This is a genomic window from Bacillus sp. FSL W8-0629, assembly GCF_038593225.1.
Classification (GTDB): Bacteria; Bacillota; Bacilli; order Bacillales; family Bacillaceae; genus Bacillus; species Bacillus altitudinis.
The window spans coordinates 890,001-947,671 of sequence record NZ_CP151975.1; the positions used below are offsets into that span (position 1 = coordinate 890,001).

Here is a 57,671-nt window from a genome sequence, read left to right on the forward strand (position 1 = left end):
AAGCAGAGGGTCGGCGGTTCGAGCCCGTCATCCTCCACCATATCTTTTATATCGTCGCGGGGTGGAGCAGTTCGGTAGCTCGTCGGGCTCATAACCCGAAGGTCGCAGGTTCAAATCCTGCCCCCGCAACCAAATTTCTCTTTATTGGTCCGGTAGTTCAGTTGGTTAGAATGCCTGCCTGTCACGCAGGAGGTCGCGGGTTCGAGTCCCGTCCGGACCGCCATTTTTTAAAAAGAATACTTGGCTCGGTAGCTCAGTTGGTAGAGCAACGGACTGAAAATCCGTGTGTCGGCGGTTCGATTCCGTCCCGAGCCACCACTATTTGCCGGTGTAGCTCAATTGGTAGAGCAACTGACTTGTAATCAGTAGGTTGGGGGTTCAAGTCCTCTTGCCGGCACTGTTTTTCAAATGTGGAGGGGTAGCGAAGTGGCTAAACGCGGCGGACTGTAAATCCGCTCCCTCCGGGTTCGGCGGTTCGAATCCGCCCCCCTCCACCATTTTTATTTTCATAGGGGCATAGTTTAACGGTAGAACAGAGGTCTCCAAAACCTCCGGTGTGGGTTCGATTCCTACTGCCCCTGCCAATTATATGATTCATTACATCTATGGCGGTTGTGGCGAAGTGGTTAACGCACCAGATTGTGGCTCTGGCACTCGTGGGTTCGATTCCCATCAATCGCCCCATTTTATTATTGGGCTATAGCCAAGCGGTAAGGCAACGGACTTTGACTCCGTCATGCGTTGGTTCGAATCCAGCTAGCCCAGTTGATATGCGGAAGTAGTTCAGTGGTAGAACACCACCTTGCCAAGGTGGGGGTCGCGGGTTCGAATCCCGTCTTCCGCTCCAATTATGGCGGCATAGCCAAGTGGTAAGGCAGAGGTCTGCAAAACCTTTATCCCCGGTTCAAATCCGGGTGTCGCCTTTTTTGAAAAGACTGCCGGGGTGGTGGAATTGGCAGACACACAGGACTTAAAATCCTGCGGTAGGTGACTACCGTGCCGGTTCAAGTCCGGCCCTCGGCACCATTTTTTATTATTATAAGTTGCGCTCTTTAATGATCATGCCGGTGTGGCGGAATTGGCAGACGCGCACGACTCAAAATCGTGTTCCTCACGGAGTGCCGGTTCGACCCCGGCCACCGGTATTTTTAGATTAATTTATGCTAAGATTAATTATTCAAAAAAGCTCATGAATCCTTTATCTTAAAGGATTTTTGAGCTTTTTATTTTTTTGAACTATACGATAGAAACCGATAGAATTTCAAATCATTTTACACATTTTTTACACAATCATATTCTCGAAAGTATTAATTGTTCCAAGCTCGTCTTTTTCTCGTAACTCTTTAATGACGTGAGTGTATGCCCTTAACTTTGTATCAATGTCACCATGTCCAAGTCTTTCACTTACATAATAAATTGAAACTTTTTTATACAACAATAAGCTGGCATGAGTATGCCGTAATCCGTGCATGGTAATTGGATCTATCCGAAGATCAGTTAATATATTTCTTAACAGCTTATTTGCATTAGTATTGCTGATTACTTTGTATTTGGAAGATGGGCTATAAAAGACTAACTGATGAATATTAGTAGGAATACTTTTAAATAGCTCTTTAAAATGTCCCATGGTCTTGCCATCCATTTTAATTGTTCGATTTGATTGCTCATTTTTTGTTGGACCAAACCCTTCAGGATGTCTTTTCAAATAGCCCCAAGTTTTATTGATTTTGATTGTATTATTAACAAAATCAAAATCGTTTCTCGTTAACCCTACAAGCTCTCCAAAGCGCATTCCTGATGTTAAACCTAGTAAAAGTAAGGAATAACCCAATCCTTTTTCAAGACGCTTCCAGATCTCTTTTAACAACAATTCACTTTCTTTCTAGTGTAAGTACTTTTCATCAGGTTTTTTAGCAAGCGTTGTAAAGGTTATTTTAGCATTTCTTGTAAAGTCACGATGTATGATTTGTTCATCCACTGCATCCTTCACACAAGCACGGATATGGGTATTGACCTTTTCAACGGTTTCCTTAGCTTTATTAGAACCGAATTCATTGATAAACATCTGATAATCATATCTAGTGATTTCCTGCAATGGTTTACTGCCGAAAAATGTTCTTATTGCCCTAGATGTGTATTCATAATGCATACGAGTAGTAACACTTATATTTGTCTTATAAAGATTCACCCATTTGTCAAAATACTCATCTATTGGAACTGGAGTTAGGTGCGGAAGCAAACCTTAGCTTAGTTTTGATTCTATTTCTGCAGCTGCTATTTGAGCTTCTTTCTTTGTGCGAAATCCTCCTTTACGAATAGATTTTGATTTTCCATTTACAGTACGACTGACGGTAAACTGATATGTTTTACCTCTCTTTTGAATGCTAGCCATATTATCCCCTCACTTTTAAAATAGGGGTAGACAGCCGAAATAGGTTACCCCTATCTTAACAAGTCTTATTTAAATTTTGTAATTACACTGTATGAATAATTTTTAGCTGCTGAATATTTGTTGAAAATTCCTCTCCAAAAACTCAGCCATTTTTGTAGCTTGAAAACACCATGTTTGCCCCTTTGTTCTTGGATAATAGACAAACCCGCCATATTCCACATCAAGTAATGTTCCAAACTTTTTTGGATAAAGTATATTCTCTTTAATCCATTCATGTTTTCTATTAATTCTTACTTCAAGATCTCTGATAAAACGCTCAGGCGTCAAGTATAGGTAGATCAACTGCATTGTTGGACTATCGATAATATATTGGCGTACTGGGCGTTTTTTGTATGTAAAATTTGAAGGAGGACTAATTAAATGAAGAATATTTCACTAGCATTTTCTGATGCGGAATCGACAGAAAGAATGGAGCAAGTTCAAAGAACAAGGCAAAAGTGGATTGAAGAAGGTGAGCAGCTTTTAAAGTGGCGAGAAAAGTTAGGGTTATCAAGAGCATTTATTGCTCTCGAGTAACGGGAGTGAACTATGGAAGAATAACCAGGATAGAGTTTGGGGAACCAGTCAAAGAAGCAAAGTTAATAAGGCAGGTATATAAATTGACATTAGAAAAAGTAGAAATACTAGAAATACTAAGAGCGATGGATAGAGATAGAGTATTAAAAAGAACTGGAATCATATCATCTTTATATTCTCTTAACTAGGTCAGGGGGCTAATCAATCACTGAGCGTCAATAATGATTAGTCCTCTCTGAAACTGATATTAGTTCTAATTACATTTAAACTAGGTGTAAGGGAAGGAATTTGTATCGTTTTATAAAAACGAAGAGAACGTGATAAAATCAAGGCTTTTATAAGGGAATAAATTAAACGATAAAAGTCTTGACAATCAAGGGATTAGGAACCGTTGATTTCTCAATGTCCTGAAAAATTATAACACGTGGATTTCCAAAGGATGTTTAATAAAGCAAAATCAGCGGTAATACTATTTGTTTACGCATTTTTCAACAAAATATGTGATATAGCTCAAAAATCCGAGTAATAAAAGTAGTTGTGGGAGGAGTATGTAGTTTTCTATTCTATTACTTTTTCATCGATCATATTTCATATGTCTGTCAAATGTTTTTTTGAACTCAGATATAGCCTCACGGGCAATATTCAATAGACCCTTAGCAAAAGCAAAGTGTGTTTTTACAAGTTTACTTTCTTTTGTGTATTTCTACACGTCAATAGGTAAATCTTTTAAAAAATTAAATTTGATATAATGGATCAGGATATATTTGGGTATTATAACCAGAAATATTAAAAAGTAGGTGTTTATTGTTGTCCGAGTTTAAAATAAAAATATCTAATTTTAGATCTATTTTCAACCTTACAGTGGATTGTAAAAACGGGGAACTTTTAATAGTTTGCGGTCCTAATAACATTGTAAAAACAAATTTTTTAAGAGCGCTTGATTTATTCTTTTATTTAGATAAAGATAAGTTCAATCATGAAATTGATATTCCATACCACATTGCGGAGGGTTCTTACGGAGGCGGTAGTAAGTCCCAAATTACTGTGGAATTCGGTAATCAATCTGGGGATATTTATACTATTACAACTAAGTATTCCAGAAGTAGAAGTGAGAACATTTTTCAAATGAATGGGAAAAAAATACGACAGAACTCAGTATTGTTGAAATAAAAGGTTTTTTATCAAATTTTAAATTTACTTATATTCAATCAAATAATATAGATTTACCTAGTCTTATAGCTACATATTTTACTGATGAAATTTTACCTGGTTTGGACAGGCTCCGGAGAAGACAGACAGAGCTATTAACATCATTAAATGAATTTATGTTAAAATCCAAACAATTGGAGCGTTATTTAGTGATCAACCATATGAAGCAGTCCAAAATTAAGCCGCTTGTACATCAATAGGAAAAGCAACCATTAAATGGTTGTATAAAATTTTAAGGTATTTAAAAGATTTGGAAATACCAATGATGTCTTCATAACATTCACTTAGGCTATTGGTGGCAAGGACAATAAGCGATTAAAATCTCCAAAAGAAAATAGAGAAGTTTGCACAAGGATTAGGAACATTTTCCTTTACATATTGACCAATTGAAAAAGAATATTGTGAATAATGGTCAGAACAATTTGTAAAAAACAGATAGCTTCGAAATGTCTTGGAGGGAGAACTATGTCAATAGATATGGAAAGTTTAGTAAAAGGCGAAAAATATAATCGTGATGCGCTAGCTTCATTATGGGGTTACAAAAAACGCCAAGCGATAAGCCGTGGCATTGTTACACCAGCAAATCAGAAAATAATTATTTTATTTGTAACTAAAATAAAGCAAAAATCCGATACTCAGTATCAGGATTACTTTATTGAAGAAGGCTTGTTGCATTTGGAAGGAGAAACAAGCCATACGAATGATGAAAGGCTTATTAATGCTGGATCCCAGAATGATTCTATTTATTTATTTTACAGAGAAATACATCATACCCCATTTATCTATTATGGTAGGGTATTTTTAGTTGACTATAAAGTTTATGCTGATAAGCCCTCAATTTTTATTTTATCAACAACCAAAAGTATGGCAGTAGGCGCTAGGGCTTACGCAACTGAAATGAACAAGACAAGTTTGATTGAAGATGATTTTATACCTGACCAGGAAGGCGCAAAAAGAGTCAAAACACATGTAAGTTATGAAAGGAGTTTAAAAAACCGAGCAAAGGCAATCGAAATACATGGGACGGTTTGCAAAGCATGTGGTTTTGACTTTAATTTGTTTTACGGAAGAGATTTGGCTTTCCATTTTATCGAAATCCATCATGTAATCCAACTTTCGGAACTTCGGGAGGGAACAAGTATTAATCCTGAAACTGATTTGGTTCCTCTATGTTCAAACTGCCACAGTATGATTCATCGTAAAAGGGAAAGTACCCTGTCGGTAGAAGAGCTAACAATGGCGATTGAAAAAAGAAGGAAGCAAGTGCTATTAAAATTATAAAAGACCTAGTTGGAATTCCTTATCAAAGGGGTTCCATTTTTATCATGATAGATATTAATCATTTCTTCCTTTTTAGAGACTCCAGCAGAAAAGATTTAGACTGAACGCAAATGATTTCGCTCAACTACAGAGAAATAGTGCAGATCCGGTTATCTACTTCATAATTTCCTCCAATATACAATCATCTGAAAAAGTTGAAGGCATGACATGGTTAATAATTAAAATGATTTTTCTCCTAGAATACCAATTTCTTAAAGAATTGTAGTAAAATTATTATTATATGGCTAGGGCGTAATATTTGCACCGGGAAATAGTGCCCATTAGAAATAGAGGTGGGAAATCCTAATGGGCATAACTGTAACGATGCTCTTTAAATCCTTTAAAACTGGGAGAATTGGTGGCACTCAATGAAGCCATCATTGAAAATATGCCCGAACAAATAATAGATTTTAAAAAATAGAAAGAGAGGTTAATAATAATAGATATGAACCTGATAAATGTTATGAACGATTTTTCTTCCCCAAAGTATGATGAGCATCGAATGGCAGTCGAAAGGTTGCGTAAAAAAGGACGGGACTGGAATTTTATTAAATATTACGGCAAGCATGATGTAGAGGGGCTAAAATATAAACTTGAATTATTACAAGAAGCCGATCAGATTCCCGAAGATTTGAATGCACAAATGTGGATGGCGATCGTAGATTTTTTGCGTGAGGCAGAAGAGCGAGAACAGTTGATTGAAGAGAAAATTGCCAATAATCGTATTTTAAGTCGTCGGATAGATAATGATTTGACGATTCCTACTAGCGCTGCAAGTAGCTGGATATTATATAAGAACAAGTTAATCCAACAACGTTGGACTGATGAATCGATAAAAGATGTTGAAAATACAACAATCAGTATTTTAAGAAAGCTCCGGGTAGAGACAGAGAATCCGATAAAAGGTTTAACCATTGGTCATGTGCAGTCAGGTAAAACAGCAAGTATGGCTGCATTAATGGCAATGGCAGCTGATTGGGAGTTTAATTTATTCATCGTTTTATCCGGAACAATTGAAAATTTGCGTAAACAAACAGAAGAACGTCTCATGGATGACTTGAAAAATCCAGGAAATCTTTCTTGGGAACGTTTAAGTCAGCTTTCATTAAAGCCGGGTTCTTCCCATAAAGTCAGCAGTCTTTTATTGAATGAAAGGTCACGTGACCGTTACTTAAATGTATGCTTGAAAAATAAGACACGATTAAATGATTTAATTCAATGGTTAAAAGAAGATGGAAAAAAGCTTTCTCAAATGCGTATTTTGATTATTGATGATGAATCCGACCAAGGTGGAATAAATACAAATGATGTAAATGATTCCTTGGCGGAACGAACAGCATTGAATAAAGCAATTGTAGAACTCGTGAATATTCAAGCAAATGATGGTTCGAAACCATTGAGTATGAATTACGTCAGTTATACAGCTACACCTTATGCTAATTTTTTAAATGAAGCTTCACAAGAGTCCTTATACCCACGTGATTTTGTTGCTGTTCTAAATCCGGCGAAAGAATATTTTGGTGCCAAACAAATTTTTGGTTTAGACAATAATGAATATTATCGCGGGTTGCCAATTGTTCGTGAAATTACCATTAACGACCGTGATTTAGTAGTAGGTGGTATTCATAAAGGAGAGGAATCATATTTACCACAATCATTTGAAGATGCACTCCATTGGTTTTTATTAGCTACTTCCATTATGCGTTATCGTAAATATAAAAAGCCGATAAGTATGCTTGTCCATACGAGTCAAAAGCAAATACATCATCAAATTTTTGCTGATTTAATCAACTCGTATTTCAGAAGTACATCGAAAGCGCAAATTATTGAAAATTGTAAATTATTATATGAACAAGAGCAAAAAAAACTTACAAAAGAAGACTTTGAAATGGAGTTTGAAGTTTATCCAAATAAAGAGGATGTAAAAGATTATCCGCCATTTGAAAAAATTGAAGAAGAGCTAAAACGTTTAATCCGTCAATATCCTTCTCACATCAATGTGTTAGAAGATACAAAACGATTGGAATATCATGACGGATTACATTTATGCATCGATAACTGTGCAAATAATGGTATAACGGAAGATTTAGAGCATGTACGTTTAGTATATCCAGATCCAAAATCACCAAATTACCCTGCTCCAGCACCAGCATTTATTGTTATTGGTGGTAGTACATTATCGCGCGGTTTAACTATTGAGGGGTTAGTAAGCACATATTTCCTTCGTACGACCTCTCAGGCAGATACGTTACTTCAAATGGGGCGTTTCTTTGGTTATCGTAAAGGTTATGAAATGTTACCGCGTATTTGGCTAACAAAGGATACAGAAGCGAAATTTAGATTTATGGCTACCCTTGAGGAAGAATTACGTGAGGATATTGAAACATATATTTTAGAAGGTATGGATGCCAATGAATACGGACCAAAAATTAAAAACTCACCGAAAGTATCATGGTTGCGAATTACAGCAAAAAAACGTATGCAAAGTGCAGAGGAAATCGATTTGGACTTCTCTGGGACATCGAGTCAGACCATTGTATTTGATGATGATGCAGTTATTCAGAGACAAAATATCAATGTAACCGAACAATTTCTAAATTATTTAGGTTCGCCAAATGAAACACGGAATAATCGGGGTCTCTATTGGGTAGATGTGCCGTTCCAACAAATTATGGATGACTTTTTCCGTAAATTCACATTTAGTCAGAATAGTGAATTCTCTAATATTGAAACCTTTTTTAAATGGTATCAAAAGAAACAAACGGAAGCCGGTTTTACTAACTGGAATGTCGTTTTATCTAGCAGTGGTAAGTTAGATGATCTCACACATAAACAATGGATAGTCTGTGGTCGTGGTGTAGGGCTAGCTACACGTAGTCGTCGTGGATCGGCTACTGGCGAAAAAATTAATATTGGTGTGTTACGTACTCCATCTGATTTATATGCAGATATGACGAAAGAAATGTATGACTCTATTCCAGAGGAATTTAAGTTAACACAAGCTGGGAAAGCAAAGCGCGCACATATTGAAGATCAATTAGAAGAAATTGATCAAAAACAGCAAAAGAAAAGTGTTGTAAATGAAATACGTAAAGTTGCCGGTATTGGTTTAACACCTCAGCTACTTATATATCGTATTGATAAAGATTCAAAATTTGAAAAAAGACAAAGCCCAAATACAAAAGAAGCTGATAGACGTTATGACTTAAATGCTTCAGAAGATTTAATTGGTGTTAGTTTGTTTGTTCCGGGGTATCGTTCGGGCAAAAATTTAGCTACAAAATTGTCAATTCGAATTGAGAATCCAATGGGTGAGACTGAAACGGAAGAAGGAAATGAGTAATGCAAATTGAGATTGCAGAGATTGGGAAAATGTCCCAAACCGGCAGTTCATTATTAAAACTTATTCAGAATAACGATTTACCGATTTTAGATTTACTTGTCCGTGAAGCTGTGCAAAATAGTTTAGATGCGGGTATTCGTGTAGAAGGGCATGACTCTGTGTATGTGGACATTGGCATCAAGGATGTCAATGTCCCGAACTTTGCTAAACATTTGGATGGAATTACAGATCGATTAATCGAAAAGTATGGAGCCTCCCCACAAAAGGCGATTTATATTGAAGATGCCAATACAACCGGATTAACGGGTTCATTAGACTTTAAACGTTCACCAAATGGCAATATTTTTAAACTAATCTATGGGATTAGCATGGCACAAGAAACACCAGGTGCTGGCGGGTCTTGGGGATTAGGGAAAACTGTTTATTTCCGTATAGGCATTGGCTTAGTTGTTTACTATACACATATTTTAAATGACAATGGTTGTTACGAGCATCGTTTAGCTGTGACATTAGTAGAAAACGAGAAAATGCCGGATCCGATTATTCCAAGATCCGCCGGAAAAGTCCCGAGCGGAATTGCCTGGTGGGGACAACGGATATCATCTGATCAATATGATACTATTCCAATTACAGATCAAGTATTGATTCGAGATATTTTACAATCCTTATCTATTGAGCCGTTTGAGGGCGACCGTCTTGGTACAAAAATCATAATTCCATTTATTGATGAACAGCAGTTACTAATTAAGCACGAAATCAATCCAGATGAAAACAAGCCATGGGAATCAAATGTAGTCGATTATATACGAGTGGGAATGCAACGTTGGTATGCACCGCGCTTAGCTAATAAAAAATATTATTATGGAAAATATTTAGACGGGCATGTCAATGGAGAGAGGCTAGAAAAGGACGATTTTTTACCAGTATTCTTTGAGTTACAATTAATGTACAACGCAGCTGTACTCGGTGGTAATTCAAATCGTTATTTTATCAATGACATTCAAATTCGTAATTACTTTGAACACAATAAAGTAAATAACGCGGGGCGAGTAGCGTATAGGAAGTTCACGATGAAGGAGCTAGATATGCTAGCACCTTTAAATGGTCCGAGTCCATTTACATGTGTGAATAAGAAGAATCCGGATGTTGAGCAAAATGCTCCAATAATGGCTTATGCAAGAAGACCGGGAATGATTGTGAATTATGAAACAGATGGCGAATGGTGTAAAGGACTGGGTGCAACAGAAGAGAACGAATATTTAGTTGCTATTTTTGTGCCAAATTCCAATACGAAATTACTGAATCCAGAAAATGATGTCGTAGATTTAGAGGGCTATTTACGAAAAAGTGAGATGGCAGATCACACCACTTGGACAGACCTTATTATAAAAAGTAAACCGTTTGATATTGTTGAGAAAATTCGAGCACAAGCTCGCCGTAAAATCAAAGCGTCATTTGAAAATAAAAAAGAAGTGAAAGAAAAGCAATCTCTTAATAAACTAGCACGCAATGTTGGAAAGATGCTATTACCGCCGACCGGATTTGGACGTCGTGCTTCCAGTCGTAATCGAGCGGGCGGTCCGAAGTCCCCCACTATTAGAGGTAATCGTGGCAATAGTTTTACGATTGTATCACAAAAATATTTAGAAACTGGTACTTTAGAAGTTCATTTTCAATTGAAACTAGCAAAAAATGTTGCTGCTTTTACAATAGAGTTATATATTGCTTCCGAAGGTGGGAAAATCTCAGCAATGGATTGGGAATCAGTAGATAGTGTAGGGACACCATTCCCTGCACAAATTACGTACTATTCTTTCCCAAATACTATGGGTCTATTTGGGAGATCATCTGCTCAAAAAAGTGACAGCAAAGTGTTGCATGCTATACGTATTGAGAAAAGCGAAGTGCCAGTTGAATGTTCAGGTATATTAGTATTCACTTGTACTGACCCTCATGTGCAAGTCGAAATGTTGATGAAGCCAGAAGGAAGTGTAGACAATGGCTAATAAGATTAGCATGCATCGACTTTATGATGAGGCTATGGAAGAATTGTTAGATGTCTCGATAGATTTCCAGTTCTTTTACAGGGGTGAAGATGGTAGAGAATATGTCCTCAATCAAACTGAAGACTATGAATATAAAACATTGTTGAGTAATGAAGATGATAGCTGGGACTATGTAGAAAATGGTTTTGGGCTCTCAGGCAATTTAAAACTAGGATGTCCATCCAGTTTGTTTGGACCAACACAATTGATAAATAGTGATGCCGAGTTAGGGATTGCGATGCAATGGCTGTCAAAGCAATCTTCTCAGCGCGGTGTTATCCCGGTTGGAACCATTACAAGTACAACGCCGAATGGTTTGATTATACCTATTGATTATTATTTCCCAAACGATAAATTATTTGGCGAAGTATATATTTCAATTGTCATTTATTTAAAAAAAGCGAGCCGCAATGGAATGCATGGACAATCACAACTACCAGGTACGATCTTAGGGAAGTTAGTAGAATGGGCTATTATTTTAGATGGATCTGGTTCGACATTCCCGATTGTGCTTGTAAATGAACCGGATAAACCTTTATGGTATGTCGACTTCAATTATACCGAGCCTTTAGTTGAACCGTTTGACAAAGAATATATCGCGATTTATTTAAATAAAGCACATGTCGCATTCCCGTCGATTCAAAACCCGAAAACGAAGCTCGATCAAACATTATATGTGGAGTTTTTAGCAAGCGCCCTTCAGCTTATATTGCAAAACTTGATGGAATGTCCAGATTGGTACGATATTCAAGACGGGAGAAACTGCGAAGAAGGTTCTATTGGGCAAGTCATGCATTATTTTAAAACAACTCTGAATTGGGATTTCGATACGCCAGAAAAACTTGCGATGTCTCTTCGCAAAGATTTAGAGACAAGAGTAAAGACAGGTGAAATGTAGTGTGGGAAAGTGTGGTATATACAAAAGCACAAGCAAAATTTAAGTTTCAGCAAATTATGTCCGAACCGGAAAACTGTGCACCACGACAAGTCAAAGCGCCTTTTGATCATCTGCGTGAAATCATGATGAATGAAAAAAAAACATTTTTAATGGATGGAATGAAGAAAATTAATTCTTATGCATTTGATTTGCATATGGGATTGTTATTGTACCATGTACTAAAAAAATATTACCGCTTTAATGAGAGATTAGCGGCTCAAGATGAGATATGGCGTTATTTATCGTTAGAAGTATTTCCGGACTTAGTATACGAACGTTATGGGATGAATGATCAACGTTTTTTTAAAGGAACACGTCGTATTTGGCTGAAAGGTATTTGGTGGTATATTCATCTTTCTTGGCAAGGAACAGAGGAAGAAACGCTCGATACATTAAAAGATAATTCGTCGGATGAAATCCTACAGCTACTCGACCGTTCAGGCATCGGCGGTTATCGTTTGGAACTGACACGCGAAATTATGCGTCAGTATAAAATACATGCTAGTAGCAAAGTTCCACAATTATTTCGTCGTGTGTTGAAATTAAACACCGCAAGGTTAAATATGATTGAACCTAATTTAGTAGAAGGTGGCATAGAAACATACGTAACAGATTTGTATAATTATTTTTTTAATGATTTTTGCACAATTGGAGAAAAGAGTCCGGTATATGGAAACATTACAAAAAATTAGAGATAGGTTCGCTTATTTTCGAATATCTGCAAAACGTTCCATTGCGTTCAAAGAGCTTTATTATTGGATTATAAAAATTGATGGGATGCAAGGTGTTGCAATTGAAATCCCGACAGATAAATATGTAAATGAGCGGTTTGCCAGCATATCTTATTATACGAAGGAAATTGTAGTTGGCGGTGAAGAACGGCATTTATTAATGTTGCTATCTGATCATCCGAAGTTATACGATGATTTTGCAATTATTTGTTCCGGCTTTTTAGAGAAGATACTCTATGCAGAATCCTATCAAGAAATCAAACAGAATCCAATCTCATGGTGGCATTCGATGAAAGAACTGATGGGCAATGCCAATATTGAAAAGGCAACCTATAGTGTAATAGCAGAAATGCTAAGTTATTATCATTTGCTTAAAGAAGAAAGGGACGTTTCTTGGGTTGGACCATTTGGTGGTTCTATTGATTTTAATTGTAATGATGGTAGTTATGAGGTGAAATCGACTGTAGCACGATATGGTTCAAAAATTACAATTAATAGTCAATACCAGCTAAAAGCAAAATATTTGTTATTTTATCGTTTTGAGCCAGATGTACACGGCATTTCAATTCAGGATATGGTAACAAAATTAGTAGAATTGGGAGTAGAAAAATCGGAAATAGAACGTGCACTTGAAAAGCTAAAATATCCACTTGGCAGTGAGGTTCGAAGAAAATCATATCGCCTGCTCGAAGTAAAGAAATATGAAGTCGATGAAAGCTTCCCAAAAATCGTACCAGAAAGTTTTAAAGATGAACAGTTGCCAAAACATATTAGCGGACTCGTTTATACATTAGATTTAGATGGTTTGAATGGGGCAGTTATCGACTTGAAGGAATTCCAATAGAAATAGTGATGTTTTTTTAAAATGAACATCAAGGACGTAATTTCAACGCTCCAGAGAAAGCAAAGAAGGTTTTGCCAAGATAACTCAATTCAGAAAGCGCCTCTTCAGAGGCGCTTTTAAAATTAATTCGAGTAAGGAGTGGGTGAAAAATCAAACAGACCACTTTTTCCGGTTATTAAACAAAGGGAGTTTATCATTCACACTTACTTTGGTGGTAAGTTGTTTTTTTTCATTCCGGTTCGAAAGAAAAACCCACCCAAATAATTAGTGAAAAGTGACGATAATCCTCCTATATACTGAGAATATGAGGTCTCAAAAATAACTGTAACACATATATGTTAAGGTTAGTTTTTTGCATATAAAGTTGATGTAAATACCGGGAAAAGAATTATTATACTAATACTTAATCGCTGTTCCGGAGAACAAAGCAACGCCAATCTGCCCACCGTAAACGCCAGCCAGTCATAGTAATGGCATACGCGCCAATACTCGTCTTTCTTTACACTCCAAAATCCATGAAATAGGTTTCATTATCAATTTTATAGACTCTCACACTTGTTCTTCCGTAAGCGATGACATCCTGTGCGTCTACTCTCCCGCCGAAAGGAACACCAATCCGGTTACGGAAATACCTTCCCATGAGGCTGTTGTTTTCATGGGTATGTATGGCTTTTCGGTTGGCCTGAGCCATAACGCACATCAGCCGCTCTCCATCATCTGTAACTATAGTAAACTCCTGCTCAAGCGGAGGGAAGAAGTCAGGGTCTGCGGCGTGAATTGTGGATGAAACGGGAATGTACGCCTGATTCCGTTCTCTTCCTTCGCGTTGCCCCCAGTTAAGCCCGCTTCTTTCATGGATGGCAGTATCGTTATTCAGAAGTAGAGGTAGATCCACATACGGCAGATGATGCAGATGACGGTAATCCCTTCGGTCCGATCCGTAAGTTTTCTGCTGAATGGTAACAATTCTTTCATGATTTCTTATTGTCCGCCTGATAAACATATCATGGAATCTGATATGTTGTTCAATTGTCGGGTCGGTGCAGCTTAGGCAATCAGGAACATCAAACACTTCTTCAATATTGTCATGATTCGCTTCTACAATAAGTTCCGTTTGGTCTCTGAATCCTCCCCAAGAGAAGTTCGCCGAGCCGACGTATGTCATGGAGTCCTGAAATAAGCCTCCATTATGCCAATGGTAGATTTTATTGTGAACAGGAGGCAGGCTTGTTTTATAACTGATGCTAATCCGAGGATTTTCGTTCATGATTTGCTGATAGCGTTCATGATCCCAACGTCTAATTCCATCTTGTTTGCTCATTCCGATAATAAGTTCAATTTCAATCTCAGGGTATCTGTTCAAAATGTGATACAAAAAAGCGCTGGATGCATACCCGGAGAGGATTCGCAGTTTACGGTAGCCCCGTTCGTAAGGAACGCGAAAAACACGCTCTTCCAAATTATTGATAAGGTACATTTTATTTCCCCCAATTCTATTAAATTACACTATTAATTTAATAATAATTAAATTTGGTTAGCATGTCATCTATTAAAATGGGAATCCATTCCTTTGTATCAGAAACTTTTTTTGATAGAGTAGGTAGTGTATAATAATATTTACGACAAATACTACAAACGTAGGAGAGTTATAGAATGATTTTCGAAAAGGAGAACTGTTCTGCGGTCCGGGCGGATTATCGCTCGGAGCAAAAGAAGCAGTTGTATTAGATGAAAATGGACAAGTTGTTTTAGACGAAAACGGAGAAGAATATAAAGTAGTACATGCATGGGCGAATGATTTTCATGAAGATACATGCAAAACTTTCCGCCTTAATATCGTTGGTAATGATGAGGATACTGTAACTGTAAAGCATGGGGACGTAAAAGAACTTGATATTAAATCCCTTCCGCCCATCGATTTCTTCGCGTTCGGATTCCCATGCAACGATTTCAGTTTAGTGGGCGAAACCAAGGGACTTGATGGTAAATATGGCGGACTATACAGGTACGGAATAAAGTTATTGAATCACCATCAGCCAAGTGTGTTTGTAGCCGAAAATGTAGGCGGATTAGAAGGCGCCAATGAAGGAAAAGCATTCGTCCAAATCTTAAAAGCAATGGAAGAAGCAGGAGAGTTCGGCTTTAATATTACGCCTCATAAGTACCGCTTTGAGGAGTATGGCGTGCCGCAAGCGCGTCACCGCATTATAATCGTCGGCATTCGAAAAGATTTAGGGCTGAGATTTCTGGTTCCAAATGCTCCTTTTAAAAACAAGGAACAATGGATGATAGCAAAAGAAGCATTGGAAAGTGAGCCGATTGAAAAGGATGCCCTTAATCATGAATTCACAAACCATCACCCTAAGGTTGTGAAAATGCTGGATGAAATCCTTCCAGGGGATAACTGCTGGGTAGATTACCTCTCCCCGGAATTGCGGCTAAATGTGAAGGGCGCGAAAATGAGTAACATTTACAGACGTTTACACCCTGAGGAACCAGCATATACTGTTACAGGAAGCGGCGGAGGCGGAACACATATGTACCATTACGACGAGCCAAGAGCATAAACGAATCGAGAGAGGGCGCGTCTCCAGACTTTCCCGGACTGGTTCGAATTCATCGGTGTAAAAGAAAGTGTCAGAAGGCAAATCGGCATGGCGGTTCCTCCAAAGGGAGCGAAAGTGATTGTGGAAGCCATTTTAAAAACGTTCGCAAAAGTTCCATACGAAACGGAAGATGCCAAATGGGACGAAGAACATATTCAGGAGATGCTGGCATCAGGGGAAAACAAAAAGAAGAGGCGTTCCGGCAAAATCAAAAATAAAAAAGAAGCGCCGGAAGGTCAGACTGAACTCGAGTTGGAAGAAACAAAGGCATAAAGGAGCAAAAGCATGTTCTGTAAAGAATGCCACTTATAGAAGAATACTCTAAAGGTTAAAAGACAAAATCAGCTACCAGTGGCTTTGCGACGTTGAATGCCTTGAGTGCGGAAAGGTTTAAAATTCCCAGCCATATGATTTTTGGACAAACAATCAACAAAGCCAGAAACTTAAAAAAAGGAGATCGAAATTGATCTCCTTTTTTGTTAGTCATAGATTTTAATGTAATGTCCTTCATCTGCCAATTTTTCCGTATGTGCCACTTTAAAATCCTTTAATGCTTTTACTACATATTCGCCTAATTCTTCTGCGCTGGAACCGGTAACGACAACTTCCATATGCTGATATAATTCCTGAATAACTATTGCCAGGTCCTGTACCGTTCCGATTGTTTCCACTTTTTTTATAAGAATCCTCACTTTTTCTTGTTTTCTCCTGTTATTTTAACATCAATCATATTAGGGTGTGATATTTTTAAATTATCAATGAAGGAAATAATATCATTGATTGACTGGTTAAAATCTTCTTTCACCTGATGCTCCCATATTCTTTTTATTTGCCAACCTTTATCCAGATAGTAGGCGGTTACTTCCTTATCCCTTTTAACGTTCCGTTCCAATTTTTCCTAGTAATCCATATTGCTTTTCGGTATGTTTCCGTGTATGGGGCAAGCGTGCCAGAAGTAGCTATCAATAAAAATGACGACTTTATATTTTTTGATGGCAATGTCTGGTTTACCTTTGAGGTCTTTTACATTTCTTCTGAACCTTATACTCTTGCTCCATAATTGCTTCGTTATTTTATCTTCCAATTTTGAAACAGACTTAATTGCCTGCATGTTTTTTGTTCTATTTTCTTTCGAGATCCTGTCAGCCATTTGGATCACACCACCGTCATATAAAAGTTTATTGCTTGATGTGCCTTTTTAATAAAGGGTATCAAAAAACAAATCAAAAGTACAAAAAGGAGGAAGGTAAGGAGAAGTAAGATAAATAAATAGTTAGAAAATTTAAACGTATATCTACATATTCAAAATTTCCGGAGCTATTTGATTTGGACATACTAAATGGGAAAAGAGAAATTGTTATATCTGATGATTATGGTCAGCAAGATTTTGAGGCGATAACTTCCAAAATATGCTCTTTTACAAGGTCAAAATAAGCTTTAGAATTACCGTACATCCACTGCACTGTTGTCAGTGCTCGTCAACACAATTAAGCCATGGATAATATTTGATATGTAGAAATGTTCATAAAAAGTAAAGTTATGACATTTTTGTTAACGCTATGATAAATATTTAACGAAAGTAGAAAACAATCATGCTCTTTTAATATTTATAAATAAAAATCCTTTTACACAAGTTTTACACTTTAACCGAATAAAACCTTGTAATATCAATACTAATTAACCTATTTCGACCCCGACCACCGGTATTAATTAAAAGTTTCATGATTGGTTTTTACCATGAACCTAACGTTTCACCCTCGTGGTGAAACGTTTTTTTGTGGTTTAAATGAGTTATTTAGATGAAAATAGAATCCTATTAGAAGAGAATGAGCATGTACTACTTTTAACAGAATAAACTTTAGATGATTTGCAACATTTGGTACGATACATTTAACCATATTACGATACATTTAACCATATAAGGAAACAAAATGGAGTAGCGCATTCACATAAAACAATAAACTACCTTTGTGTAACTAAATGAATATTTGTGGGTACATACACATCTTTAGCTGGCATCATCATTGTGACCCAGTTTTGGGGGGAGAATTTATGAAAAAACAAAATGATCATGAAGAGTTATTGACAGGTGGAAATGTCTCGAACGTATATCGTTCGGGAGATACGGTTCGCAGAGAGGTAAAGTCAGACAATATGAATATACAAAAGCTGCTAAAGCATTTAGAAAAGAAGAATTTCTCCTATGCTCCAAAGTTTTTAGGGGTTGATGAAAAAGGTAGAGAGATCTTGTCCTTCATTGAAGGTGTGGCCGGTCATGATCCCTTAAAAGAATACATGTGCTCTCACAATGCTTTAAAAGAAATAGCGAAAATGCTTAGACTGTATCATGATGCTGTTTGTGATTTTCCCATTTCAGACGATTGGGAACGAATGGACAATACGCCTAACAACATAGAGGTTGTGTGCCATAATGATTTTGCGATGTACAACATCATTTTCAAAGATAAAAACCCAGTGGGAATCATTGATTTTGATGTAGCTGCCCCTGGTCCAAGGCTTTGGGATATTGCATATACTCTCTATACTTGTGTCCCTCTCAGTAGGTTTTTTCGTACTGAAACAGGGGAGGTCGTAAATTATCATTCATTAGAGCATGCAGCCCATATAAAGTATAGAGTCAAACTGTTTTTTGAAGCTTATGGTGAGGAAATACCAGAAGATTATGTGGACATGGTGTTGCTGCGTTTAGAAGGTCTATGTCAATACATGAAGCGAAAAGCGAATGAAGGGGATAGAGCCTTTCAAAAAATGATTCATGACGGGCACCTTGAACATTATCAAAAAGACATACAATTCATTCATGAACACAGAAAAGAATGGATTTGAGGATGCCAAGGGTTTTATAAAAGAAAAAGGACAACTCATCTTTTTACTAGTTTCATGTGGATGTTACAATTGGTTATAATAGTTCAATAAAATGAATGTAAAGAGGCGGAGTTGTTACCTTGCAAATGAAGACGATATTACAGACTATTATTGAAGATGAGCGCTCACATGATTATCCGCTTTTTAGACAGTACTGTGTAAGAAAAGAACAGGGTCTGCGTAAAGATGCGTTAAAGGTTCTTCAGTCTTTTGTTGAAGAGATGAATAAGAATGAATTTACAGCACGGCGTTCATTTGTTGTTTGGCTGTTTGATTACATTGAACGTTTTGAGGATGGTCATCATTTGCTTGTGTATCCATTGGTACATGGGGTGATCCATCCTGTTATTCGAGAGTGGGAAAATATTGATCCAATGGATGTGAGACCGTATCGCTGGCAAGGCTTGTTTGTGCATCAGGGGGAAGAGCTGCCCTATTTATTGAAGGCATTAGAGATGGGAGGCAGCAAAGAGCAGCGAGTGATTGTTCAAATTTGCGAAACCTATTTCTCGGCTTTGTGGTATTCGTTTCATCATATACATGAAGATCTTTATTTAAGCACCTATGAGAAAGATCATGAGCGAATTCAAGGGATTCAAGATGTCATGAAACTGATCGAAGATAAAAATGTTCAAAGCAATGTTGAAAAACTAGCAGTCTACTATAACCAGCTTTTATCGGACTGGAAGGAATTTCAGCAGACGGAGACAAGAGGCTTTGTGAAATGGTGTGCGGATCGTAAGAAGCCCTATGAGTGGGTACAGACATTTTACTATCACCAATAGTTGTTTTTCATAAGAAAAAGGCTGGGGTCAACCCTGCCTTTTTTATTTATGCCATATTCTTTCTATTTCTACATGGTCTGGTTTAAAATATTTCAGGATGTAGACATCTGGATTGCTTAGTTGTTTCCACTCCTTGAATCCAATTGCAGGATCGGCGTGTTTTAGAAGCAGGCTCATAATATTGCCATGAGTGGCGAATAAAGTATGATCTCTTCCTAATTTTATTTGTTTATAGAGTGCCTCTACAATACGATTCATCGCTTCTAGGCTCGACTCTCCGCCTTCACAGGTCATATGCAAGTCCGAAAAACTGAGCTTTAGTTTTTCATACCAATCCTTCATTGGTTGACTGCTTAACCTACGTTCAGAGAGACGTTTGTCAATTTGTACCTTTATTTGTTTGGCATAAGCAAGGGGCTCAGCGGTTTGAATCGCTCGTTTATAAGGACTTGAGATGATGTGGTTGAGCTGAATGCCGGAAAAAAACTGTTCGAGTTCATGCGATTGTGTGATGCCTTGAGGCGTTAAAGACGCATCCTCGGATTGTCCATCTGCTTGACAGTGTCTGACGAAATAATATGTCTTCATAGGGGGTACACCTTCCTCTAAGTATAAAAAAATCATCCAATATTGGATGAGGGTTCACGAAAGTTTAGGTTCTATTTGTTCGTGTCTGCTTCTTTGTATGGATCTATCAGTTTTGAGGTTAGGTCTAAGTTGAACAAAAAATCATCTATGGTGTCTGTGCCAAAGGGAAGGGTGGAAAAATTAATTGGGATGCTGTCTTCTTGCGTATCTGAAGTAATCGGCTGTTTGTGCTGCTTTTTTCTCCAGTTCTTAAACAAGCGCATGTGAGGCCCCCTTTTCTAAAAAAAGATGGATTTATACATAATATACGGGGAGAGTTGTCCGAGCGTCAATTGTTTTCTTCAAAAGGATTTATTACATTTGTACGGAAAGAGCCACAGCTAAGTGCGGATCTTTCCGTGTTTTGACATGGCACGGTGTATGGCTTGTTGTACCTTTCGTTCGCATCTGATGTTGTATGGCTTCTTATGGAGTTTACTCGTCTTAAATTGACCAATTACACGGCGGACTCCTTGATCATTTAATAACGCTTGAAACCAGCTGTATTTTTTTAGCTGTGCTGCATTTCGTGATATATCATCTTCATCTACCTGTAAAAAAGGGATATACAGAGCAAGATTGAAGATGTCTAAAATGAATCCCATATTACCGGCCCCCTTCATATCGTTTATTACCTTTAGAAAGGGGAATGGTTCCATACAATTGGTTTTAAAAACAATCCCAGTGCATGAACCATTCTTTATTGTCTTTGTCGTAATAGAAATACATCGTGCCGTTATCACCAATCATGAACCGAGGTTTTTCTTCTGAAGCGATTTGTAGCATGAATTCTCCTGACATCTGGTGGGGAGGAGATTGGATGTAAGCCCCGTATCCACCGATTTTTGTGAACGAGTAGTTTGAGTAATGCTCGAAGAAATGATCTGTTGCTTCTTCACTTTCATTAACCTCTGATAAGTCAACGTATGACCAAGCTTCCTCCCAGCATGGATAATCCGGTTGTTCCCCTTCGAGCCACTCTATCTGGAAAGGCTTAATTCCTTTTACTTCTTCAGGGGTCTCAGCGATTTCTAATCCTTCCATTGATGAATATTCAATGAGTTTCCAGCCATCACCGTTTTTGGCGATATCGATCGGAAGGGTTTTCTTGTTGATGAAAATTTGAATCATCTTACATTCATCAAAGCCGTTCATTCCCCCTGGTACTTCGGGTAAATACATTTGTAAAATGGGAATCATAGCTCCATCTTGATCTGCCGGCCACCCTTTATCACGTTGGATGAAAAAATGACCAGCAAACCAGCTGTACTTAGAAGGATCAGGGCGAAACCCGCCTATTTTGGCTACAATAGGTGTTTTTCCTAGTTGATTTAATTCGTCAAAAGCTTTGATCTTCATTTATCCATCCCCCATTCTTTAGCCAGCAATGTGTGCATCTTGAAACGTTCCATTCATATTGCCAGAGACAATGATGACATGTCCCCAAAATAAATCTCCGTCATGATAGTAGGCTTCGAATTCTCCATTTGGATAAGCATGGAGGCTTTCAAGAGAGATGCGGCTGATAAATTGATCCGGTGTGATCTCTTCTGAATGTTCAGCGGAGTCGTCTTGTTCCTGCCAATCTTTTGCTAGTTCAATCAGCTGATTTGCTGCATATGACTTCATGGAGGCATCCCATGTTGTCTGTTCTACTACGAGTTGTCTAGCCGTTTTCAGAGAGTCATTCATTTCTTCCTCTTCTTCAAGATTGAAGTAAAGAAGGCACTCCTCATTGCCCCACTGTATGGTTGTTTCAAATAAGTCTAGTCCTTTCACTAATTCAAAGGTACCCAGCTTGTCATCGTGGTAAAAGATAGGTTGTTGAGCTTCTTCTAATATTTCTTGAAGTTCCTTATCTTCAGTATCTGTATCAACAAGTGAAACGAGCATAAATTCACCTTCACCTTTACGTACTTGAAGTGTGACGATAGATTCTTTATGTAATTGCGCTTGTTTTTCTCGTAATCCCTTTTCATCTGTTAACCAGCACAGTCTCACTTTTTCGTTTATGATGCGGTCTTTTTCCTTCCATGCAATGAGCGGGATTGAAGCAGTCCAAAGAGTCTCTTTTCCTGCTTTTCCTGCGCCGACTCCAGAAGGTCCTGTAACAGCCATGATGTCTATCACTTCTTCTGAGAATCTTTGTTCAAATATGTTGATTTGTTTGTTTGATTTCATAGGATGTCCCCCAGCTTGATTTATTTGATGGAGCTATACCTTTATCACACCGTACATTGGCAGGGGAAATCAAGCTTTTTTTGCTTAAAACTGTTTTTTAGGTTTGTGGCAACAGAGAGGATACATGGATTGCTGGAGGTTGAGTCACAATAAAAAAGCAAATCGGTTCGGATTTTGTATAAATTTGGCTAAGTGAGTCGAAAAGCCTAGGTGATTCTTCCTTTTCTTTATAATTACTTTGACACGATTAGATGAAAAAAGTAAAGTAGTACTGAGTGATTTACAAAACCTTCATCATTCTCTGAAACATGAAGCGGCAGTAAATTTAATGTAAATGGATATTTTTCCTTTTATTTACTCGTATTTTTTTTGAAACTTATGATGCTTCTTATTCGTTATATTAAAGGAGCACATGTAACCTGCGGAGAAAAGAGCATCGGAATGCTTGGTGCAGAAGATTTACATTTGCAAAATCAATGTAAATTTTTTATGATTTCATTTATATCAGATCGAAAATAAGAAAGAAGAGGTTTTATGAAAAAAATATTTGCGAACAAATATAGCTTTTTTGTTTTGGCTGTTCTTCTATTTTGGGCAAAATCGTACACAGCCTACAAAATGGACTTTAATTTAGGAGTGAAGGGATCTTTTCAAGAGGGTCTTCTCTTATTAAATCCATTCAGTTCAGCCATCGTGTTTTTAGGACTTGCTCTCTTTTTGAAGGGGCGTAAATCGGCCATTGTTTTAATTGTCATTGACTTTATTATGACCGCACTTTTATATGCGAATGTAGCGTACTATCGTTTCTTTGATGATTTTTTAACATTCCCGACAATGAAACAAGCCGGTAATCTTGGGGGAGGTATGACCGGTGGTGTGTTAGCAAGTATTAAGCCGCATGACCTTTTGTACTTCCTTGATATCATCATTTTAATTGCCATTGTCATTTGGAGACCAGAAGTGAAGAAGTTCCAAATGAAAAAAACTTTCGCACTGCTGATTGTGGCTGCAGGTGTTGGACTGTTCTTCGTTAACCTACACTTAGCTGAAAAAGATCGTCCAGAATTATTGACGAGAACATTTGATCATAAGTATATTGTGAAATATTTAGGTGTTTATAACTATGCGATTTATGACGGCGTGCAAACCGCACAAAATGCAACGCAGGTAGCAAATGCGAGTAGTGATGATTTAACGGATGTCGTGAACTATACGACCTCTCACTATGCGAAACCAAATGCAGAATACTTTGGTCAAGCAAAAGGAAAAAACATCATCAAAATCCATTTAGAAAGCTTCCAGTCATTTTTAATTGACTACAAGTTAAATGGAGAAGAAGTGACGCCGTTTTTAAACAAACTAGCTCATGGAAAAGAAGATTTTACGTATTTTGATAACTTCTTCCACCAGACTGGTCAAGGGAAGACTTCTGATGCTGAGCTCATGATGGATAATAGTATGTTTGGCTTGCCAGAGGGTGCAGCGTTTGTGACAAAAGGTGAAAATACCTTCCAATCACTTCCTGCCATCTTAGATCAAAAAGCAGGCTATACGAGTGCAGTGCTTCACGGGGATTATAAATCTTTCTGGAACCGTGACACGATTTATAAACATATGGGAATTGATCAATTCTTCGATGCATCTTATTACAACATGGATGAAGAAAACCTTGTAAACATGGGTCTGAAGGATAAACCATTCTTTAAAGAATCAATCCCAATGTTAGAATCAATGAAAAAGCCATTTTATGCACACTTAATGACATTGACCAACCATTATCCATTTAATTTAGATGAGAAAGATGCGACAATCGCTAAGGCAACAACTGGCGATAAAACAGTGGATAATTATTTCCAAACAGCGAGATACTTGGATGAGTCATTAGAACAATTCTTTAAGGACTTGAAAAAATCGGGTCTGTATAAAGACTCAGTGATTCTATTATATGGTGACCATAACGGTATTTCTGAGAACCATAACCGTGCAATGAGTGAGATTCAAGGGAAAGAAATTACGCCATATCAAAATGCACAAAATCAGCGTGTACCGCTCATGATTCGTATCCCTGGGAAACAAGGCGGCGTGAATCATACGTATGGCGGTGAAGTAGACGTGATGCCAACGCTTCTTCACTTACAAGGTATTGATTCAAATGAGTACGTGAATTTTGGAACAGATTTATTCTCTAAGAAGCATGATCAAACTGTTGCATTCCGTAACGGAAACTATGTGACACCAAAATATACCCTTGTAGATAATACGGTCTACGATACAAAAACGGGTAAAGTGGTGAAACAAAACAAAAAGACAGAAGCGATTAAAGCCCGTGTTGATAATCAGTTAAGCCTGTCAGATAAAGTACTGTACAGGGATCTTCTTCGATTCCATAAGCTATCTGATTTTAAACCAGTGAATCCATCTGATTATTTCTATGGTAAAACAAACAAAGAGACAGAAGAGGATTCTTCTGCTAACTAACTGAGTTTTGGGCAAGCACAGAAAGGTGCTTGCCTTTTTCTCTCTTACAGCTTGATTTGTTGGCAAAATATGTTTATATTTAGGGAGAAACAAGCGTGGCGTCAGCGGTCAGCTGGTGATAACTCATTTTGTCCTAGGGGATTTCAGGAGGAGCTTATGACAACAAATACAAAAACACAAAAAAAGAAATCAGAATTATGGGGCTGGATCAAAGCCATCTTAATCGCATTTATTGCTGTTTTTATCATTCGCAACTTTTTATTCGCACCGTATATTGTGAAGGGGACTTCTATGGAACCAACACTGCATGATACAGAGCGGGTGTTTGTGAATAAAACAGTCGATTACTTCGGCGATTATAAACGCGGACAGATCATTGTTCTTGATGGGGAAGACCGCAGTACTCACTATGTGAAACGATTGATTGGTTTACCTGGTGATAAAATCGAAATGAAAAATGACCAGCTATATGTGAACGGTCAAAAAGTGGCGGAGCCTTATTTAGCATCAAACAAAAAGAAAGCTGCCGCAGATGGCACCTTGTTGACACCTGATTTTGGTCCTCTTACAGTCCCTAAAGGAAAGTACTTTGTCATGGGTGACAATCGCCAAAACTCAATGGACAGTCGCAATGGTTTAGGTCTTTTTACAAAGAGTGACATTCAAGGGACAACATCATTCGTGTTTTATCCCTTCCAAGATATTCGCTTAATCAATCACTAATCAATAAGAAAAAGCACACAGGCGTGTGCTTTTTTTGTTTGGTTAAGACTGACTTTTTGAAATCGCCTGTTCTAGATCTGCCAGAATATCTTCAATCGCTTCTGTTCCAACAGATAAACGAATAAGTTCTGGTGTCACCCCTGTGGCTTTTTGCTCTGCTTCACTTAATTGCTGATGCGTTGTGCTGGCAGGATGGATGATGAGTGACTTAGAGTCGCCTACGTTTGCAAGATGTGAGAAAAGCTGAACCGAATCAATGAGTTTTTTTCCTGCGTCTTTGCCACCTTTAATGCCGAATGTGAGGATGGCACCTTGTCCTTTTGGTAAATAAGTTTGAGCCAGCTCAAAGGATTCATGGCCTTCAAGACCTGGATAGCTGACCCATTCTACAAGAGGATGATCTTGTAAAAATTGAGCTGTCTTCAATGCATTTTCACTGTGGCGTTCAAGGCGAAGATGCAATGTTTCTAAGCCTTGCAAGAGTAAAAATGAGTTGAATGGTGATAAAGCCGCCCCTAGATCACGTAAGAGCTGTACACGTGCTTTTGTGATATAAGCCGCTTCGCCAATCGCTTCTGTATACGTCAGGCCATGATAGCTTGGGTCTGGTTCAGTCAGGCCTTTGAACTTATCGCTATCACCCCAAGGAAACTTGCCGCTGTCGACGATGACTCCGCCAATGGATGTGCCGTGGCCGCCGATGAATTTCGTCGCTGAATGGACGACAATGTCTGCGCCAAATTCAATCGGTCTTAACAAATAAGGGCTGGCAAGTGTGTTATCCACAATTAGAGGGATATGGTGCTTGTGTGCAATGGCTGATACGGCTTCAATATGTAAAATGTCGCCTTTTGGATTTCCGATGCTCTCTGCATACACTGCTTTTGTTTTATCTGTAATGGCTGCTTCAAGTTCTTCAAGGTTTGAGGAATCCACAAACTTTACTGTTATTCCAAGTTTTTTCAAGGTATGCGCAAATAAATTATATGTGCCGCCATACAGACTGCTGGAGGATACGATTTCGTCACCAGCTCCTGCAATGTTTAAAATGGAGTAAGTGGTCGCTGCTTGTCCTGAGGAGACAGCAAGTGCACCAATTCCACCTTCAAGCTCAGCGATCCGTTTTTCAAACACATCATTTGTCGGGTTCATAATACGTGAATAAATATTACCGGGTTCCTGAAGTCCGAATAAATTCGCCGCATGCTCACTATCTCTAAAACCGAAAGAGCTTGTTTGGTAAATAGGTACAGCTCTTGAATAGGTGGCTGAATCCAGTTCTTGACCTGCGTGTATTGCTTTTGTTTCTAAACGAAATTGAAGTTCTTCTGACATGTGTGTATCCTCCTTTTGTTAGATAAAACCAACTACTTTAATAAGAAATATTTAATAAGACTATAAATCTTGTTTACTGCCCGGTCAATCATTTTTTAGATAAATCTGAAAAAACAATAAATATAGTTGACATGTCGGAATAGTATGTATTAACATAAGCATACTGAAAATACCAACAAAAATCGCTGATCGGTCAACCGAAGGCTCGTTCACTCAGGCATGAGTGAAGGGCCTTTTTTTATTTTAATCAGGAGGGAAGCTGAAGATGGAGAAAAAGAAAAAACGAAAAAAATACAGAAAACATTTGGATATCACGTTAGACATTTTGATTGAGCGGAACAAATATGAGATTTACAGCAATCAAGAACGAATAGAAGAAATTTACGATCGTATTGATGAAAAGCATACAAGGTCGAAATAACCATTTTATAAAATATAGTTGATTTATAGGAATAATATGATTTAGGATGGTGCTAACAACTCAATATGAATAGCTGATCGGACAACACGAAGGCTCTTATCTCTCTTTTGGGATAAGGGCTTTTCTGTGTATTTATCTGATGACAAGAGGAGTGAACTTGCAATGACTATTTCCATTGATATTGTGGATAAGTCTTTTTGGAAAGACAAACAAACCATTCAAGTGCTTGAAAACGTAAGGCTCACCATCGTTCCTGGTGAATTCGTGACGGTGATTGGTCCGAGCGGATGCGGGAAAAGTACATTGCTGAAGATGATTGGAGGCCTTGATACAGATTATGATGGGCAGATCGTGATAGGAGAAAGGCGTGTGGTAGAACCAGGAATGAAACAGGGCTTTATCTTTCAAGAGCATCGCTTGTTTCCATGGCTGACGGTCGAAGAAAATATCGCTGCCAATTTAAAACAGGTGGCTGTTCGCCGCAAAGTGGATGAATTAATTGAAATTGTTCGGTTAAAAGGTTTTGAACACGCCTATCCACATGAGCTTTCAGGCGGGATGTCACAACGTGTTGCTATTGCAAGAGCACTTCTGCGTGATCCGGAGATTTTATTGCTTGATGAACCTTTTGGTGCGCTAGATGCATTTACACGGAAACACTTACAGGATGTACTGCTGGATATTTGGCAGGAGAAAAGAACAACGATGGTGCTTGTCACTCATGATATTGACGAATCCATTTATTTAGCCAATGAAATTGTGCTGTTACAAGCAAGACCCGGCCGAATTCATAAAATCCTTCCCGTGAACTTACCATTCCCGCGGAATAGAACGTCAACAGCTTTTCAGAGCTTAAGACAAAGGGTGCTTTCAGAATTTGAGAAAACAGATGAGCTGTTACTGACGAATGGCTCAGGAATTTAAGGAGGTCAAATTGAATGAAAAGGCAAAAAAGGATCGTTCTCTTTCTGGGTATCCTCCTTGTATTAGCTGGGTGTGGTCAAGTAGCGAATGGATCAGAAGACAAGCCGAAAGAGATTCGGATTGGGCTTCAGCAAAGTCTAAGCCCACTTCTTTTAGCAAAGGAAAAAGGGTGGTTTGAGCAATCATTTGAAAAAGAAGGTGTGAAAGTCAAGTGGGTGGAGTTCCAAAGTGGTCCTCCCCAATTCGAAGGACTCGCCGCCAATCAATTAGATTTTTCACAGGTTGGTAATTCACCTGTTATAGCTGGTCAGGCAGCAGGTATTGATTTTAAGGAAATTGGTTTATCTCAGGATGGGTTAAAGGCGAATGGGATTTTAGTGAATAAGAACAGTGAGATTCAAAAAGTAGAAGATTTAAAAGGAAAAAAAATCGCCGTTGCCAAAGGAAGCAGTGGTTTTGACTTTTTATACAAAGTATTAGATCAGGCTGGTTTATCTGCAAAGGATGTTCAGATCATTCAGCTTCAGCCGGATGAGGCAATATCTGCGTTTGAAAATGGATCAGTTGATGCTTGGTCGATCTGGGAGCCGTTCTTATCACTTGAAACGATAGAAAAGGGAGCAAAGCTACTGGTTAATGGAGAAGCGACCGATTTATATTCACCTGGATTCACACTTGTCAGATCCAAGTTTGCCGATGAGTACCCTGAACTAGTGGTGCAATTTTTAAAAGTATATGACAAAGCGGTGAAATGGCAGAAAGACCATCAACAGGAAGCCATTACACTTTATGCTCGTTTGAAACAATTAGATCAGAAGGTGGTGACACAAGTATTAAACAATACAGAGCCGCTCAATGAGCCCATTTCTAAGAAGATCATAAACGCTCAGCAGCATACAGCTGATTTTCAATATCAAACAAAGGCGATTCAGCGGAAGATTGATGTCAATCAGGTGGTAGATAATTCGTTTATTGAAAAAATGCTGAAAGAGGAGAAGAGTTGATGAAAGCTGCATCTAACCCAGCCCTTGTGACTAAAACTGAGCGAATGAAGAAAAAAAGGAGAAAAGCTTCATCCTTCATCATGTTAAAAGGACTTGTATTACCTGCTTTACTCATTGCGATTTGGCAGGGAGCTGCTGCTTCCCAAATCGTTTCTTCTACTGTACTACCTGCACCCACTGTCATTGCGGAATCTTTTCGTGAGTTGATTCGTTCCGGTGAGCTGTTTGGCCATCTTTACATCAGTCTCTACAGAGCAATATGCGGGTTTTTACTTGGGGGAGGTTTAGGACTTGCGATGGGTCTGTGTGTCGGTTTTTCTAGGAAAACCGAGCAGTATGTAGATCCGACCTTGCAAATGCTGAGAACAGTTCCTCATTTAGCGGTGACTCCTTTATTTATTCTTTGGTTTGGTTTTGATGAATCAGCGAAAATTTTATTGATTGCACTTGGGGCTTTTTTTCCGATCTATATCAATACTTTTCTAGGAATTCGCAGTGTAGATAACAAGCTTTTCGACGTGGCTCGCGCTTTAGAGTTTAATCTGTATCAAAATATCACAAAGCTCATTTTACCTGCTGCCCTTCCTCATATTCTTCTGGGCGTGAGGCTTTCATTAGGCATTGCCTGGCTTGGTTTAGTGGTGGCTGAATTGATGGGGGCGAGTAGTGGAGTCGGCTACATGATTATGGATGCAAGACAATTCTCGCAAACGGATAAAGTGTTTGTAGGGATTATCATCTTTGCGGTAGTTGGTAAGATGACTGATTCATTTGTACGGCTGTTAGAAAAGCGATTGCTCAAATGGCGCATAAGTTATCAAGGTGAAAAATAATAGGAGGCGATATGATGAATATTCTATGGTTTATTCCAACGCATGGGGATGGGCGTTATTTAGGATCTTCGAAAGGGGCAAGACAGGCAGACTATCCGTATTTTAAACAAATTGCTCAAGCTGCCGATCAGCTTGGGTACACAGGGGTCTTGCTGCCTACTGGTAGATCTTGTGAAGATCCATGGCTGACAGCGGCCGCTTTAGCTGCAGAAACAACCCATTTAAAGTTTCTTGTGGCTCTTCGGCCAGGTTTGATGCAGCCATCTGTTGCTGCTAGAATGACCTCCACATTTGATCGGCTTTCAGGCGGGAGACTGCTGATCAATGTTGTAGCGGGAGGAAGTAAAGAAGAACTTGAAGGAGACGGGCTATTCATTTCTCATGATGAACGTTATGAGGCAGCAGAAGAATTTTTGACCATATGGAAGAGGTTATTGAAAGGAGAGAATGTTCAGTTTCAAGGGAAGCATCTGCAAACACAAAATGGACGGCTGTTATTTCCACCAGCTCAAACACCACATCCACCCGTTTTTTTTGGAGGATCATCAGAAGCAGGCATTCAAGCCGCTGCAAAACATACAGATGTTTATTTAACTTGGGGCGAGCCGCCTGCACAAGTAAAAGAGAAAATCGCACAAGTGAAAAAGCAGGCTGAAAAGGAGGGAAGAACGGTGAGGTTTGGTATTCGACTTCATGTGATCGTGAGGGAAACGGAAGATGAAGCTTGGCAGGCAGCGGAACATCTGATTCGTCATTTAGATCAAGAGACTATTGATGATGCGCAAAAGACTTTACAAGGGATGGACTCAGTAGGGCAAAAACGAATGGTTGAATTACATCAAGGGAATAAAGAGAAGCTTGAAATTAGCCCTAATCTTTGGGCGGGCATTGGCTTAGTTAGAGGCGGGGCAGGAACAGCGCTCGTCGGGGACCCGCATACAGTAGCAGAACGTATAATAGAATATCAGTCTCTAGGTATTGATACATTTATCTTTTCTGGTTATCCGCACTTAGAAGAATCTTATTATTTAGCAGAACTTGTTTTCCCGCTTCTCCCATTTAAAAGAAATGGTGATGCAGGACCACACGTTCCTGATGGTGAAATTATTGGGAACAATTACTTTCCTGATACAGCCTCTGCTGCAAGTTCCTCATAAATGAAAGCAAAGCAGTCATACTTGTCGGGCTGCTTTGCTTTTTTTATAGAAAGAGAAGCAAGTAAAATGATATGTGCTGTGGAAGAAGGCAAGGGCTTTTTTCCCAACAGGTTTTCTTGTATATACATATTTTAAGAGACAAGAGAAGAAGGAAAATATGCTCACTCTTTTGTCGGAATTATCAGTTAATATGTCGTATTTGATGTGTTAACGACATATAATTAGGACTTTTATATCTGATATATCGGGGGAATTCTTTCTATCTCAAAAAAATGAAAGATTAAATAGAAGAGATGATGAAAATGAACTATTTGAAAAAAGGCAGAAAAAAGATGGATTTATTGACAATATATGGGTTTGGTGGTTCTTATGTTGTGGTGGAAAATAGTAAAAAAGGGAGAATTTATATAGTTGAACATGAATAATTGAATAAAAAGTCACATTTTACACGAAAATGTGTTCGGTCAAAAATGGGATCTTCTGTTGATGTTTGGAGTGTGACGCCTATGATACGATCATCATAAGCTGGGAGGTGAAAAGTATGACTTATGCAGCGCCGCAAGTTGACTATTCCACTATGGAACCTGCTATTATGGACCAAGCTTGGTTCTTAGTATTTGTTGCTGTCCTTCTTGGATTGGGAGCAACAGTTGTTCTAGGAGCAGCAGTTTGGTGTTTAGCAAACGGCAAGGGTAGCTTTACAGGAGCCGTTCAGTGGGAAAGTGGCTTAAAAGTCCAAATTGAATGTAAGTAGCTATACTTAGGATTCATCTTTTTACTTCTTAGATAAGACACCAGGGCTAAACCGTCTGTGGCGGGCGGTTTAGCCTGATCTGTTTTTAAAGAATATGCAGACACTTGGAGGTTATATGTTTACGATCGAGAATTTAACCAAGACGTATAAAAATAACGTGACTGCTGTCAATGATTTTCATTTGAAAATTGCCCCTCATCAAATCGTTGCTGTGGCTGGACCAAATGGATCCGGTAAAACAACGATGATTAACTGTGTACTCGGCATCATTAAGCATACAGAAGGAACCATTCATATCAAGGATGTCACAAATGATGATCCATCCTTTAAAAAACAAGTCGCCTATGTTCCAGATGATCTGTTGCTCCCTGAAGCATTGACTGGTGCTGAATATTTAGATTTTGTTTCTTCTATGTATGAATGTAAAACAATTCAAAGAAGAAATCAACTAATTGAATTGTTTGATATGGAAACAGCTTTATCAAGACCGATTGAAACCTATTCCCATGGAATGAAAAAAAAGACACAGCTGATTGCTGCCTTTATGCTTGAGAGTCAATTAGTGATCATGGATGAGCCCTTTAGAGGACTTGATATTGAAGCGGTTATAAACACAAAGAAACTGATGAAACGTTATGCCGAGCACCATGGTGCAATCTTGCTTTCAACGCATGATATGCTTTCAGCGGAAGAGCTGTGCCACAAGATCGCCATTATTTCTAAAGGAAATAAAATGGATGAAGGGACGGTTTCAGCTTTAAAAGAAAAGTATCAATCAAGCACATTGGAACAGGTGTTTCTGAAAGCTTCAATGTTAAGTGATAGGGGTGCACATTTTGATGAAATCATTAATCATTTCTAAAATGATGCTTAAAATGTGGCAGCAGGAGATGTATAAGCTCTTTGATACTCAAACGAAGCGAATCATTGTGGTCTTATTCTTTTTGTTTGCAGTCACAATGGGAGCCATCATCGGATACAGTTTTACGGGTGTCTTTATGAAGGCTTTCTTAAATGGAGATGAACGGTCACTTGGGTTGTTGGTTGTGTCGATGGCAATCAATGCATCCATTTTTACAAGCTTGTTATTTGTGCTGATCAAAGTCAGAACACCTGAACAAGATCGTTTTTCTATGCAGCTCAGCTGGTTTCCGCTGTCTACCTTTCAAAAAAGTCTTGGTTACTTCATTCCGATGGTGACAGTCGTGACAGGGCTTGTTTTATTTTTCATCGGGATCTTGCTTTTACCTAATTTTATTGCACAAGGGATCGGTATTTTCTTTATTCTTACATTCTTTTTGATGGTGCTTTTGCAATCCCTCTTTGTCTTAACACTGCTTCAGCTCATTTACAACGTGACTTATTTACTCGTACTAAAATTAAAATTACCGTTGCAAAAATTTGCAGCGATATTTGTTTTATTAGCGCTAGTTGTAGCGTATGGAATGACACATTTCGACATCAATCAAATACAGCAATCATATGTACAGTTTGATTATCATTTGATGTATTTTACAGCGCCGTTTTTCTTAGCGGCACAAGGGATGTCTCCTGACGGGGTGAATTATGCGATTTTGATCCTCTTCATCTTATTATCTGCGGGAGGCGCATTTATTTCTCTTGCTTTAATGCCAATTATGGCTGAGAAAAAAGCGTTAACCTTTCTGCACAAACTACCATTTTCATCTTCGAAAAAGTGGTCACTCATTGTAAAGGAAATAAAGTCACAAGTGAGAAATGAAGAAAATATTTTAAACTTTCTCATCCTCCTTATTGTCATTTTATTTGTCCGTTATCAGTTTGCCTTCCGCTTTGAAGGAGAAGCTTTTTTTGTCTTATGTGCGCTAGCTGGGTTAACAGCTTTTAATTCATTTGGCAATGACAAACGTATGCTTGGGATGTATAAAACGTTTGGTCTAAGGCCATGGGAAGTGGCTCTTTATAAGTTTCTCGGACTTTTGCTCGTTGGTGTGATCCAAATTGTTTTATTTATGATCACAACACTGACGCTCCCGGATCAGATCTGGATCGTGTTGATTGGCGCTGCTGTCTTGTGTAATGCAACGGCTCTCTTTTATGTGGTAGGTATTTTATTACCCCTTGATCGAAATAATCCTTACACAGGTATTTTCTCGTTTGGAGCGCTTATTTTAATCATGATTCCGATTGTATTTATTGGAAACTATGTGATAGGGGAATCGAGTCAAATGCTTCAGTGGCTGCTTGTGGCAGGATTTGAATGTCTGCTCATCTTTGCCATATATAAAGGTTTTTCATGGAGGTATTCACATGATTCAACTTCTTAACAATAAGCTAAAGATTGAGCGGGTGCCGGCACTTGCGCCATATGTGACTTTACAAAAAAGGCATTTGACTGATACGCAGTACGGAAGCTCACTTCCAATTAACGAAAGTGCATATCATATGTTAACGAAAGTGGATGGTCAAAGGACAGAGGCGAGTATTACGGCAGAACTCGCCGATTTGTTTCAGGTCGATGAGTCTGTGATTGCCCGCGATTTTTATCAATTGATGATGGGGCTGAATCAGCATCACTTGCTGTCGATTCATTATCAATCGCCATATCGGACTGTCACAGCCTTCTGTCAATTTTTTAAGCAGTATCAAGTAAAGATGAAAGAGCGATTTGACTGCACGGGTCATTCATTTCTTCACATATTGGGTACGGCTCTGCTGATGGTGACGCGCAAAATCATCTTTTTCTGGGTGCTCTTTATGATCATGGCGGGAATCGCCTTTTTATTTATTCCTGATCCATCGATTGCAGCCATTGCGATTTATTTTACGATTATTTATTTCGGATTAATTACTGGAACCGCCTTGCATGAGGCGGCACATGGGTATGCACATCGGAAGTTCGCCGGCCGGGATGGCCCTCAAGGCTTTTTTGCGAGCGATATGATGTCTGTGAAATTTGTGAGGCCTGTTTTAGATCCGTTTCAGAAAAAACAGGTGTGGATTACACTGCTTGGTCCGCTTTTGCCGGGGCTCATTGGCGCAGCCGGAATCATTGTGACTGTTTTATTTCTAAAAGAAAATCCAATTTCGACAGGGTTTTTCATTTTTTCAATCACGTATTTTATTCAATTGCTCTACCTTCTTCCGTTTATGGGGGATGGTAAGTCTATTATGAAGCAGTTATTGCTTGGTGGAATGGGAGGACAACGATCATGAACGTTCAGGCAATGAAACAAGGTGCAATTGTTGGTAGTTTCCTAGGTTTCTTAGGCTTTCCGATGCTGACCATTGGTGTTCTGTTCTATCACTTATTTCAATCAAAAACAAATAATGAATTATTATTTAACAGTCTTGCTTTTGAGATGGAAGGTTCGTCTGCATTTACGTTCCAAATCAAACCAAACTTTTTTATTTATATGGTTGTCATTTTTGCTGTCAGTTTTCTCATTGTGGCATTCCTATCAGCCATGAAACAGAAAAAAGCGAAAGATTAGGAGAATACTCCTAATCTTTTTTTGTATAATCAACCAAATTTTAGTATAATAAAAAATAAAAGTATAAAAGGGGATATCAATGATTAAGAAATGGAGCATTCTTTTATTGACTGTTTTTCTATTAGCAGGATGCGGCGAGAAGGCTGCAGAAACAACAACGACAGAGAAAACGGTCTCTAAAATAGAAACAGAGTCTGACTCTAAAAACCAAGTAACGATTGAAAAAATGAAATTGACAAAGAAAGAAAAAAACTTACTAGAGGCATCAACGACGAATGAAATAGTAGCTCTTACACTTAAAGGATTAACGAAGAATGATAAGAGTATTACTTTTATCGGGAGCCACTACAAAAATGGCCGGCTAGTTGATAAGGAAGTATATTCTTCGACTTTTACGTTACATCAGGATGGAACTGACCAAACGATGAATATACTTTTACAATTAAGAGGTGAGAAAGATACATATGAATCACAATTTAGTATGTGGTCAGACAACAAGAATGAGGGAATGACAAAAGCAACAGCAAGTTTTCCGTTCAAAATAAGTGATTATGTTTTTTCTGCACAATCTGATACTGTCAAAGTCTCTTCTGGAGGAAAGGCACTGATTGCATATACAGCGGAAATGGGAAAAGACGGGAATTCACCGATGCTTGAAAGGATTGAGAAAAATCCTAAGCAAGCGCTGAAGAATAAGTCACATGCCTACTTATTTTATATCCAGCTAGACAAATAACTATCGTAATATATATGGAGAATATGAAATTTTTTGACGAAAAATCTTCATATTCTCTTGACGAATTGTTAAGAAAGTTGTAACATAATAAAAGTCAACGCAATGATGTTGTCTTTAAAAGATTGATGCGGGTGTAGTTTAGTGGTAAAACCTCAGCCTTCCAAGCTGATGTCGTGAGTTCGATTCTCATCACCCGCTCCAATACATAATTTTGTTTATAACGCAGTATTTCGTTTCATAGATAAACGAAGTGTTGCGTTTTTTATTATGTCAGTATAATGTAAAAAGCACTGTCACCTACAGTGCTTTTTCAATGAGTTCATATTTACTTTCTCCACCATGTATTTGTATAAACATCTTCGTCAAGGATTGTATAAGTGCCTCACTCTTTTCCCGGGAAATAGATGGTGGGAAGAGAATGATTTGAAGAATGCTTTTTGTGTCTTGAGAAATTTGAGCTTTACTTGCTTGAGAAAATAACCCTTTAAGCTCTGCGCCATCCTGCCATTCAATATGACCAGTTTCATTTTTGGATAATGAAAGAGGCCCTTTCAATTGATCGGCATCTAATGTAAGGATAGGCAAGAAATATTTTAATGAAAAAAATATCGACAAATCCTGTACGGAATTGGTCGAGTCAATAAATTGTTCTTTTTGAATATCAGCAAGAAGCGGAAGAAAGGGGACACCTTCTAGAAGATTCGTCCATTCTTTGATCGCTGGTACTTCTTCCAAAGTTTGATCTTCATATTCAAAAAACAAAGATTCTTGAAACAGTCGCAGTCGGCCTTTTAACATTTGAGGGGATTTTCCTATCTCAATATGTGAATATTCAATCTGTCCAACATGGATAGACGGGCTTTGAGGTTGGGAGATTTCCATTTGTATCTTCACAGTGACTCACTCCAATCGGTCATGATACACTCGTATTATACTGAAAACAACTGAAGAAACAAAGAAAGGAGGTTTGCAAGGTGATTCATGTTGGACAATTAAAAGAAGAGTTAATTCAATATGCGAATGAAATTGGTGTCGATAAAATTCGATTTGCAAGTGCTGATACATTTGATTCATTAAAGGACCGCCTCATCTTACATGAATCGTTAGGGTATTTGTCCGGTTTTGAAGAGCCTGATATCGAAAAACGAACAAATCCTGCTTTGCTGCTTCCAAAAGCAAAATCAATTGTCGCCATTGCGCTCGCATACCCTTCCAAAATGAAAGATGCTCCCCGAAGTACAAAGGATGCAAGAAGAGGGATTTTTTGCAGGGCTTCATGGGGAACTGATTATCATGTTGTGCTGAAAAAAAAGCTCGACATGCTTGAAGAATTTTTGCGCAGTAAACACGAAGATATTCGGACAAAATCAATGGTGGACACAGGTGAATTGTCTGACCGTGCTGTAGCCGAACGTGCTGGCATTGGCTTTAGTGCAAAGAACTGTATGATTATCACACCAGAGTTCGGATCTTATGTCTATTTGGCTGAGATGATTACAAATGTTCCATTTGAACCGGATGAGAAAATAGAAGACCAGTGCGGAACTTGTAATAAATGTGTGGATTCATGCCCAACGGGTGCTCTTGTGAATCCAGGCCAGCTCAATTCTCAAAGGTGTATTTCGTTTTTAACACAGACAAAAGGGTTTTTACCTGACGAATTTCGCTCGAAAATAGGGAATCGGTTGTATGGATGTGATACGTGCCAAACGGTTTGCCCAATTAATAAAGGGAAAGACTTTCATCTACATCCTGAAATGGAGCCGGACCCTGAAATTGCAAAGCCGCTCTTAAAGCCACTGCTGACAATCAGCAATCGTGAATTTAAAGAGAAGTATGGTCATGTTTCTGGATCATGGCGAGGGAAAAAGCCAATTCAGCGGAATGCCATTTTGGCACTTGCTCACTTTAAAGATACATCTGCTTTGCCAGATTTGGTTGACCTGATGCATAAAGATCCAAGACCAGTCATTCGAGGCACGGCTGCTTGGGCAATCGGTAAAATTGGCGATGGTCAGCAGCTTTCAGAACTCGAAAAAGCCCTTGAGCGGGAAAGTGATGAAGAAGCAAAACAAGAGATCATCAAAGGGATTGAATTGTTACAAACACCTTTAAATACTAAATAACCTCCCATTGAACATAGAATGAACCAAACAGAGATGTTAAAAAAAGTTTGGTGGTGTCTGTGTGAAACAATTATTAGAACAAACGTTAGAAGACAGACTGGCATATTTATTAAATGGCAGTACGATCAAACAGCCGCAGCTGATGTCTGATGTGGACGCTGTGGAGAGAAAGAAAGAGCTGTTTGCAAGAAGACAAGTTGAGATTGTCAAGGCGAAAGCAAAAGCAAAACTTCTCGATTCAGCTATTCAAGATGATGGAGCTCAGCAAGTACAATATCTCGCGCACCTCACTTATGTCTGTAAGGATATAGACGATTCTTTTTATTTAGAGGAACAGGTTGAGAAAAGAGAAGCGTTTCTTTATAACGACATGCTTGTGAAAGATCGGATGATGTTAGAAGAACGACAAAAGGAAGATCAGGTGGATGAGCGCTTCCAAAATGAAGACCAATTTGGAAGAGCTTTTCACTATGACCGGCGTGCAGCTGTTCAATATGCTGAGACGTATTGGAATAAACGGAATCCAGCCTATAAAAATTTCGAAGATAACTGTACGAATTTTATTTCACAATGTCTAAAAGCAGGGAATGCGCCAACGAGAGGATATCCGAACCGTGGATCTGGCTGGTGGGTTCGTCCACATACGTGGAGCTACAGCTGGACGGTGGCACATTCGATGAAAAATTATTTAGCGAATTCCAAAGCGGGGTTGAGAGCGAAGAAGCTCAAGGAGCCGCAGGAGCTTCAAATAGGTGATGTTATTTGTTACGATTTTGAAGGTGACGGTAGGTATAATCATACAACCATTGTCGTTGATCATGATAAAGGCGGAATGCCTCTTGTGAATGCACAAACGTATGACAGCCGTATGCGTTACTGGTCGTATGAAGATTCAACGGCTTATACACCTAGTATTCGTTATACGTTTTTTCACATTTTGGACGATGCTCCGAAGGATAGTTAATGGTATAATGTTGAGCGGAAAAGAAAATTAGAGGTGAACTTTTTTGGGACTTCATGTCGTTTTATATCAACCAGAAATTCCAGCTAATACTGGAAATATTGCGCGAACATGTGCAGCAACAAATACAACACTTCATCTGATTCGTCCGCTTGGTTTTTCGACAGATGATAAAATGCTGAAGCGTGCAGGACTCGATTATTGGAAATATGCCAATGTCGTCTATCATGATTCATTAGATGAATTGTTTGAGGCTCATCCGAAGGGGCAATTTTTCTATATCACAAAGTTTGGGCAAAAGCCGCATACAACGTTCGATTACTCGCAGCTAGATGAAGACTACTTCTTCGTATTTGGCAGAGAAACGAGTGGATTGCCAAAAGATTTGATTGAACGGAATATGGATCGCTGTCTACGTTTACCAATGACAGAGCATGTTCGTTCACTGAACCTATCGAATACGGCAGCGATTCTTGTGTATGAGGCGCTTCGCCAGCAGCAATACCGAGATTTGATATAAGAACATGATAAAAGCCGAGATCCCATCTCGCTTTCAGTGAATATGTAAGTACTGAAAATATGAACGAAATGAAAAAGGATGTTCCGCTGATGGAACATCCTTTTTTTCATTTACCAGGCTTGCCTTCGTAGCCAGCTGTGAAAATGGATACTAAAAACGTAATGATGACGCCCATCATAATGACCGTTCTCATATAAGCTCCCCCTTATCCCTTTGTTCCTTCGCTGCCGGTTTCATATGTTGTGAAGTTCGCCTTGAAAAGCAGGAGATGAAGATCATTTTTCTCCTGTTTTTCCTTTATTATGAAGGGTCTTGCGGATGGTTGTCAATTCAGTTTGCCAATTCGTCATTTTGAAGAACGAAAGCATGTAATAGGACGCCTCCGCATAGATTGTAAAACAGTATCTGATTTCTAGCTTCAATCTTGAAAGAGGAGGTTCATATGGATATTTTAAAGAAAATTGAACAGCACAGAGAAGAAGAGCAGCGACTGAAATGGGAAGGCACCTTCAGCGAATATTTAGATATTATTAAAGAAAATCCACTTGTCGCTCAATCTGCTCATTCTCGCGTTTATCATATGATTAAGGACAGCGGGATTGAAGAGGAGAATGGGGTCAGAACCTACAAATTTTTTGATCAGGAGCTTTTTGGTTTAGAGGAATCATTGGAAAGGCTAGTGGAAGAGTATTTTCACCCTGCGGCTAAACGTTTAGATGTCAGAAAGCGTATTTTATTGTTAATGGGTCCAGTCAGCGGCGGGAAATCGACGCTTGTCACAAGGCTGAAAAGAGGGCTTGAAGAGTATTCACTAACAGATCATGGCGCAGTCTATGCGATTAAAGGCTGCCCAATGCATGAAGATCCGCTTCATCTCATTCCGCAAAATTTGCGGGAGGATTTTTATAGAGAATATGGCATACGTGTGCAGGGGAATTTATCACCTTTGAACTTGATGAGGCTCGAAGAGGAATATGGTGGCCGCATTGAGGATGTGAGAGTGGAACGAATTTTTTTCTCAGAGGACAAACGGACCGGCATTGGTACCTTCAGCCCGTCGGATCCGAAATCTCAGGACATTGCTGACTTAACAGGAAGTATTGATTTTTCAACGATTGCTGAATTTGGTTCAGAGTCAGACCCGCGTGCGTACCGGTTTGATGGAGAGCTCAATAAAGCGAACCGTGGAATGATGGAATTTCAGGAGATGTTAAAGTGTGATGAGAAATTTCTATGGCATCTTCTTTCATTAACGCAGGAGGGAAATTTTAAGGCGGGGCGTTTTGCGTTGATTAGTGCGGATGAATTGATTGTTGCACATACGAATGAAACGGAGTATCGATCATTTATTTCGAATAAAAAGAACGAGGCTTTACACTCAAGAATTATTGTGATGCCGATCCCTTATAATTTAAAGGTGACAGAGGAAGAACGCATTTATCATAAGATGATTTCAGAAAGTGATGTCTCAGATGTTCATATTGCACCGCACACGCTAAAGGTGGCTGCGATGTTCTCTATTTTGACAAGACTGAAAGAGCCGAAGCGGTCTGATATCGATTTGGTGAAAAAAATGCGACTGTATGATGGGGAAAGTGTCGAAGGTTTCCAATCTGTTGATATTGATGAGATGAAAAAGGAATTTCATGACGAAGGAATGAGCGGAATTGACCCGAGATATGTCATTAACCGCATTTCATCCACTATTATTCGAAAGAACATGGAATCCATCAATGCACTGGATGTCCTCCGTTCCTTAAAAGAAGGACTCGATCAGCATCCATCGATCTCAAGTGAAGATCGGGAACGTTATTTGAATTTTATTTCTGTCGCACGAAAAGAGTATGACGATATGGCGAAGAAGGAAGTTCAAAAGGCATTTGTGTATTCCTATGAGGAGTCTGCGAAAACTCTCATGGATAATTACTTAGATAATGTTGAGGCGTACTGCAATAAAAACAAACTGCGTGATCCGTTAACAGGTGAAGAAATGAATCCTGATGAAAAGCTCATGCGTTCAATTGAGGAACAGATCGGCATTTCTGAAAACGCCAAAAAGGCATTCAGAGAAGAAATCCTTATTCGGATTTCAGCTTATGCGAGAAAGGGCAAACGCTTTGATTATAATTCTCACGAGAGATTACGAGAAGCTATTCAGAAGAAGCTCTTTGCCGATTTGAAAGATGTCGTGAAAATTACGACATCGACGAAAACGCCGGATGAGCAACAGTTGAAAAAGGTCAATGAAGTAGTGGCGCGATTGATTGATGAGCATGGCTATAATTCTACAAGTGCAAATGAACTCTTAAAATATGTAGGCAGTCTTCTGAATCGTTAATAAATGAAGGAGGCATTATTGGCGCAAACTAGCACCGGTAATGTCTTTTTTAAAAATCATCGTCATTTCGACGACGGCCAGCATACGATAATGGAATCGATGGGTACAAGAATTGTCCAAAAAGGTGAGGAGGGGGATGGATGTCCCGGCAAGAAAAAAGTCAGTTTATTGTGTCTCAGGAAGACTGGTCCCTCCATCGAAAAGGCTTTGATGACCAGCAGCGTCATCAGAAAAAAGTCAAAGAGGCGATTAAAAACAATTTGCCGGATCTTGTCACAGAGGAAAGCATCATCATGTCTAATGGCAAAGATGTGGTCAAAATTCCGATCCGTTCTTTAGATGAATATAAAATTCGGTACAACTATGATAAGAATAAGCATGTAGGTCAGGGGGATGGAGAGAGCCAGGTTGGCGATGTGGTCGCTCGGGATGGATCTGACAGTAAGCAAGGGCAGGGAAAAGGTCAAGGTGCTGGAGATCAAGCCGGTGATGATTATTACGAAGCAGAAGTCTCATTAATGGATTTAGAGGAAGCGCTATTTCGTGAGCTGGAGCTACCAAATCTTAAACAAAAGGAACTTGATGATATCGTTGTCGAGGAAATTGAGTTTAATGATATTCGCAAAACGGGGTTAACCGGTAATATTCATAAAAAACGAACCATGCTGTCAGCATTTAAACGAAATGCCATGACAGGAAGCCCTTCCTTTTATCCTATTTATCCAGAGGATATTAAGTATAAGACGTGGAATGAAGTCACCAAACCAGAATCAAAAGCGGTTGTCCTAGCGATGATGGATACGAGCGGAAGTATGGGGCTTTGGGAAAAATATATGGCGAGAAGCTTTTTCTTTTGGATGACACGTTTCTTGCGGACAAAGTATGAGACAGTCGAGATCGAATTCATTGCCCACCATACAGAGGCGAAGGTCGTAGACGAGGAGCACTTCTTTTCTCGGGGAGAGAGCGGGGGAACCATTTGTTCTTCTGTCTATCGAAAGGCACTAGAGCTCATAGACGAACGATATCCTCCGTCACGATATAATATTTATCCTTTCCATTTTTCTGATGGTGACAATTTGACCTCTGATAATGCACGGTGCGTGAAGCTCGTTTCTGAAATTATGAAAAAAGCCAATTTATTTTGTTATGGTGAAGTGAATCAATATAATCGGCATTCTACGTTAATGTCAGCATATAAACATATTCAGGATGAGAAATTTAAGCATTATATTTTGAAGCAAAAATCAGACGTTTTTCTCGCATTAAAAAAATTTTTTCAGCAGGAAGAAGTTCTTTCTTAAAGAGAACATTCAAAAAAACCTTTCAGCATAAGGGCTGAAAGGTTTTTTGTGTGGAGAAGGAAGGGATCACCAGAAAAAAAGTAAAACTTTCTCTTTGACATTTCAATTTTCATTTATTAATATTTAATCTTGTTAAATATAAGTTTTTCAAAAAAGATGCCGATTGTCTTTTCTTCTTTTTCTGCTTTTTGCTCATAAGTGAACAATAAGTATAAATGGGCTGCACACCATTTTCAGCGGAGTAGAAAAAGGGGAAACAGGCAGCTCTATGAGCTTGTTTCATAATCTGTCAGATGATGGGCATTCTAAGTTTGCTAAAGCAGATGACACTATATTTTTATACATGAAAGGAGAAACAAAACATGAACAGAGGGCGTTTATTGCTAACGAATATTATTGGCCTTATTGTGATTCTTGCCATTATTGCCGGAGGTGCTTATTACTACTACGAAAGCACAAACTTCGTAAAAACAGATGAAGCAAAAGTGACAGGTGACATGTACCAAATTACAGCGCCAGCAGCTGGACAAATCAAAGGCTGGGACATCAATGAAGGTGACGAAGTGCAAAAAGACAGCACAGTTGCAAAAGTTGAAGGAGAAGCAAAAACAAACATTAAAGCAGTGGCTGATGGCACATTAGTCAAAAAAGAAGTACAAAACAACCAACAAGTGCAGCCTGGGACAGTTCTTGGTGAAACGATTGACCTAAGCAAGCTTTACATTACAGCGAATATTAAAGAAACAGACATTAAGAACATTGAAAAAGGTGACAAAGTGGACATCGTTGTAGACGGCGATCCTGATACAACATTTGAAGGAACAGTTGAACAAATTGGTTATGCAACAAACTCAACATTCAATATGCTGCCAGCAACAAACTCAAGTGGTAACTACACGAAAGTGACACAAAAAGTAGCAGTGAAAATTTCAATTAAAAATCCATCTGACAAAGTACTTCCAGGTATGAATGCTTCTGTCAAAATTTCTTCTTAATGATGACTGATATCAAAAAATGAAAGGAGGTTGTCTGAGATGGCAAATCAACCTGCAGCGACAAAACAGGGAGCAGGCTCCTTGTCTTTACTGATCATTTTAATGGCCGGTTTGTTCGTAGCGATTTTAAACCAAACGCTTTTGAACGTAGCCATGCCCCATTTAATGACTGAATTTAATGTGAGTGCGACGACAATTCAGTGGCTTACAACAGGTTACATGCTTGTCAACGGTGTGCTCATTCCGTTATCTGCGTTTTTAATCACACGTTTTGGCCAGCGCAGCTTATTCCTTGTGGCGATGATTTCATTTACACTAGGGACTTTTATTTGCGGTATTGCGCCAAACTTTTCTACGATGCTGATTGGTCGTTTGATTCAGGCAGTCGGTGGCGGTATCTTACAGCCGCTCGTCATGACAACAATCCTTTTTATTTTCCCTCCAGAAAACAGAGGGAAAGGAATGGGGATTTTTGGTCTTGCGATGATGTTTGCGCCAGCTGTCGGACCAACGTTATCTGGTTATATTATTGAACACTATTCATGGCGTATTATGTTTTATGGACTTGTACCAATCGGTGCGATTGTCATTATCGCGGCTTTCTTTATGTTTAAAAATATTGTAGAGCCTAAAAAAATCAAGCTGGACACTCTTGGTGCGATTCTGTCGATCGTTGGTTTTGCTTCGCTTCTATACGGAGTGAGTGAAGCGGGAAGTGATGGTTGGACAGATCCAATCGTTTTATCTACGATTATCATTGGTGCGATTGCGATCATTCTCTTTATTTTCCAACAGCTAAAAGCGGATAATCCGATGCTTGATTTCCGCGTGTTTAAATACAGCATTTTCTCATTATCAAGTGTTATCAACATTATTATTACCGTTGCCTTATACACTGGGATGTTCTTACTTCCGATCTACTTGCAGAACCTCGTTGGGTTTACAGCACTGCAATCGGGGCTATTAATGCTTCCAGGGGCACTTGCGATGCTGATTATGTCTCCGATCTCAGGGATCTTGTTTGATAAATTTGGACCTCGTCCACTTGCCATTGTGGGGATGCTGATTACGGTTGTCACCACATACGAGTTTACAAGGCTGACGATTGATACATCTTATAGTCACATTGTGCTCATGTATGCAGTACGTGCCTTTGGTATGTCACTCTTGATGATGCCAGTCATGACTGCTGGGATGAACCAATTACCGCAGCATTTAAACAGTCATGGTACAGCGATGTCAAACACACTGAGACAAATCAGTGGTTCGATCGGTACGAGTTTGATCACGACGATTTATACAAATCGCACGACATTCCATTATTCCAATATGGCAGATCAAACGAATACAGCTGATCCGTTCTTTATGAATTCATTCCAGGCGGCTGTCTCTAATGTGATGCACCATATGGGCATGACAGCAGAAGCTGCTCAAAAATATGTGTCGACCCAGCTCTTTACGAAAGCACAAGTCGATTCCAATGTGATGGGCATCAATGATGCTTACATGTGGGTGACATTATTCTGTGCAGCTGGTGTGATTCTCAGCTTGTTCCTGCGAGATGTACGTAAGGATAAAAAGCGAAAAGAAAAGCAGGATAAGAAACAAGAAATGACATTGCTTCCAGCACCTAAGGAAGCAAACCAAGATGCAAGATAAGTGTGGAGGGACCGTACATGAAAATTTATGTCGTATACGATAGTGAAGGTGACCATACAAAAGCACTTGCAGAAGCGATTGCAGCTGGCGCAGGTGAAACAGAGCAAGCTGAAGTGTTCATTGATCATGTGAAAGATGCGGATATCCGCAAGCTTGATCAAATGGATGCAATCATTTGGGGCTGCCCTGGTCACTTTGGTACCATTAGTTCTGGATTAAAGACATGGATTGACCGTCTTGGGTATTTATGGGCAGAAGGAAAACTCATCGATAAAGTCGGTGCCGTTTTCTGTACCACTGCAACAACACACGGCGGATTAGAAATGACGATGCATAATTTGATTACGCCAATGTTCCATCAAGGGATGCTTGTGGTCGGCCTTCCTGGAAATGTTCCAGAAAATGCGTTATACGGTTCTTATTATGGAGCAGGTGTGACGTGCCCGATTGATTCTGATGAAGTGATTTCTGCAGAAGGCATTGAGCTGGGGAAAGCATTAGGAAGACGTGTAGCATCAGTCACTGCGTCATTTAAGCGATAAGGAGAGGGTTCTTTTGGCGACGATTATTGTAGCGTTAGTAGCTGCTGTTCTAGTCATTATCGGATTAGTAGCGTTCAATGTCAGACACGCTTCGGCCGAGAAGGAAGAGATCAAAGAAGATGTATCGAATCATCCTGACGTGCCGCATAGCGAGCCAGAAGTTGCGGCGAGACCTGTAGAGCCTGAAGTGGAAGAAAAAGCGTCAGAGCCTTCTCAGACAGATGATGCTCCGTCAGGTGATGATTTCTATAGACAGGCGCTTCAAAAGTTTAAGCAGCCAGAACCACCTGTCAAAGAAGAAGAACCAGAGACGAAAATGAATGATGATATGTATCGTTCTGCTTTACAGAAACTAAAGCAGAAGGACAAATAAAAAGAGAACCTTTCGTCAGGTTCTCTTTTTATTGCACAAAAAAACCGCCGGCATAAAAGCCGAGCGGTTTTCCTTCACTCTATAAAGTGCTAAAAGAGCAGATGCTCTTAAATTACGCTTTGTTAACGTTAGCAGCTTGTGGTCCACGGTTACCTTCAACGATTTCGAAAGAAACTGATTGACCTTCTTCTAAAGTTTTGAAGCCTTCGCCTTGGATAGCAGAGAAGTGAACGAATACATCGTCTTGACCTTCTACTTCGATGAATCCGAAACCTTTTTCAGAGTTGAACCATTTTACTTTACCTTCTAACATGAAATTTCCTCCTAAAGCGATCTTAACGCTTAAATTCACTATTCTTGCTCTTACACAAACTTCAAAGACGAAAACTCTTTCAAAACTTTCTTCTTAAAGATGATACGAACAAAAATAATTACCTTTACTTTACCAGTGTTTGCGGGAAAAAACAACTGTTATACGAAAACTTTTTTAAAAATAATTAGCGCTAACAAATTGAGGAAAAAGCCTATATTAAGTGTTCTCTTTTTCGTCCAGAAAAGCTCACTTGGTTTCTGCCTGACTGCTTCGCTTTATAGAGCTCCTGGTCTGCAATAATCGGTAATTGTTTCATGTTTTCACTTGTTCCTGCATCATAGGCACATCCAATTGACACCGTAATGTGAATCGATGTTCCGTTTTGTAAATAAATTGGCTGATCCGCCATTTTTTTTCGTAAACGTTCCGCAATTTGCCATGTTTTTTCAACGGAACAATTCGGTAAAAGCACAGCAAATTCTTCACCGCCGATTCGCCCAATATAATCAGAGCTTCTTGTGTTTTTAATTAGCCTTGTTCCGATTTCTTTTAAAACGATATCTCCCTCATGATGTCCATACTGATCATTGATGGTTTTGAAATAATCGATGTCTAGATAAATCAAGGACATTTGATGGATAGGTTGCTTTAAGTTCAGAGAAAAAGCATCACTTAATATTTCATCGAATTTCCGTTTATTTAAAACACCAGTTAAAAAGTCATAATGAGCTTGGAATTTATACAAATTTAACATCTGATACGCTTTTGTTTGATGCTCAATGACATAAAAGTTAAATAAACCGGCAATATACGAGAACATCCAATAGGCAGCATGCAGTTCAAATGATCTTTCATTGACGATGATGATAAATAAAATCGTCGCTATGACGTTGCTCATGGTAATAGATAACAGCATTTTTACGACGTGATTGATATGACGCTCAGCAATTAAAAAAGAAGCTGTGGCGATAAATATCATGGAAAAAATATTAATGAAAGAAGCGACATTGGCTTCGATTAATAATCGGCCAATAATGATCACACAGGCTGCAATGAACGTTTGTGCAATGCCTCCATAAAATGCCGTTAAAATAAGGGGGATATGTCTTAAATCGATGATGGCTGGTCCTGCTTTAATAGAGAAAAACATTAAGAGGACACCGAGTAACCCAGAAATCATTCCTTTATATATTTGTCTGAGCAGGGTGTCTTCCTTTTTTAAAAAATTCTCTTTAAACACAAGCATCAATAAATAATGGAAAGTGACAAGAATTGTTAAATTAATAAAGAGGTCTCTTAGCAAAATAAAATCACCTTTTTAAAATTACTAAAATTTGTTGCAAAAGAAAAGGGGAAACAAGATAATTAATAAAAATTTCACTTATGAGGGGTTTAAAATGAGGAGAAAACAATTTCCAGATCGAACGGACTCGCTTTCTTTTTTGAGACGTGGCCTGATGAAGGATTTGAACGAGATATGCCCATTGAATATCAAGATCTAACGTTTCGGTTTGAGAACGAGGAAGAGCGATTTGTGGTGACGATGTCTCTTGGAGTACAAGAATTTTCTTTGAAGGCTGTTCGAAAAAAGGACGCATCCGTTTTAGGAGTATATGCCTTTAAAACTGTGCGACATGTAGAAAAAAAGGATCGGCAGCATGAAAAAGAGCTGTTGATACAATTAGATGGTGTGGAACGGTTTGTTATCACGGTTATCACGATCGAAATCACCTTCTTGCCTTCCTTCTGCATCATGGTGAAAGAGCATTTTTCAGGAGAATAAACAGGAGCCTTTCTGAAAAAAAGGCTCCTGTTTTAGTTATTTGTGCTCGATGTCATTGAGTACTTGCTGAATAGATTCATCATCCATTACATTCATGACACTTTCATCAATGCGAAGAGACTGGGCGTAAGACTCTCTCGGCGGCTGATGAGTTTGGTATGTTTTTGATGATGTTTGATGCTGGCTTGTTTCATTAGGCTGGACAGCGGTGAATGCTTGCTTGATCATTTGTCCTACTTCAGCTGTGCCTTTTGAGTCTTTACGTGAATGTGAATGGGACTCATGACGAGATGACTCATGATGGTGTTGATCTTTGCCTTTCATCATTGAGGACAAATTCATTTGAGTCATGCTGCTTAGTCTTCTCCGTAATAGTGGTGAAAATAATGCAATGATGGCTGTTGATGCTGCGATCATTGCACCAGTACTCATACCTTTTCTCTTTTTAAACAAACGAATCCCTCCATTTGATCGTGATGATACTTCTTCATCATGTTTAGGATGACCAATCAAGGCTGATTTATGAATTCATTGCTGAAATAGAGGATGTGTGCATAAAAAGTCTGCTGGATGAAAAACCTATGAGCAAAAGGAGGGAATAAATTGATGAATAAGAAATGGATGCTATCTTTATTACTCGTTCCAACATTGATCACTGCTGGGTGTGGAATGAACAACCAAGGCGATGAACGAAGAGGAACAATGAAACGAAAGTACGAAAATGTCACATATAAGAACGACAACATGAGACAGGATCAACCAAATGTGCAAACACCTCAGAAGGTGAAAGTAGCAGATAAGGCATCAGAGCTTGTTGCCAACATGTCTGAAGTGAAAACAGCGAACGTACTTGTCACAGGGAAAAATGCGTTTGTTGCTGTCGTGCTTGAAGGCAATAAAAGCGGAGATGTAACAGACGATTTGAAAAAGAAAATTTCTGACAAAGTCAAATCGACGGATCAACAAATTGATAATGTGTATGTATCTGCTAATCCAGACTTTGTCGATCGTATGGCAGGGTACGGAAAACGTATTAGAAGTGGAGAGCCAATTTCAGGATTCTTCGACGAGTTTACTGAAACGGTTCGACGTGTCTTCCCTGAATCAAAATAGCTACGACAAAAGCCGTATGTCATATGCGGCTTTTTTGTTTGGAACCGCACCTTGCGCACCTGACTGCATAAAGTAAAAAATATATCACCTCTTGTTGATCTTTGTTTTTTCATAGAGAGAAAGAGGTTGCAGGATGAATTCAGGTGGGGAGTAAATGAAAGCAAAACCGTCATTAATTCATAAAAAACTTGTAAGCGGAATGATTGCAGCAGGTTTGATTTTTTATGCGTTCACTGCGTACTTGATTTATGTAGGGTTCCAGCTGGCAGAGCAATATCTAGAGCAGCATTCTTCGCCTAAAACGGTCTTAACGGAAGGACTCAATAAGCAAGTCTATGAACATATTCGAATCTACTATGCAAAGGATGAGGGCGCCTTTGTCGATTTGACCATAGAAGCGCTGGAACAGGCAAAGAAGAGAACGATGTCAGTGTTTCAGTATGAAGCTGACAAACCGTTAGATATCATTTATTTTGATGATAAAGAGACGATTGAGCAATTTGCCGGTATCAAGCATATTACAGGTTTTTATTCTGATGTTGATCATATGATTGGATTATACCCAGATAAACGGGAAGAATTGTTGAAGAAAGAGACACTGCCTTTATACTTTTTCAACACGTTATTCATTCATGAGTATGCCCATTTTGTTTTCTATGAAAAGGTGCATGCATACAATGTATCTCCAGTCGTCTTTCCCCTTTGGTTCCATGAAGGAACAGCAGAATGGACGGCCTATGATGTGCTGAACGCCACGTCTGAACGGTTTGACGTCATTCCTTTTAAATCTCTTTATTCTGATCAAGACTGGCAAGAATCTCGCACGACGTATGAGACAGATGTTTATTTACAAAGCTACTATATGATCTATGAGCTTGTGCAGCTTTATGGACGAGATGTCATACATGAGATCATGGAGGAAACGGCGAAAACTAGTCGTTTTGATAGAGGATTTGAACAAGCGACAGGACAACGTCTCACAGATTTTGAAGAGCAATTTAAACTGAATTATCAAAGAAACAACGGCTGACCTGTAAATAGGGCGGCCGTTGTTTTTGGTTAATGAAGCGGTTTTTGCTGAGTGGCTTTGCTTGGCGGCATCTGCACTTGTCCCTGCATAGGGGCAAATGTAGACGTCATCGCCTGCATATCTTGCGCTGTAAGCTGCGGAACTTGATAATAGCTATGTTTGTTTTGATATAAGAAAATTTCATACGCCATTTCAATAAAGTTCGGGATTTGCGCTGCAAGCACACGTCGCACCACAGGGTTTGTGACCTCTAATGCAGTCATTGAGAGTAATCCAGCATGAGATTTCACGAGACCAAGCATATGCCCTGTAATTCCCGCATCTTTTACATCCTGTATTGATTGATTTGGCTTCTTAGGCTGAGATGGTTTTATTCCGTATGTCACCTGTGTCTGTTCTTTCATCATATAAGTAGATGTTTCTTCACTAGGCTTTTGACCAGTAGAAAAGCAATCTACCGTGACGTTGTACTGGGACAATACAAATTGATATTGTCGATCTAACATGTCGGATAATGCGGGATCTTGGATAAATTGTCGAAAGATCATGTATTGATCCAAAATATTAATGGTCCCTGCTAATACCTCATGTAAATCAAATAACTCATGCCCGCCATGATTGAATTGGGGCTGCTGGACATGTCCTTGAACGTTTGGTTGCTGATCGTTTTGCATAAAGAATCCTCCTTCTGTTTATACAGTCTGTTTTAATGTGAGGAAGTTTTCCTCCTTTCATGCAAAAAACATTATTTACAATTAGAGGGTTTTCTTCCTTTTTGTCGAAAAAATGTATCAGACGAATGAACATGGGGGTACCAGATGCAGGACAAAATCATTAATCGTTTGATAGAAGACGAACATGTGCAGGCACCAGTGATTGGCATCGGTGTTTCGCCGTTTGAACAGCATCATCTTGAGGCTTTTTTTCAATCATTTCCGCATGAATTAAATGCCTCTTTTATTGTTGTGCAAAATCATGTGACAGGCGATTGTGTAACTGATTTGGAAGCACTTGTTTTACCGATTGGCTACCGGGCAAAGCCGATTAAGCATGGTGAGAAAGTCATGAAAAATACGATTTATGTTTGTCCGCAGCATGCAGCTGTGACATTGACAGAAGACAAACGGCTACACATAACAGAGCAGCATCCTACGAACAAGGCGTGTGCTGTAAATTCATTGTTTCAGTCACTTGCCAATGTGCAAAAGGAAGAGGCCTATGCGATCTTTTTTCAAAAAGGCTATTGTGTAGGAAGTGGTTTGCTTCAAATCGTTGAGCAAGGCGGTACAGCCATATCGTGCAGTGAGACAAATAGTGGGTTTGATCGTATGTATCATCAAACATTTCAAGACCCTTCTGCACTTGCGTCATATATAGCCAACATCATCAACGTTCCGCATACAGATGTTGCAGACCCTGTTTTGATCAGAATCATTGAACGTCTTGAAATGCATAAAGGAATTGCATTTTCAACCTATGAGAAGCGCAGACTGCTCTCTGTCATTCAAAAAAGAATGAGGAGTACGAACCAATCGATCTCCTTATTGTCCGAGTACGATCGTTTATTAGAGAGAGAACCAGATGAGCTTGATTGCCTGCATGTACAGCTTTTAAGCGGCACGACTTCCTTTTTTAGAGATATGGAAGCCTTTCGAGTATGTGAACATCACATCATTCCGTCGATCATTGATAATACATTGAAAAATGGGAAATCTCGATGCCGCATTTGGATTGCAGGATGTTCTACAGGTGAAGAAGCCTATTCTTTTGCGATGTTATTTTTAGAAGAAATGAAACGAAGACAAGTGTCCATTGAACTTCAAGTGTTTGCAACAGACATCAATCGGAAAGCCATCCAAAGTGCAAGCAAAGGTGTTTATTCGCTTGAGTCTATGGCACGGATGCCAGAAAAATGGAGGGCGCGATATTTCGAAAAAAAAGGTGACGCTTTTATTGTGAAGCAGTCGCTTAGAAAACATATAGTCTTTGCTCCTCACAATTTATTGATCGATTCACCTTTTATCCACCTCGATTTTATCAGTTGCCGAAATGTTCTGATGTACTTCCAGCCAGAAGTACAAAAACGAGTCTTATCTCGATTCCAATATGCACTAAAGGATCAAGGGATGTTGATATTAGGACCGAATGAAAAGGTACCCAATATCCCTCGTTTATTTCATTTGTTAAATGAAAAGTGGAACATTTACACCCACTCAAACGTTCCTAAATACAATGCAGGTCATACGGAGTTAAAAGAACGAGCTGTCCAATATATGAAAGAAGTAGAGCAGGAGTATGATGCATGTTTCATCATAGACGATTGCGAGAAAATCCTCGCGATATCAAACGGTGCCTATTCTTTCTTAGCGCATGCAGAAGTCTCAGATGAATTATGTGAATATGTAACCCCTGATTATATGAAAGAGATACTAAGTCAAAGCTTTGAAAAGGTATGGACTGAAGAGACTGAGGTTGTTTTTCAACATGTCCTCATTTCGGAAAATGGAAGAAAGCAGTATGCAGATTTTACAGTGAAACATTTTGATCGCCGTTTTAAAGGAGTATACGTCATTCTCATTCGGAAGAGTGAGAGAGGAAAAAATCAAAAGAACGGCAGGGACAAAGGGATGTTAGAGCAGAATTCGGTTTATCAACAGCGAATTGTCGATTTAGAAAACGAGCTCAATGAGGTCAAACAAAAGGAGCAAGAAGCAAGGGCTCAATTAAAAGAAAAAAACAAGCAAATAGAAGTGCGCGAGAAAACAAACGAGCATTTTATTAATATTATAAACAATTTAAAGGTGACAAGAGAAGAACTGTACCGGCCGTCTGTGAAGCCAGAACTTGCCACGTTGTTTGTGGACCGGGAAATGAATATTCGCTATCACACTCCTACAGCTACCTCTTTATTCACTTCAGCTCAAACCCGGCACCAGCAAACGTTTCAGTCGATGGTGAAGAAGTTATCGAAGGAAATGCTCTATCATGATATTCAATCTGTCATTTCAGATAGGCGCGTGATCGAACGTGAAATTGAAACGAACGAAGGAGAACAATTCACGGTTCATATGACGCCTTTCTATGATCAAGATCGCGAGGGAGCAGTGATGACCTGGATCAAAATGACCGAAATGACGAAATTGAAGCAGGCTCTTCATCTTGCGGTGACAGCACTTGATAACAGCCATATTCATATTGTGGTTGCAACAGGAGAAGGTGTCATTCAGTGTGTCAACCAGCGCTTTTGTCAGTTTGTACAACAGCATGAATATGACTTGATCGGAAAAGATATTTTTTCTGTCTATTATGCGTTGTGTCAATGTGATGATCTAGCGAAACAATGGGACGTGTGTTTAAGAGAGGGCAGCTGGACAGGTGAGCTGTATTTTCAGGACTTATCAGGGCGTGAGCGATGGGAAAGAGTCTCTTTACACCGAATCGATGACCCTGACAAAATGCAATCTACTGTCATGCGGATTTCAGAGGATATTACAAGTCAAAAACAGTCTGAGAAAATGCTGATGAAGTCTGAAATGCTGTCAGCAGTTGGACAGCTTGCAGCTGGTATTGCCCATGAGATACGGAACCCACTTACGTCGTTAAAAGGCTTTTTACAGCTAATGATTCAAAGTAAAAAGTATCAGAAGGATTATGCCGATGTGATGATGTCAGAGTTTAATCGGCTTGAGTCTATTATTAACGAATTCCTTGTGCTCTCTAGAAGTAAATCTGTTAAATTTGAACCGGTGAATGTGAATCTTCTGCTCGAAGAAGTCATTATGGTCGTTGAATCTCAGGCGGTCTTAAAAGGAGTGTCGATTCAAAAGAATCTGGCGCCCTCACTGCCACATATTCAAGGCATTCCAAATGAATTGAAACAAGTGTTCCTTAACATTCTTAAAAATGGAATTGAAGCGATGGATGGAGTAACAGGTGTGATCCAAGTGACTTCATTATTGAAAAATGACCAAATGATGCTGATATTTGAAGACCAAGGAAAGGGCATACCAGAAGAGGAGATTGGGAAATTAGGTGAACCTTTTTACACAACGAAAGAAAAAGGCACGGGTCTTGGATTAATGATGACCATTAAGATTATTGAAAGCCATGGCGGTACCATTCGTTTTGAGAGCAAAAGCTTTGAAGGGACACGTGTGATTATTACATTTCCAAGTAATTGAGATCAGCTTTACATGAAATCCATCCAGTCTTAATAATTGCTTTGTACACTAGAAGAGATGAAGTTCAAAGGGGAGAAATCTAATGAAACGTATACAATCTATTCGAATGGTCTGTTGTTTGATTTTGGTGATATTTAGTCTGCAATCTTTACTGCCTAGTATCATGACAGCTGAGGCGTTTTCTTCTTCTGAGAAAAAGCAGACTTTATGGAAACAAACAAAGCCGATGAACATAAAAAAAGCCCGAAAACTGATAGGAGAAACGGTAACGGTGAGCGGAATCGTAACAGCAGATCAATCCGCTATAGGGAATGGGAAACTATCAACATATATTCAAGACAAAACAGCTGGTCTCAATATTTATTCTGCGCAGCCTAAGAATTTTCCAGAACTGAAAGCAGGCATGAAGGTCACGGTGACTGGCAAGGTGACGACTTATAAAGGGCTCGTTGAAATTGTGCCAGATCAAGATCGTCTGAAGATAGAGGCTGTGAATCAGCCATTGCCTTCGCCAAAGAAAGTTTCCATTAAACAATTGGAATCGGATCAGGCAAGCAAATATGAAGGAAGATTAGTGAAGGTAAAAGGCTATGTAGAACAGACGCCAGATCAGCCAGCTGGCGGTGGATACAATGTGGTCATCATCGATAAAAAATATCATAGCACAGTCCTTAGAGTCATGGTTGATACGGGTGCCATTGATCAAGTGAAGACCGGAAAATGGTATGAGTTTACTGGCGTTTTAAGCAGATATGATACGCTGCAAGTACTTCCAAGACACAAAACCGATGTCAAATTGCTGAAGCACCAGCCAAAGCCGCCAAAAATCAAAAAAGAATATGAGGCAACGGTAGATCGTGTTGTGGATGGAGATACCATTCATTTGAAGAAGCCTGTGCTCGGCACAACAAAGGTACGCTTCGTGAATATGGACACACCAGAAACCTACCACAAGCCAAAAAATGAATTAGATCAAAACCAGCTGCGCTTTGGACAAAAAGCGACGGATTATTTAAAAACACTTCTTTCAAGTGGTGATCGAGTCACATTAAAGATTGGCCCGGAAGCAAAGGATGGATATGGACGTCTTTTAGCTCAAGTCAAAACCAAAAAAGGGCTGAATACGAACCTAGAGCTTGTGAAAAAAGGATATGCCCCTACTTATTTCATCTGGCCTGTTGGAGATGAAAAAGAGTATCAGATGTTCCAACAAGCAGTGAAAGATGCCAAGGAAAAAGGGCTTGGTATTTGGAATGAAGAAGATCCTCTGCTAGAACAGCCGTTTGAATTTAGAGCACGCGAGCAGAAAAAAGGGCTCACACGTTATGTGGGGGATTCATCTGCAAAAACCTACGTATCACCTGACAGCTGGAATGAGATCGATGTAGATAAACGTGTCTTTTTTGCTTCTAAAGAAGAAGCAGAGCAGGCAGGATATCAGGCGTCAGAATCATCCAGTGAAGTCCCATTAACCATTTTAAGCATGAATGATTTGCATGGGAAAATTGATCAGCAATATGAGCTGGATGTAAAAGGTGATGGCAGTAAAGGAACATATGGACGGATGGATTATGTGGCGGCTTATATAAAACAAAAGCAAGCTGCGCAAAAAAATACACTGACAGTTCATGCAGGAGATATGATAGGCGGAAGCTCGCCAATATCTTCTCTTTTACAAGATGAACCAACGGTTGAACTAATGGAGAACATCGGCTTTGACGTTGGGACAGTTGGCAACCATGAGTTTGATGAAGGTGTAGACGAACTATTACGAATCTTAAAAGGTGGAGATCACCCGAAAGGCACAAAAGGATATGATGGGCAGAACTTCCCGCTTGTTTGTGCAAACTGTGAATACAAGGATACTGGCAAACCACTTTTACCGGCCTATGAAATCATGGATGTCGAAGGAATTCCTGTGGCTTTTATCGGGGTTGTGACAACATCAGCGGCAGGTATGGTCATGCCAGAAGGAATTAAAGACATTCAATTTACTGATGAAGTCCAAGCTGTCAATGAAGCAGCGAAGGAATTAAAGCAAAAAGGGATTAAAGCGATCGCAGTTCTGGCTCATATGACCGCCTCTCAAAATGGTGATACCATTACTGGAGAA

The 57,671-nt window shown here is 39.1% G+C and carries 55 protein-coding genes, 14 tRNA genes and 3 pseudogenes (2 of these 72 cut by a window edge); 54 read left to right on the forward strand and 18 right to left on the reverse strand.

All coding sequences use genetic code 11. From position 1 onward, the window contains the following. The 13 genes from NSQ17_RS04445 to NSQ17_RS04505 all read left to right on the forward strand — a co-directional run. Positions 1 to 40: transfer RNA gene (locus NSQ17_RS04445), tRNA-Val, on the forward strand; it begins 36 nt to the left of the window's first position. A 15-nt stretch (positions 41 to 55) separates the two neighbouring features. After that, positions 56 to 132, forward strand: a tRNA-Met gene (locus NSQ17_RS04450). Between the two features lie 14 nt (positions 133 to 146). Beyond that, a tRNA-Asp gene (locus NSQ17_RS04455) sits at positions 147 to 223 on the forward strand. Between the two features lie 19 nt (positions 224 to 242). Continuing rightward, positions 243 to 318 (forward strand) — tRNA-Phe (locus tag NSQ17_RS04460). A gap of 6 nt (positions 319 to 324) precedes the next feature. Continuing rightward, positions 325 to 397: transfer RNA gene (locus tag NSQ17_RS04465), tRNA-Thr, on the forward strand. A 15-nt stretch (positions 398 to 412) separates the two neighbouring features. Then, positions 413 to 497, forward strand: a tRNA-Tyr gene (locus NSQ17_RS04470). A 13-nt stretch (positions 498 to 510) separates the two neighbouring features. After that, positions 511 to 584: transfer RNA gene (locus NSQ17_RS04475), tRNA-Trp, on the forward strand. A gap of 24 nt (positions 585 to 608) precedes the next feature. Continuing rightward, positions 609 to 684 (forward strand) — tRNA-His (locus NSQ17_RS04480). A 9-nt stretch (positions 685 to 693) separates the two neighbouring features. Then, positions 694 to 765 (forward strand) — tRNA-Gln (locus tag NSQ17_RS04485). A 7-nt stretch (positions 766 to 772) separates the two neighbouring features. After that, positions 773 to 847: transfer RNA gene (locus NSQ17_RS04490), tRNA-Gly, on the forward strand. 5 nt (positions 848 to 852) lie between these two features. Further along, positions 853 to 923, forward strand: a tRNA-Cys gene (locus NSQ17_RS04495). Between the two features lie 14 nt (positions 924 to 937). After that, positions 938 to 1,026 (forward strand) — tRNA-Leu (locus tag NSQ17_RS04500). Positions 1,027 to 1,063: 37 nt separating this feature from the next. After that, positions 1,064 to 1,145: transfer RNA gene (locus NSQ17_RS04505), tRNA-Leu, on the forward strand. 137 nt (positions 1,146 to 1,282) lie between these two features. On the opposite strand, the gene NSQ17_RS04510 is transcribed toward NSQ17_RS04505, so the two are convergent. From NSQ17_RS04510 to NSQ17_RS04525, 4 genes are all read right to left on the reverse strand, one after another. Beyond that, positions 1,283 to 1,867: a site-specific integrase gene (locus tag NSQ17_RS04510; RefSeq protein ID WP_306173727.1), complete on the reverse strand. Its 585-nt coding sequence runs from the start codon at positions 1,865 to 1,867 to the stop codon at positions 1,283 to 1,285. A gap of 15 nt (positions 1,868 to 1,882) precedes the next feature. After that, positions 1,883 to 2,239, reverse strand: coding sequence for a phage integrase SAM-like domain-containing protein (locus NSQ17_RS04515; RefSeq protein WP_084231761.1), 357 nt, complete (start codon positions 2,237 to 2,239; stop codon positions 1,883 to 1,885). 3 nt (positions 2,240 to 2,242) lie between these two features. Beyond that, positions 2,243 to 2,392 carry an Arm DNA-binding domain-containing protein gene (locus NSQ17_RS04520; protein WP_084231760.1) on the reverse strand — a complete coding sequence of 50 codons (150 nt, stop codon included), beginning with the start codon at positions 2,390 to 2,392 and terminating at the stop codon, positions 2,243 to 2,245. A 102-nt stretch (positions 2,393 to 2,494) separates the two neighbouring features. Then, positions 2,495 to 2,740, reverse strand: coding sequence for a DUF771 domain-containing protein (locus NSQ17_RS04525; protein ID WP_084231759.1), 246 nt, complete (start codon positions 2,738 to 2,740; stop codon positions 2,495 to 2,497). Between the two features lie 72 nt (positions 2,741 to 2,812). Here NSQ17_RS04525 and NSQ17_RS04530 point away from each other — a divergent pair, with 72 nt between their 5' ends. The 8 genes from NSQ17_RS04530 (at position 2,813) to NSQ17_RS04565 (ending at position 13,397) form a co-directional block, all read left to right on the forward strand. Then, positions 2,813 to 2,968, forward strand: a complete 156-nt coding sequence (locus tag NSQ17_RS04530) for a hypothetical protein (RefSeq protein WP_160282809.1) — start codon at positions 2,813 to 2,815, stop codon at positions 2,966 to 2,968. An 807-nt stretch (positions 2,969 to 3,775) separates the two neighbouring features. Then, positions 3,776 to 4,138, forward strand: coding sequence for an ATP-binding protein (locus NSQ17_RS04535; protein ID WP_041507566.1), 363 nt, complete (start codon positions 3,776 to 3,778; stop codon positions 4,136 to 4,138). Positions 4,139 to 4,642: 504 nt separating this feature from the next. Then, a complete protein-coding gene (locus tag NSQ17_RS04540; RefSeq protein WP_052472196.1) occupies positions 4,643 to 5,458 on the forward strand; it encodes a DUF3427 domain-containing protein in 816 nt (271 codons plus the stop codon). 556 nt (positions 5,459 to 6,014) lie between these two features. After that, positions 6,015 to 8,840 (forward strand): Z1 domain-containing protein, encoded by a 2,826-nt coding sequence (locus tag NSQ17_RS04545; protein ID WP_160282807.1) that lies wholly within the window; start codon positions 6,015 to 6,017, stop codon positions 8,838 to 8,840. Continuing rightward, entirely contained in the window at positions 8,840 to 10,846 is a 2,007-nt protein-coding gene (locus NSQ17_RS04550; protein WP_052472194.1) for a hypothetical protein, read from the forward strand. The genes NSQ17_RS04545 and NSQ17_RS04550 overlap by 1 nt, the downstream gene beginning before the upstream one ends. Continuing rightward, positions 10,839 to 11,783, forward strand: coding sequence for a hypothetical protein (locus NSQ17_RS04555; RefSeq protein ID WP_041507565.1), 945 nt, complete (start codon positions 10,839 to 10,841; stop codon positions 11,781 to 11,783). The genes NSQ17_RS04550 and NSQ17_RS04555 overlap by 8 nt, the downstream gene beginning before the upstream one ends. Further along, entirely contained in the window at positions 11,783 to 12,514 is a 732-nt protein-coding gene (locus NSQ17_RS04560; protein WP_052472193.1) for a hypothetical protein, read from the forward strand. Before NSQ17_RS04555 ends, NSQ17_RS04560 begins: the two co-directional genes overlap by 1 nt. After that, entirely contained in the window at positions 12,492 to 13,397 is a 906-nt protein-coding gene (locus NSQ17_RS04565) for a PD-(D/E)XK motif protein (protein ID WP_041507564.1), read from the forward strand. Before NSQ17_RS04560 ends, NSQ17_RS04565 begins: the two co-directional genes overlap by 23 nt. A gap of 499 nt (positions 13,398 to 13,896) precedes the next feature. Here NSQ17_RS04565 and NSQ17_RS04570 read toward each other — a convergent pair whose 3' ends face one another. Beyond that, positions 13,897 to 14,874 carry a restriction endonuclease PLD domain-containing protein gene (locus NSQ17_RS04570; protein ID WP_052472192.1) on the reverse strand — a complete coding sequence of 326 codons (978 nt, stop codon included), beginning with the start codon at positions 14,872 to 14,874 and terminating at the stop codon, positions 13,897 to 13,899. A 193-nt stretch (positions 14,875 to 15,067) separates the two neighbouring features. Here NSQ17_RS04570 and dcm point away from each other — a divergent pair. Together dcm and NSQ17_RS04580 are read left to right on the forward strand one after the other, a co-directional pair. Beyond that, positions 15,068 to 15,964: pseudogene (dcm, locus tag NSQ17_RS04575) on the forward strand (DNA (cytosine-5-)-methyltransferase); the annotation flags it as partial. Between the two features lie 12 nt (positions 15,965 to 15,976). Continuing rightward, positions 15,977 to 16,276: pseudogene (locus NSQ17_RS04580) on the forward strand (DNA cytosine methyltransferase); the annotation flags it as partial. A 206-nt stretch (positions 16,277 to 16,482) separates the two neighbouring features. Here the strand turns inward: NSQ17_RS04580 and NSQ17_RS04585 are convergent. Both NSQ17_RS04585 and NSQ17_RS04590 read right to left on the reverse strand, forming a co-directional pair. Further along, positions 16,483 to 16,695, reverse strand: a complete 213-nt coding sequence (locus tag NSQ17_RS04585) for a hypothetical protein (RefSeq protein WP_041507563.1) — start codon at positions 16,693 to 16,695, stop codon at positions 16,483 to 16,485. 206 nt (positions 16,696 to 16,901) lie between these two features. Beyond that, entirely contained in the window at positions 16,902 to 17,153 is a 252-nt protein-coding gene (locus NSQ17_RS04590) for a hypothetical protein (RefSeq protein ID WP_310504001.1), read from the reverse strand. Positions 17,154 to 18,055: 902 nt separating this feature from the next. Between NSQ17_RS04590 and NSQ17_RS04595 the strand changes: the two genes are divergently transcribed. Both NSQ17_RS04595 and NSQ17_RS04600 read left to right on the forward strand, forming a co-directional pair. Further along, positions 18,056 to 18,850, forward strand: a complete 795-nt coding sequence (locus tag NSQ17_RS04595; protein ID WP_212360758.1) for a phosphotransferase — start codon at positions 18,056 to 18,058, stop codon at positions 18,848 to 18,850. A 119-nt stretch (positions 18,851 to 18,969) separates the two neighbouring features. After that, positions 18,970 to 19,674, forward strand: coding sequence for a hypothetical protein (locus NSQ17_RS04600; RefSeq protein ID WP_135009127.1), 705 nt, complete (start codon positions 18,970 to 18,972; stop codon positions 19,672 to 19,674). Positions 19,675 to 19,716: 42 nt separating this feature from the next. On the opposite strand, the gene NSQ17_RS04605 is transcribed toward NSQ17_RS04600, so the two are convergent. The 5 genes from NSQ17_RS04605 to NSQ17_RS04625 all read right to left on the reverse strand — a co-directional run bounded on the left by NSQ17_RS04605 (position 19,717) and on the right by NSQ17_RS04625 (position 22,482). Continuing rightward, positions 19,717 to 20,262 carry a histidine phosphatase family protein gene (locus NSQ17_RS04605; protein ID WP_338704836.1) on the reverse strand — a complete coding sequence of 182 codons (546 nt, stop codon included), beginning with the start codon at positions 20,260 to 20,262 and terminating at the stop codon, positions 19,717 to 19,719. 71 nt (positions 20,263 to 20,333) lie between these two features. Then, the gene (locus NSQ17_RS04610) at positions 20,334 to 20,525 is read right to left on the reverse strand and encodes a hypothetical protein (RefSeq protein ID WP_024719924.1); all 192 of its coding nucleotides are present in this window, start codon (positions 20,523 to 20,525) and stop codon (positions 20,334 to 20,336) included. A gap of 117 nt (positions 20,526 to 20,642) precedes the next feature. Further along, positions 20,643 to 20,906, reverse strand: coding sequence for a hypothetical protein (locus NSQ17_RS04615; protein ID WP_135009125.1), 264 nt, complete (start codon positions 20,904 to 20,906; stop codon positions 20,643 to 20,645). A 64-nt stretch (positions 20,907 to 20,970) separates the two neighbouring features. Then, the gene (locus NSQ17_RS04620; protein ID WP_047947338.1) at positions 20,971 to 21,660 is read right to left on the reverse strand and encodes a DUF1963 domain-containing protein; all 690 of its coding nucleotides are present in this window, start codon (positions 21,658 to 21,660) and stop codon (positions 20,971 to 20,973) included. A gap of 18 nt (positions 21,661 to 21,678) precedes the next feature. Continuing rightward, entirely contained in the window at positions 21,679 to 22,482 is an 804-nt protein-coding gene (locus NSQ17_RS04625) for a DUF2262 domain-containing protein (protein ID WP_342467900.1), read from the reverse strand. Between the two features lie 534 nt (positions 22,483 to 23,016). On the opposite strand from NSQ17_RS04625, the gene NSQ17_RS04630 reads away from it, so the two are divergent. Next, positions 23,017 to 24,960, forward strand: a complete 1,944-nt coding sequence (locus NSQ17_RS04630) for an LTA synthase family protein (protein ID WP_178929966.1) — start codon at positions 23,017 to 23,019, stop codon at positions 24,958 to 24,960. A gap of 156 nt (positions 24,961 to 25,116) precedes the next feature. After that, positions 25,117 to 25,683, forward strand: a complete 567-nt coding sequence (gene lepB, locus NSQ17_RS04635) for a signal peptidase I (protein WP_039170157.1) — start codon at positions 25,117 to 25,119, stop codon at positions 25,681 to 25,683. A 42-nt stretch (positions 25,684 to 25,725) separates the two neighbouring features. Here lepB and NSQ17_RS04640 read toward each other — a convergent pair whose 3' ends face one another. Beyond that, the gene (locus tag NSQ17_RS04640) at positions 25,726 to 27,018 is read right to left on the reverse strand and encodes a homocysteine synthase (protein WP_019743963.1); all 1,293 of its coding nucleotides are present in this window, start codon (positions 27,016 to 27,018) and stop codon (positions 25,726 to 25,728) included. Positions 27,019 to 27,283: 265 nt separating this feature from the next. Between NSQ17_RS04640 and NSQ17_RS04645 the strand changes: the two genes are divergently transcribed. The 13 genes from NSQ17_RS04645 to NSQ17_RS04705 all read left to right on the forward strand — a co-directional run bounded on the left by NSQ17_RS04645 (position 27,284) and on the right by NSQ17_RS04705 (position 36,521). Next, positions 27,284 to 27,439 (forward strand): FbpB family small basic protein, encoded by a 156-nt coding sequence (locus NSQ17_RS04645; protein ID WP_034647783.1) that lies wholly within the window; start codon positions 27,284 to 27,286, stop codon positions 27,437 to 27,439. A gap of 162 nt (positions 27,440 to 27,601) precedes the next feature. Continuing rightward, a complete protein-coding gene (locus tag NSQ17_RS04650; RefSeq protein ID WP_342467901.1) occupies positions 27,602 to 28,363 on the forward strand; it encodes an ABC transporter ATP-binding protein in 762 nt (253 codons plus the stop codon). Between the two features lie 14 nt (positions 28,364 to 28,377). Beyond that, positions 28,378 to 29,367, forward strand: a complete 990-nt coding sequence (locus NSQ17_RS04655) for an aliphatic sulfonate ABC transporter substrate-binding protein (RefSeq protein WP_342467902.1) — start codon at positions 28,378 to 28,380, stop codon at positions 29,365 to 29,367. Between the two features lie 44 nt (positions 29,368 to 29,411). After that, positions 29,412 to 30,200, forward strand: coding sequence for an ABC transporter permease (locus tag NSQ17_RS04660; RefSeq protein ID WP_342468082.1), 789 nt, complete (start codon positions 29,412 to 29,414; stop codon positions 30,198 to 30,200). Positions 30,201 to 30,214: 14 nt separating this feature from the next. Continuing rightward, entirely contained in the window at positions 30,215 to 31,357 is a 1,143-nt protein-coding gene (ssuD, locus tag NSQ17_RS04665; protein ID WP_041507553.1) for an FMNH2-dependent alkanesulfonate monooxygenase, read from the forward strand. A 302-nt stretch (positions 31,358 to 31,659) separates the two neighbouring features. Next, positions 31,660 to 31,782: a hypothetical protein gene (locus NSQ17_RS04670; RefSeq protein ID WP_268413298.1), complete on the forward strand. Its 123-nt coding sequence runs from the start codon at positions 31,660 to 31,662 to the stop codon at positions 31,780 to 31,782. A gap of 116 nt (positions 31,783 to 31,898) precedes the next feature. Then, complete coding sequence (locus NSQ17_RS04675; RefSeq protein WP_003211695.1) at positions 31,899 to 32,111, forward strand: hypothetical protein; 213 nt, start codon at positions 31,899 to 31,901, stop codon at positions 32,109 to 32,111. Between the two features lie 115 nt (positions 32,112 to 32,226). After that, entirely contained in the window at positions 32,227 to 32,973 is a 747-nt protein-coding gene (locus tag NSQ17_RS04680; protein ID WP_041507552.1) for an ABC transporter ATP-binding protein, read from the forward strand. Beyond that, positions 32,951 to 34,417, forward strand: a complete 1,467-nt coding sequence (locus tag NSQ17_RS04685; protein ID WP_019743966.1) for a hypothetical protein — start codon at positions 32,951 to 32,953, stop codon at positions 34,415 to 34,417. Before NSQ17_RS04680 ends, NSQ17_RS04685 begins: the two co-directional genes overlap by 23 nt. Then, positions 34,401 to 35,306, forward strand: coding sequence for a PqqD family protein (locus NSQ17_RS04690; protein WP_008349091.1), 906 nt, complete (start codon positions 34,401 to 34,403; stop codon positions 35,304 to 35,306). The genes NSQ17_RS04685 and NSQ17_RS04690 overlap by 17 nt, the downstream gene beginning before the upstream one ends. Continuing rightward, a complete protein-coding gene (locus tag NSQ17_RS04695; RefSeq protein ID WP_008349089.1) occupies positions 35,303 to 35,584 on the forward strand; it encodes a hypothetical protein in 282 nt (93 codons plus the stop codon). Before NSQ17_RS04690 ends, NSQ17_RS04695 begins: the two co-directional genes overlap by 4 nt. Positions 35,585 to 35,663: 79 nt before the next feature. Then, positions 35,664 to 36,320 (forward strand): hypothetical protein, encoded by a 657-nt coding sequence (locus tag NSQ17_RS04700; RefSeq protein WP_342467903.1) that lies wholly within the window; start codon positions 35,664 to 35,666, stop codon positions 36,318 to 36,320. A 127-nt stretch (positions 36,321 to 36,447) separates the two neighbouring features. Continuing rightward, a tRNA-Gly gene (locus NSQ17_RS04705) sits at positions 36,448 to 36,521 on the forward strand. Between the two features lie 96 nt (positions 36,522 to 36,617). On the opposite strand, the gene NSQ17_RS04710 is transcribed toward NSQ17_RS04705, so the two are convergent. Beyond that, the gene (locus tag NSQ17_RS04710; protein WP_017360378.1) at positions 36,618 to 37,214 is read right to left on the reverse strand and encodes a hypothetical protein; all 597 of its coding nucleotides are present in this window, start codon (positions 37,212 to 37,214) and stop codon (positions 36,618 to 36,620) included. Between the two features lie 83 nt (positions 37,215 to 37,297). Between NSQ17_RS04710 and queG the strand changes: the two genes are divergently transcribed. From queG to NSQ17_RS04755, 9 genes are all read left to right on the forward strand, one after another. Then, positions 37,298 to 38,446 (forward strand): tRNA epoxyqueuosine(34) reductase QueG, encoded by a 1,149-nt coding sequence (gene queG / locus NSQ17_RS04715; RefSeq protein ID WP_026050065.1) that lies wholly within the window; start codon positions 37,298 to 37,300, stop codon positions 38,444 to 38,446. Positions 38,447 to 38,507: 61 nt separating this feature from the next. Beyond that, complete coding sequence (locus NSQ17_RS04720; protein WP_008349082.1) at positions 38,508 to 39,410, forward strand: amidase domain-containing protein; 903 nt, start codon at positions 38,508 to 38,510, stop codon at positions 39,408 to 39,410. A gap of 43 nt (positions 39,411 to 39,453) precedes the next feature. Further along, positions 39,454 to 39,927: a tRNA (uridine(34)/cytosine(34)/5-carboxymethylaminomethyluridine(34)-2'-O)-methyltransferase TrmL gene (trmL, locus tag NSQ17_RS04725; protein ID WP_003211950.1), complete on the forward strand. Its 474-nt coding sequence runs from the start codon at positions 39,454 to 39,456 to the stop codon at positions 39,925 to 39,927. Between the two features lie 442 nt (positions 39,928 to 40,369). Then, positions 40,370 to 42,265, forward strand: a complete 1,896-nt coding sequence (locus NSQ17_RS04730) for a PrkA family serine protein kinase (protein WP_017360374.1) — start codon at positions 40,370 to 40,372, stop codon at positions 42,263 to 42,265. A gap of 140 nt (positions 42,266 to 42,405) precedes the next feature. Further along, a complete protein-coding gene (gene yhbH / locus NSQ17_RS04735) occupies positions 42,406 to 43,569 on the forward strand; it encodes a sporulation protein YhbH (protein WP_041507549.1) in 1,164 nt (387 codons plus the stop codon). 362 nt (positions 43,570 to 43,931) lie between these two features. Next, on the forward strand, positions 43,932 to 44,564 hold the full coding sequence (locus tag NSQ17_RS04740) for an HlyD family efflux transporter periplasmic adaptor subunit (protein WP_007497037.1): 633 nt from the start codon (positions 43,932 to 43,934) through the stop codon (positions 44,562 to 44,564). Between the two features lie 39 nt (positions 44,565 to 44,603). Next, positions 44,604 to 46,223 carry a DHA2 family efflux MFS transporter permease subunit gene (locus NSQ17_RS04745; RefSeq protein WP_041507548.1) on the forward strand — a complete coding sequence of 540 codons (1,620 nt, stop codon included), beginning with the start codon at positions 44,604 to 44,606 and terminating at the stop codon, positions 46,221 to 46,223. Positions 46,224 to 46,240: 17 nt separating this feature from the next. Then, positions 46,241 to 46,765, forward strand: coding sequence for a flavodoxin family protein (locus tag NSQ17_RS04750; RefSeq protein ID WP_008358701.1), 525 nt, complete (start codon positions 46,241 to 46,243; stop codon positions 46,763 to 46,765). A 13-nt stretch (positions 46,766 to 46,778) separates the two neighbouring features. Next, a complete protein-coding gene (locus NSQ17_RS04755; protein ID WP_017360371.1) occupies positions 46,779 to 47,138 on the forward strand; it encodes a hypothetical protein in 360 nt (119 codons plus the stop codon). Between the two features lie 112 nt (positions 47,139 to 47,250). On the opposite strand, the gene cspB is transcribed toward NSQ17_RS04755, so the two are convergent. Together cspB and NSQ17_RS04765 are read right to left on the reverse strand one after the other, a co-directional pair. Continuing rightward, positions 47,251 to 47,451 (reverse strand): cold shock-like protein CspB, encoded by a 201-nt coding sequence (cspB, locus tag NSQ17_RS04760; protein WP_008349061.1) that lies wholly within the window; start codon positions 47,449 to 47,451, stop codon positions 47,251 to 47,253. Between the two features lie 211 nt (positions 47,452 to 47,662). Continuing rightward, the gene (locus tag NSQ17_RS04765; protein WP_058337544.1) at positions 47,663 to 48,754 is read right to left on the reverse strand and encodes a diguanylate cyclase; all 1,092 of its coding nucleotides are present in this window, start codon (positions 48,752 to 48,754) and stop codon (positions 47,663 to 47,665) included. Between the two features lie 94 nt (positions 48,755 to 48,848). On the opposite strand from NSQ17_RS04765, the pseudogene NSQ17_RS04770 reads away from it, so the two are divergent. Beyond that, a pseudogene (locus tag NSQ17_RS04770) lies at positions 48,849 to 49,234 on the forward strand (hypothetical protein). 36 nt (positions 49,235 to 49,270) lie between these two features. On the opposite strand, the gene NSQ17_RS04775 reads toward NSQ17_RS04770, so the two are convergent. Further along, complete coding sequence (locus NSQ17_RS04775; RefSeq protein WP_342467904.1) at positions 49,271 to 49,687, reverse strand: spore coat protein; 417 nt, start codon at positions 49,685 to 49,687, stop codon at positions 49,271 to 49,273. A 153-nt stretch (positions 49,688 to 49,840) separates the two neighbouring features. On the opposite strand from NSQ17_RS04775, the gene NSQ17_RS04780 reads away from it, so the two are divergent. Both NSQ17_RS04780 and NSQ17_RS04785 read left to right on the forward strand, forming a co-directional pair. Continuing rightward, positions 49,841 to 50,347, forward strand: coding sequence for a YhcN/YlaJ family sporulation lipoprotein (locus NSQ17_RS04780; RefSeq protein ID WP_342467905.1), 507 nt, complete (start codon positions 49,841 to 49,843; stop codon positions 50,345 to 50,347). 154 nt (positions 50,348 to 50,501) lie between these two features. Next, positions 50,502 to 51,377, forward strand: coding sequence for a hypothetical protein (locus NSQ17_RS04785; protein ID WP_138278319.1), 876 nt, complete (start codon positions 50,502 to 50,504; stop codon positions 51,375 to 51,377). 29 nt (positions 51,378 to 51,406) lie between these two features. On the opposite strand, the gene NSQ17_RS04790 is transcribed toward NSQ17_RS04785, so the two are convergent. Beyond that, positions 51,407 to 52,051, reverse strand: a complete 645-nt coding sequence (locus NSQ17_RS04790) for a spore coat protein (RefSeq protein ID WP_039169240.1) — start codon at positions 52,049 to 52,051, stop codon at positions 51,407 to 51,409. A gap of 144 nt (positions 52,052 to 52,195) precedes the next feature. Here NSQ17_RS04790 and NSQ17_RS04795 point away from each other — a divergent pair, with 144 nt between their 5' ends. Both NSQ17_RS04795 and NSQ17_RS04800 read left to right on the forward strand, forming a co-directional pair. Then, positions 52,196 to 55,558 carry a CheR family methyltransferase gene (locus tag NSQ17_RS04795; protein ID WP_342467906.1) on the forward strand — a complete coding sequence of 1,121 codons (3,363 nt, stop codon included), beginning with the start codon at positions 52,196 to 52,198 and terminating at the stop codon, positions 55,556 to 55,558. Positions 55,559 to 55,640: 82 nt separating this feature from the next. After that, positions 55,641 to 57,671, forward strand: the 5' portion of a protein-coding gene (locus NSQ17_RS04800) for a 5'-nucleotidase C-terminal domain-containing protein (RefSeq protein ID WP_342467907.1). Its footprint extends 876 nt past the window's final position; only the first 2,031 of its 2,907 coding nucleotides appear in the window; its start codon is at positions 55,641 to 55,643; the stop codon falls past the right edge of the window.

What these genes read in the sequence shown, in the direction of transcription:
- NSQ17_RS04520 (WP_084231760.1), bottom strand. Translation starts at nt 2,392, where the DNA reads ATGGCTAGCATTCAAAAGAGAGGTAAAACATATCAGTTTACCGTCAGT.
- NSQ17_RS04525 (WP_084231759.1), bottom strand. Translation starts at nt 2,740, where the DNA reads ATGCAGTTGATCTACCTATACTTGACGCCTGAGCGTTTTATCAGAGAT.
- NSQ17_RS04530 (WP_160282809.1), top strand. Translation starts at nt 2,813, where the DNA reads ATGAAGAATATTTCACTAGCATTTTCTGATGCGGAATCGACAGAAAGA.
- NSQ17_RS04540 (WP_052472196.1), top strand. Translation starts at nt 4,643, where the DNA reads ATGTCAATAGATATGGAAAGTTTAGTAAAAGGCGAAAAATATAATCGT.
- NSQ17_RS04550 (WP_052472194.1), top strand. Translation starts at nt 8,840, where the DNA reads ATGCAAATTGAGATTGCAGAGATTGGGAAAATGTCCCAAACCGGCAGT.
- NSQ17_RS04555 (WP_041507565.1), top strand. Translation starts at nt 10,839, where the DNA reads ATGGCTAATAAGATTAGCATGCATCGACTTTATGATGAGGCTATGGAA.
- NSQ17_RS04565 (WP_041507564.1), top strand. Translation starts at nt 12,492, where the DNA reads ATGGAAACATTACAAAAAATTAGAGATAGGTTCGCTTATTTTCGAATA.
- NSQ17_RS04570 (WP_052472192.1), bottom strand. Translation starts at nt 14,874, where the DNA reads ATGTACCTTATCAATAATTTGGAAGAGCGTGTTTTTCGCGTTCCTTAC.
- NSQ17_RS04590 (WP_310504001.1), bottom strand. Translation starts at nt 17,153, where the DNA reads ATGGCTGACAGGATCTCGAAAGAAAATAGAACAAAAAACATGCAGGCA.
- NSQ17_RS04595 (WP_212360758.1), top strand. Translation starts at nt 18,056, where the DNA reads ATGAAAAAACAAAATGATCATGAAGAGTTATTGACAGGTGGAAATGTC.
- NSQ17_RS04605 (WP_338704836.1), bottom strand. Translation starts at nt 20,262, where the DNA reads ATGAAGACATATTATTTCGTCAGACACTGTCAAGCAGATGGACAATCC.
- NSQ17_RS04610 (WP_024719924.1), bottom strand. Translation starts at nt 20,525, where the DNA reads ATGCGCTTGTTTAAGAACTGGAGAAAAAAGCAGCACAAACAGCCGATT.
- NSQ17_RS04615 (WP_135009125.1), bottom strand. Translation starts at nt 20,906, where the DNA reads ATGGGATTCATTTTAGACATCTTCAATCTTGCTCTGTATATCCCTTTT.
- NSQ17_RS04620 (WP_047947338.1), bottom strand. Translation starts at nt 21,660, where the DNA reads ATGAAGATCAAAGCTTTTGACGAATTAAATCAACTAGGAAAAACACCT.
- NSQ17_RS04625 (WP_342467900.1), bottom strand. Translation starts at nt 22,482, where the DNA reads ATGAAATCAAACAAACAAATCAACATATTTGAACAAAGATTCTCAGAA.
- NSQ17_RS04630 (WP_178929966.1), top strand. Translation starts at nt 23,017, where the DNA reads ATGAAAAAAATATTTGCGAACAAATATAGCTTTTTTGTTTTGGCTGTT.
- lepB (WP_039170157.1), top strand. Translation starts at nt 25,117, where the DNA reads ATGACAACAAATACAAAAACACAAAAAAAGAAATCAGAATTATGGGGC.
- NSQ17_RS04640 (WP_019743963.1), bottom strand. Translation starts at nt 27,018, where the DNA reads ATGTCAGAAGAACTTCAATTTCGTTTAGAAACAAAAGCAATACACGCA.
- NSQ17_RS04645 (WP_034647783.1), top strand. Translation starts at nt 27,284, where the DNA reads ATGGAGAAAAAGAAAAAACGAAAAAAATACAGAAAACATTTGGATATC.
- NSQ17_RS04650 (WP_342467901.1), top strand. Translation starts at nt 27,602, where the DNA reads ATGACTATTTCCATTGATATTGTGGATAAGTCTTTTTGGAAAGACAAA.
- NSQ17_RS04655 (WP_342467902.1), top strand. Translation starts at nt 28,378, where the DNA reads ATGAAAAGGCAAAAAAGGATCGTTCTCTTTCTGGGTATCCTCCTTGTA.
- NSQ17_RS04660 (WP_342468082.1), top strand. Translation starts at nt 29,412, where the DNA reads ATGAAGAAAAAAAGGAGAAAAGCTTCATCCTTCATCATGTTAAAAGGA.
- ssuD (WP_041507553.1), top strand. Translation starts at nt 30,215, where the DNA reads ATGAATATTCTATGGTTTATTCCAACGCATGGGGATGGGCGTTATTTA.
- NSQ17_RS04670 (WP_268413298.1), top strand. Translation starts at nt 31,660, where the DNA reads ATGAACTATTTGAAAAAAGGCAGAAAAAAGATGGATTTATTGACAATA.
- NSQ17_RS04675 (WP_003211695.1), top strand. Translation starts at nt 31,899, where the DNA reads ATGACTTATGCAGCGCCGCAAGTTGACTATTCCACTATGGAACCTGCT.
- NSQ17_RS04680 (WP_041507552.1), top strand. Translation starts at nt 32,227, where the DNA reads ATGTTTACGATCGAGAATTTAACCAAGACGTATAAAAATAACGTGACT.
- NSQ17_RS04685 (WP_019743966.1), top strand. Translation starts at nt 32,951, where the DNA reads ATGAAATCATTAATCATTTCTAAAATGATGCTTAAAATGTGGCAGCAG.
- NSQ17_RS04690 (WP_008349091.1), top strand. Translation starts at nt 34,401, where the DNA reads ATGATTCAACTTCTTAACAATAAGCTAAAGATTGAGCGGGTGCCGGCA.
- NSQ17_RS04695 (WP_008349089.1), top strand. Translation starts at nt 35,303, where the DNA reads ATGAACGTTCAGGCAATGAAACAAGGTGCAATTGTTGGTAGTTTCCTA.
- NSQ17_RS04700 (WP_342467903.1), top strand. Translation starts at nt 35,664, where the DNA reads ATGATTAAGAAATGGAGCATTCTTTTATTGACTGTTTTTCTATTAGCA.
- NSQ17_RS04730 (WP_017360374.1), top strand. Translation starts at nt 40,370, where the DNA reads ATGGATATTTTAAAGAAAATTGAACAGCACAGAGAAGAAGAGCAGCGA.
- yhbH (WP_041507549.1), top strand. Translation starts at nt 42,406, where the DNA reads ATGTCCCGGCAAGAAAAAAGTCAGTTTATTGTGTCTCAGGAAGACTGG.
- NSQ17_RS04740 (WP_007497037.1), top strand. Translation starts at nt 43,932, where the DNA reads ATGAACAGAGGGCGTTTATTGCTAACGAATATTATTGGCCTTATTGTG.
- NSQ17_RS04745 (WP_041507548.1), top strand. Translation starts at nt 44,604, where the DNA reads ATGGCAAATCAACCTGCAGCGACAAAACAGGGAGCAGGCTCCTTGTCT.
- NSQ17_RS04750 (WP_008358701.1), top strand. Translation starts at nt 46,241, where the DNA reads ATGAAAATTTATGTCGTATACGATAGTGAAGGTGACCATACAAAAGCA.
- cspB (WP_008349061.1), bottom strand. Translation starts at nt 47,451, where the DNA reads ATGTTAGAAGGTAAAGTAAAATGGTTCAACTCTGAAAAAGGTTTCGGA.
- NSQ17_RS04780 (WP_342467905.1), top strand. Translation starts at nt 49,841, where the DNA reads ATGAATAAGAAATGGATGCTATCTTTATTACTCGTTCCAACATTGATC.
- NSQ17_RS04785 (WP_138278319.1), top strand. Translation starts at nt 50,502, where the DNA reads ATGAAAGCAAAACCGTCATTAATTCATAAAAAACTTGTAAGCGGAATG.
- NSQ17_RS04790 (WP_039169240.1), bottom strand. Translation starts at nt 52,051, where the DNA reads ATGCAAAACGATCAGCAACCAAACGTTCAAGGACATGTCCAGCAGCCC.
- NSQ17_RS04795 (WP_342467906.1), top strand. Translation starts at nt 52,196, where the DNA reads ATGCAGGACAAAATCATTAATCGTTTGATAGAAGACGAACATGTGCAG.